Here is a 57,671-nt window from a genome sequence, read left to right as displayed (position 1 = left end):
CCCCGCCTTTGTAGGTTACGATGACTCCGATGCGGCCGAGATGGCAGTTCCACCGCTGAGCAGTGTCAGGGTCCCCTTTTATGAAATGGGAGAACTGGCTGCATCCAAGCTTATTCATGCATCATTGGGGGCAACAGCTTCCATAGTGAATTCCGAAGTTCCCTCAGAAACTGCAAGGCAGTTGTTGCCTACAGAGCTGATTATCCGTGCATCTTCAATCCGTAATTAATACATGGCTATATAGAATGAACTAACCATTTACACGTGAACGGAGAGGACAGAAAAAACCTGAAGAAGCGAAGCGTTCGCCTTTATCCTCAGATTTTCCCTTCTAAAAGGATATCAAAAAAATCTGGGGGTAACAGCGATCAGAAGGTTGTTCTGTCATCGGAGTGGCAAGTGTAAATACTATTTAGATCAACCTGTATAGCATTATCCCAAAGGAGGAAATGACCATGTCAAATCGTCTTCGTGTCGGAATGGTTGGATACAAATTTATGGGAAAAGCCCACAGCAACGCATATCGCAGTCTGCCGATGTTTTTCCCGTCTGCCCCGCTGCAGCCAGAGATGTCTGTAATCTGCGGACGGAACGTGCAGGGAGTTGAGGAGGCTGCCAGTCAGTTCGGCTGGTCTGAAAGTGTAACAGACTGGCGCGAATTGGTGCGCCGTGATGACATCGATCTAATCGATATCAACGCTCCAAGTGATGCCCATAAGGAGATCGCACTGGAAGCCGCCCGCCAGGGTAAACATCTGTTCTGTGAAAAACCGCTGGCTCTGTCGTTAGCTGATTCGCGTGAAATGCTTCAGGCAGCTGAAGAAGCAGGGGTTGCACACATGGTCGGATTCAACTACCGTTTCTCTCCAGCAGTGCAGCTGGCCAAAGAGTTGGTGCAAAGCGGACGTCTGGGCAAAATCTATCATTTCCGAGCGTTTTTCCTTCAAGATTGGATCATGGACCCTTCGTTCCCATTGGTATGGCGTCTGCAAAAAGAAGTTGCAGGTTCCGGTTCGCATGGCGATCTTGGCGCACACCTGATTGATCTGGCACGTTTTCTGGTAGGTGAATTCAAGGAAGTAATTGGGATGAGTGAAACGTTCATTAAAGAGCGGCCGCTGGCATCGGAAATGACCGGACTTAGCGCCAAAGGTAGTTCGAATGCAGATGCTCCGAAGGGCGAAGTGACTGTAGATGACGCCACTTTGTTCCTGGCACGATTTGCAAATGGTGCACTGGGAAGCTTCGAAGCTACACGCTTTGCAGCAGGCCATCGTAGTACGAACTCTTTTGAGATCAACGGCAGTCTGGGCAGCGTCCGGTTTGATTTTGAACGGATGAATGAACTGGAAGTGTATTTTACAAAGGACGATGAAGATGTGCAGGGCTTCCGCCGTGTTCTGGCGACCGATCCGGCACATAAATATGCTGAGGCGTGGTGGCCTGCGGGACATACGATTGGATTCGAGCATACGTTCACACATGAAATGCTGGAACTGGTGACTGCGATCTCGGAAGGAAGGCAGCCTGAGCCAAATTTCCATGATGGTGTTGCCTGTCAAGCAGTATTGGAAGCCGTTGAACGTTCCGTTACAGAGCGCCGATGGGTGCCGCTAGAAGAAATGTAAGAATTGAGCCGCTCACTGAATTGTGAAGTGGACATCGTGTTGGCACTCGTTTGACATAAATAAGCTGGATTGCAGCTAGGAGGTTGACCTCGGAGAGGTCTTAAGTTTGCACAAGATTTAATAGAGAATGACAATAACTTTACTACCGGAAAGCGAGTGATGGGTGATGAGCAAAGCACTAATCGTATGGGGCGGCTGGGATGGACATGAACCAGAACAGGTAGCAGCGATTTTTGAACGCATTTTGAAAGAAGAACAATTTGAGGTTGAAGTTTCAGATACACTGGAAGCCTATGCGGATGCAGAGAAACTGCTGGGTCTGGATCTAATCGTTCCGCTGTGGACAATGGGACAGATTGAACAGGAACTGGTCAATAACGTATCTGCAGCTGTTCAGAGCGGCGTGGGACTTGCGGGTCTTCATGGCGGGATGTGTGATGCGTTCCGCAACAACGTCGACTGGCAGTTCATGACGGGTGGACAGTGGGTTGCGCATCCAGGGAACGACGGTGTGGAGTACACGGTAAATATGAAGCGTGGATCCAGTCCGCTATTGGACCATATTGAAGATTTCCAGGTGAAAAGTGAACAGTACTACCTGCACGTGGATCCTGCTGTGGAAGTACTGGCAACAACACGTTTTCCTATTGTTAACGGTCCACATGCAGCGAATGGCCCTGTGGATATGCCGGTTGTTTGGACCAAACGCTGGGGTGCAGGCCGTGTGTTCTACAATTCTCTCGGACACCATGCAGATATCGTGGAGATGAAACAAGTTACTGAAATGATGCGTAGCGGTTTCAAATGGACTGCGGCGGGCAAGACGCTTGCGCAGAGCCGTTCGAACGAAGTGTCTGAAGTTTACACAGGAATGGCTGATAACCAAAGTCATTAATAATAAATTTAATCTAAGTTAATCTAATTCATATTTGTTGAAATAAATACATTGACCCACATGACAGCGGTCTAGAGTTTTTTATGGAAGCGCTATATCAAATGGGAACACGAAGGGAGTCCAGGCATGAAAACAATGAAAGTAGGCATTATTGGCTGCGGTAAAATCAGCGGTATTTATATGGAAAACTGTCACCGATTTGAGGTTCTCGATCTTGTTGCGGTTGCGGATCTTGACCGAAAAAGGGCTGAAGAGCAGGCAGCTGCTTATCATGTTCCTAACGTATATACGGTTGATGAAATTTTGGCAGACCCTGACATCGACCTAATTATCAATTTGACGATTCCTGCCGTTCATGCGGATGTGTGTTTGCGATCGCTCGAAGCAGGTAAACATGTCTACGTGGAAAAACCACTCGCTGTTACACGTGAAGAGGGTCAGGCGGTCCTGGAAACGGCTAAGCGTAAAGGTCTGCTGGTAGGCTGTGCACCAGAGACGTTCTTCGGTTCAGGTATCCAGACGGCACTCAAAGTGGTAGAGGATGGTGTCATTGGCAAACCTGTGGCAGCCACCGCATTTATGATGAGCCGTGGGCATGAGCATTGGCATCCAGATCCAGAGTTCTACTATGCAGCCGGTGGCGGGCCTATGTTTGATATGGGGCCTTATTATCTGACTGCGCTCGTACAATTGCTGGGACCAATCAAGTCAATTGCTGGCATGACGGGCAAAGCGATGGAACAGCGGACGATCACGAGTGAGAAAAAGCGGGGTCAGAGCATTCCTGTTGAAATTCCGACGCATGTAGCGGGATTATTGCAATTTGAGCAGGGAGCTATCGGCACGCTGATTACGAGTTTTGACGTATTTGGCGGAAGTGTATTGCCACCGATTGAAGTATACGGCACTCATGGAACCCTACAGGTTCCTGATCCAAACACATTCGGTGGTCCAGTTCGGTACCGTTTGCTAGGTGATGAGGAATGGACTGAGGTACCACTTCTGCCAGGGTATCAGGAGAATACACGTGGCATCGGTGTTGCAGATATGGCTTATGCCGTGGGCAGTGGACGCGCTCACCGAGCAAGTGGAGAGCTGGCCTACCATGTGCTTGAAGCAATGTGGGCGTTCCATGATTCTTCGGATGAACAGAGTTTTTATAAAATGGATAGCACATGTCAGCGACCAGCTGCACTGCCGGCAGATCTTCCATTGTACACACTCGATCAATAATCGATTAAGTTAGAAGAATAGCCCTGACTCCCGATGCGAGGGAAGCAGGGCTATATTTATTTTATATCAAGGCATGATTAGGGTTCGAATCCGGCCTGGCTAATCCAGATTTCATCTTCCTCAAAATGTGCCTTCATTCGCTCGACTACCATTTTGTATGCCTCAGGACTATACCAATCTTCCCTGTCCACTTGTTCGTAAAGCGGCTGCATGCCAAGTCTCCGGGTTCGTTTGCCTTCACTTCCATCTCCCATGAAGTAATCATCTACGCATATACGCTGTACAAGCGGCCTCAGGATGGCTGCAAAGTTTTCGCTGCTGGGTAATACTGGCGCAATAGTAGCCTGTGTGGGTATACCGGCATCTCGCAGTTGTTCAAGGGCACGCAATCTGCCTGCGATTGGAGGTGCTGCGGGACTGAACTGCTTGCGGATATCATCCAGATCCGTTTCTACGGTCATGCTGACCCGGACCCGGTCACCCAACTTTTGCAGCAGATCGATATCTCGGGTCACCAATGGACTTCGGGTCTGCACCAATATAAAATCGGGTGGATCCTGGGCCATGACTTCAAGTAAAGAACGCGTGATTTGCTCCTTATATTCTACGGGCTGATACGGGTCTGTACTGGATGACATAAAAAGAGTGACTTTACCTTTCGATTTCGCACGCTTAAGCTCCTTGGCAAACACATTGGCGGCTTCCTGTTTCACATCAACCCAGCTGCCCCATGGCTCTTTGCGAAATAAAGATACAGGCATTTGCCTTACATAACAGTAGGAACAGCCAAAAGCGCAGCCTGTGTAGGGATTCAGCGTATGCGTATATCCATTCAGAAATCCTGTTCCTTTGTTCAGCAATGTTTTGGGTACTTTGTATACCAAGCTGGTCTTCATAATTGATCACGCCTTTGTTCACGATAATTGGCAGGTGTGCTTCCTGTATGTTTTCGAAATACAGTAATAAAATACGCCGGATTGGCTATGCCGACCAGTCGAGCGATATCGGTGACGGTTAGTTCAGTGCTTTCTAGCAATTTCCGGGCTTCATTTACTCTTTTTTCCTGAATATACTCCACCGGAGTTAGACCAATAATCCGTTTGAACACCCGATGCAGATGATATGGGCTACCGTGACTCACATTTGCAAGAATATCAAGTGTAAGGGGCTCGGCAAAATGATGTTCAATATAGTCTGTTACAACAGAAATCCATTCCTGATCGGGGACACGCTCGCCTGTTGGTTTGCACCGTTTGCATGGACGGAAATGTAGAGCCAATGCTTCTTCAGGGTTGTTAAATATAGAGACATTCTCATATTTGGGTGTTTTCGACTTGCAGGAAGGTCGGCAAAAGATGCCTGTTGTTTTGACACCGTAATAGAATTTTCCATCAAAGCTGCTGTCGTTGTGGATAATGGCATTCCACTTTTTGTCATCTATAGGGTCTGAATCTTTGTGATAGGGGTTGTGACTGTCCAAAAGAATCACCTCAAGTCTCATTATACCCCTGATTTATCGAGATCCACGAAGTTTCAAACAAAAAAGCAAGATATCAATATGTTGGAAATGGACATCCCTTCAATCTGATTGAAATATAGGCTACAATGTACAGGATGGCAAGCTGTATAATTGTGAAATTTATTTACGAAAGAGGTAGATTGAATGGTTCGTTTTGGAGTGGTAGGTACCAATTGGATTACAGAGAGACTTCTTGAGGCTGCTGCACAAGTCGAAGGATTCGAATTGACCGCCGTATACTCAAGAACTGAAGATAAAGCTAATGCGTTTGCAGATCAATATCAGGCTGCACTTCGATTCACCAACCTGGAAGAGATGGCGACGAGTGATGGTCTTGATGCCGTGTACATTGCTACACCGAATACCTTTCATGCCGAGCAGGCAGAGTTGTTTCTGAGAAACGGCAAACATGTACTGTGCGAGAAGCCTTTGGCTGCCAATGGGGCAGAGGTCCGTCGTATGATTGATACAGCGAAAGAACATGGAGTTTTGCTTATGGAGGCCATGAAATCGACCCTTGTTCCCTCGTTCAAAATGGTACAATCTCACCTACATAAAATTGGCCCGGTACGTAAATATGTTGCGAGTTACTGCCAGTACTCTTCACGGTACGACAAGTATAAGGAAGGAATCGTCCTGAATGCGTTCAAACCCGATCTTGCTAACGGAGCGTTAATGGATCTTGGGGTGTATTGTCTCTATCCTTTAATTACGCTGTTCGGCGAGCCTAAACAAGTTCACTCTCAGGCGATGATGCTGGAATCGGGAGTAGATGGACAAGGCAGTGTCATTCTGAATTATGATCAAATGGAAGCGGTAGTGTCGTACTCCAAAATCTCCAATTCTCATGTTCCAAGCGAAATTATGGGCGAAAGCGGCAGCATCCTCATTGACAAAATTGGTTCACCCGAACATGCAGAGATACGCTACAATGATGGTACGGTGGAAAAACTCACTGCCGAACAAATTCATCCGTCAATGTATTATGAGGTGGAGGAGTTTGTCAATCTGATTCAGCAGGGCAAAAAGGAATCGGACATGAACACGTATGAACGTTCCTATATTACCATGCAGGTGATGGATCAGATCCGACAGCAGATCGGTCTTGTTTTTCCTAACGATTAATTCTGAAAGTGAGCTGAGACGAGATGAGCAGAGATGAGCAGAAGAGCAGAGTAGCCGGGCTGGAGCTGGCACAGATTATTTTTATCGGGCGAACCTTCGAGGAATATATGAAGATGTTCAACCTGACCGTGGAAGATATTAAGGGTAAGTCTATTCTCGATTGTCCGGGCGGGGCTTGTTCATTCAGTAGTCAATCGCGGGAGTGGGGTGCAGATCCCATGGCAGCGGATATTGCTTATGAACATGAGATCGGACAACTGGAAGTGAAGGGACTTCAGGATATTGAACATACGATGAAACAAATGGAACAAGTACAAGACAAATATAGATGGGATGATTTCGGTTCGATTCATGGCTTGAAAGAAGAACGTAGACGTGCAATCACCGACTGTGTAGCGGATATGAGATGTTTCCCTGACTCTTATGAGGCTGCTGTACTGCCAGAGTTACCTTTTGCCGATGAACAGTTTGATCTGACATTGTCTGCGCATTTCCTGTTTACGTATGCAGATCGCCTGGATGCGGAATTCCATCTACAGACAATCTTTGAGCTGTTGCGTGTGACCAAGCGGGAGCTGCGGATTTTTCCTACGGTAGACTTGTCCGGGAGACGTTATGAGCACATGGATGAACTAAAGGCTATACTGGAAGAACGCGGATATATTACATCTGAAGAGAAAACTTCATACGAATTCCAGCGGGGAGCAGACACAATGCTCCATATTGTGAAATCTCGGTAAAAATACCTGAATTGCAACAGCACTTCATTCATGAAGGTTTTAATAATGATACGCATGAACATAACAGGTTAGGAGGTTTTATCGGATGAAAAAAGTACTTATACTTGGTGGGACACGGTTCTTCGGCAAACGTCTGGTTGATCATTTGCTGTGGGAAGGAAAGTCTCAGATCACCGTCGCAACTCGTGGCAAAACGGATGTAGACTTTGGGCCTGAGGTCAACCGGATTAAAATGGATCGTGAAGACCCGAAATCTCTTGCCGAGGTTGCACAGACCGACATGTGGGATATTGTCTATGACAACATCTGTTACTCGCCGGATGCGGCGAAGTCGGCTTGCGAAGCTTTTGCGGGACGTACCGAAAGGTACATTTTGACATCAACACTTTCTGTATATGGAGATCCCAAACCGGGATTCACCGAAGCCGATTTCGATCCGTACACCTACCCGGTGCAATACGGAAGCCACGAAGATTTCTCCTACGGCGAGGGTAAACGTCTAGCGGAAGCTGTGTTTTTCCAGGAAGCGGATTTCCCGGTGGCGGCGATGCGCATACCAATTGTACTCGGGATTGATGATTACACGCGAAGACTTCATTTTCATATTGAACATGTGCAAAAAGGAAAACCTATCGGCATGCCCAATCCGAATGCTGAAATTGGATTTATCAATTCCACCGAAGCCGCGAGATTTCTCGCTTGGCTCGGACATTCATCCATTACAGGACCTGTAAATGCAGCGTCCAAAGGGACGATAACACTTTCCGCCATGATGCATCTAATCGAAACGGTAACTGGCATGCAATCACAGGTACTGACCGAAACGATCAAAGAAGACATGTCACCCTTTGGAATTTCGGAATCCTGGACAATGGATACATCCAAAGCAGAGCAGGCGGGATATACGTTTGAAGCATTAATGGATTGGTTTCCGGGTCTGGTTCGGGAAGTCGCTTTGGCTCTTCAATCCGAGGGCTAGATTCCATATACAAGAGGTACATTTCATAAAAAAGGACGCAATCAGAGAGATATTCTCCGCTGCGTTCTTTTTGTGTATTTACTTCAACAAAACAGTTTCTCTCAAGTCAGGGTTGATCTTCGAATGATTTTCCTCTTTATTCGCAAGGTACAGAGGCCGAAGCGCGAATACGCAGCTCAGATGGCATAATGACGGTCTGTGGTTCCTCAGGAGCCTTACCTTCAATTCGGTCAATCAGCATCTGCATGCCGATTGCACCGAAATCATAGGCAGGCTGTGCAGCAACCGTGAGAAAGGGATCAAAGGCAGAAGCCAGATCGAGATCATCAAAACAGACGACCGAGATATCTTCAGGCACACGCAGCCCCCGTTTACGTAAAAGTCGAATGACGCCAATGGCGAGCATGTTGTTTGCTGCAAATATGGCTGTGGGTTTGTGCTCATGTGCAAGCAAACTATCGATACCCACTTCATCGCTGAAATCCCGGTAGCCTGTTCGAAGGATTAAATCTTCATCAAAGGGCAGGTCAGCTTCCCGGATTCCCTCCATGTATCCTTCTTCTCGCAGCCGCGCTGTCGAAACCTCGGAAGAACCATTAACCAGAGCAATGCAGCGATGTCCCAGATTCCTCAGATATCGAATCAATTGAAGCGCCCCATCTCGGCTGTCCCCAGCGATAACGTCGGATGTGATTCCCGGGACAGTACGGTCCAAAATAACAAACGGAATGTTACGTTCTTGCAACTGCTTCAAGTGATTCAGCGAGCGGTCCCCTGCAGGTGCAAACAATACACCATCGACCCGGGTAGACAGAATGGTTTCCACATAATTTTTTTCCTTGTCATAATCCTCGTCGCTATTGCTGAACAAAAGGCGGTAACCACGCAGATTGGCAGCGTCCTCCGCTCCTCGGGCCAGCGTAGTATAGAAGGGGTTGGTAATATCCGTAATCAACAATGACAGCATCTGAGTTCGTTGCAGGACAAGACTGCGCGCATTCGAGTTGGGTATGTAACCAAGTTCTTCGATGACCTGTTGTACACGCTCGCGCGTCGCCGGGCTGATGCGGCCTGTTTGATTAATGACTTTGGAGACAGTCATAGCGGAGACGTTGGCTTTTTTGGCAATATCATAAATGGTAATCAATAGGATCTAACCTTTCCGCAACATAGTCTTTCCATTCTATAGGATAATGCCGATTGACAGCAACATAGGCTCATGCTATCTTAGGGTTACCGATAACCCTGATCACAAAAAAAGTTGATTTATTTCAGTCTAACCGCTCTTCATTTTTGCTCACATCGCTTCCTTCATACTTCATAACAGGGCAGTAGAACGGAGCCAATAATAATAGAGCGTTTTTTTTAAAATAAATATTTGTAAACGCATTCATTACAAGAAAAAGAATTGACCATTGGCATGAAATGGTAGTGTGTTACCTCGGGTATCGGTGAACAGAAGGAACAGAATCCCTAATCTGCCTTAACAAACTACACAGAGACAAGTCACAAGTAATTCGTACCTATTCTATGAAACCATTGAAGGAGGACGTTTTAGTATGACACATCAGGATTATCGTTATAAACAGGCATTTCCCAAGATTGGTATTCGTCCCACAATTGACGGCAGACGCAAGGGCGTTCGTGAATCATTGGAAGAGCAGACGATGCGCATGGCAACTTCCGTTGCTCAGCTGCTCGCAGCAGAACTTCGGTATCCCGATGGTTCGCCGGTAGAATGCGTCGTTGCCGAGTCCTGTATTGGCGGGGTGAACGAAGCAGCGGCAGCAGCGGAGCTATTCAGTCGCTCCAATGTGGGTGTGACCATTACAGTTACACCTTGCTGGTGTTATGGAACCGAAACGATGGATATGTCTCCATCCATTCCAACGGCGATTTGGGGTTTTAACGGAACTGAACGTCCGGGTGCAGTATATCTGGCAGCAGTACTTTCAGCACATGCACAGAAGGGGATTCCCGCTTTTGGTATCTATGGCGAGGATGTTCAGGATGGTGGAGATACGACGATTCCTGATGACGTTCGCGAGAAATTGCTGCGCTTCAGCCGTGCGGGTCTTGCCGCTGCAACCATGAAGGGACGTGCTTATCTGTCCATCGGCTCGGTATCCATGGGTATTGCCGGCTCCATCGTGAACGATTCCTTTTTCCAGGAGTATCTGGGCATGCGGAACGAATATGTGGATATGAGTGAACTGACTCGTCGTATAGAAGAAGAAATCTATGATCCTGAGGAGTATAAGTTGGCGCTAGCTTGGGTGAAGGAGAACTGTAGTGAAGGAGCGGATAATAATCCTGCCCATCTGCAGACAGATCGCAAACGTAAAGAGTATGAATGGGAAACGGTTGTGAAAATGACGCAGATCGTACGTGACCTGATGGCAGGCAATCCGAAGCTGGCGGAGCTGGGATTCACTGAGGAATCCATGGGCCATCACGCGATTGTCTCCGGGTTTCAGGGACAACGACAGTGGACGGATCATTCACCCAACGGAGATTTTCTGGAATCCATCCTGAATTCTTCCTTTGACTGGAACGGCAAACGCTCTCCTTATCTGGTGGCAACAGAGAATGACAGTCTGAATGGTGTGTCGATGTTATTTGGTTCCCTACTTACACATACCGCGCAGATCTTCGCAGATGTACGCACCTATTGGAGCCCGGATTCAGTAAAACGCGTGACAGGGCACCAGTTGGAAGGAAATGCAAAAGATGGTATTCTGCATTTGATCAACTCCGGTTCAGCTGCTTTGGATGGTACAGGGCAACAATCAAGAGCAGGTGAGCCTGTGCTCAAGCCTTTCTGGGAAATTACAGACGAAGATGTTCAAGACTGCCTGAAAGCCACCTCATGGCGGCCGGCATCCGTAGAATATTTCCGGGGCGGCGGCTATTCCGCTGATTTCCTGACCAAGGGCGGCATGCCTGTTACGATGACACGTCTCAATTTGGTCAAAGGACTAGGTCCGGTACTGCAAGTGGCTCAAGGTTACACCGTCGATCTGCCTGAGGATGTGCATGATACGCTGGATCAACGGACAGATCCGACATGGCCATCCACCTGGTTTGCACCTGTTCTGACGGGATCAGGGGCTTTTACTTCGGTCTATGAAGTGATGAATCAATGGGGCGCGAACCATGGCTCGATCTCTTATGGACATATCGGAGCGGATTTGCTGACACTGGCCTCCATGCTTCGTATCCCGGTGAGTATGCATAATGTACCGGAATCCGAGATTTTCCGTCCACGTGCTTGGGGACTGTTCGGCACAAGTGAACCGGAGAGTGCCGATTACCGCGCATGCAGCGTCTTTGGACCGTTGTATCGTTAACATCCAAACGGCTTGTCGCGGAAGCGAAGGAGGCATGAGAGATGGGAACTCAAGCAACACATGTGCTTGCTGCCGATTACGGCGCCGGGAGCGGCCGAGTGGTCCGTGGGACTTTTGACGGGAGCAAGCTTTCGTTAGAGGAAGTGCATCGATTCAGTAACGATCCTGTACTCCTGGGGGATGGATTGTACTGGGATTTCCTGCGACTTTTCCACGAACTGAAACAAGGGATTGCAAAGGGCATGCAAGGCATCTCCCAACCAGTCCGTTCCATTGCTGTGGATACGTGGGGAGTCGACTATGGATTAGTGGACGGAGAGGGAAGATTATGCTTCAATCCCCGCCATTACCGGGAATCACGTAATGCGAAGTGGATGGAAGAAGCCCTGCGCATGGTAAATGAAGAAGAGCTATATTCCATGTCCGGTGTCTTGCCACAACAAATAAACACCGTATTTCAACTGCTTGGAAGTGTGCGTGAGCACTCGGAAGGTTTGCGGCCAGATGTACGCATGTTATTGATGCCAGATTTATTTAACTATTATCTATCTGGTCAGCAGGCCTGCGAGTACACAATTGCCAGTACAAGCGGACTATTGCATGCCGGAGAGGTCCGTTGGAATGAACAATTGATTGGGCGACTGGGTATTCCGGAGACGTTATTTCCACCTCTCGTACAACCAGGCACGGTACTGGGGCAGTTAACGGATGACTTGTGTGCAGAGTTGAAGACTGGACCGATGCAAGTGATATCTGTAGGTTCACATGATACAGCTTCTGCATTAGCAGCCATTCCTGCGACAGATTCGGAATTTGCCTTTATTAGTTGTGGTACCTGGTCACTCATGGGGGTGGAACGCGAACGTCCTGTATTGGATAATCGTAGCCTTCAACTAGGGTTTACCAATGAGGGCACGGTAAATGGCAAAGTGCGAACCTTGAAGAATCGCTCAGGCCTGTGGTTATTGCAGGAGTGCAAACGGCAGTGGGAACGGGAGAATCAACGTTTTACCCATGAGGAATTGGTCCAACTCGCTGCTTCGGCAACCGCACATCAATGTTATGTATTGCCCGGTGATGGAGTGTATTTGGCTCCTGGTGACATGCCATTGCGAATCCGGCAACAGTGCAGTGCCAGCGGGCAAGCAATACCCGAAACGACCGGAGCCATTGTGCGTTGCATTCTCGAAAGTTTGGCACTGGAGTTCAGGCAGACTTTAGATGAACTGGAGCTAGTTACAGGCACCCGGCCACGGGTGATTCATATGGTCGGTGGTGGTGTGCATAATCGCTTATTGTGCCAATTTACGGCGAATGCAGCAGGGATTCCGGTGATAGCGGGTCCTGCCGAGGCAACTTCAGCCGGAAATTGCATGCTGCAATTCCTGGCACATGGCGAAGTGAGCAGCTTGTCCGAGGTGCGAGAAGTTATGGCTTCTTCCTTTTCTCCCGAAACCTATGAGCCAGAAGATAGCGCAAAGTGGCAGGAAGCCTACGTAAGATACCAAAACTTGAATCAAACATTGGCAAGCAAAACCAATTAGATAAGCATTTTGTAAATTGCTTAAAAAGAAAAATCAAAGGAGTGGAGCAGAACATGTCTGAACAACAGGTAAGGGAAGAGTTGACCAAATATGCCCGCAGAGCGGTTGCTCAAGGACTAGTGGTTGGACCTGGGGGAAATCTGAGCGCACGTTTTGAAGGAACGATGCTTCTTTCGCCGAGTGGATACGCACTAGAGGATCTGGAGCCTGACGAATGGATCGCGATTGATATTGCGACAGGAGATACACGTGCCGGATCGACACGCCCTTCCTCCGAGGTGTTGATGCATCTGTATAGCTATCGGGTCAATCCTGACATTCAAGCCATTGTGCATACACATCCGGCATACACCATTGCCCTGAGTCTTGTTTTCGATGAATTGCCTCATTTGTTCCCTGATCAGTCGGCACTGGTGGGAGATATTGGCTTTGTCCCTTATGTTCTGCCCACAACCAAACTTCTTGCTGATGCGGTGGCTGCCAAGGTTGAAGAACACACAGCGCTTATTCTGGTTAACCACGGATTGGTCACGACAGGTAAAAACCTGCGTGAAGCCTACTACCGCACTCAAGTGGTTGAGGAAAGCGCCAAGGTGTACATGATCGCCAAGGCTGCAGGGGAGCCTAAAGTACTTACCGCGGAAGAATACAAGGAAATCCAATCTCTTGAAAGTGAAGCCTACCGTGTACAACTACTGCAACAACTCAAGTCGTAAATGAATATTTATAATTAAACGAAGTTTAAGGTTATCTCAACAAAGAGCAGATTACGTCCTCCAGAAAAAAATCTGGGATACAGGATGTGAATTGCTCTTTTTTTATTTTGGATCAAACGGGGAGTACATGGTCGGAAAAAATAATACATAGTAATTAGGTAAGAATTATTGAAATTATTGTCGATTGAAGTTATACTTTCGTTAATCATCAGTGAGTAACAACAAAAAAGAAATACAATTATATATATATGAGGAGTGAATTTAGTGGGTCCTGAGCTAAACGAATTGGAGTTGGAATACGAACTGCTGAAGCAGCTTCGGGACGCGAGCGCTCCCATCGGGGCCAGCACGTTGGTTCATACCCTGGGCAAAACGTATGGTCTAAGTCAGGCTACAATCGGAAGAAGACTTATGGAGATGGACGTTGAAGGTTTCACGATACTGGAGGGACGGAAGGGAAGGGTTCTGACCGAACAAGGGCTGGAGCGAATCAAGATTCTGGAGAAGGATTTACAGCAAAAAAGTGTGAATTCCCAGCTCATTCAGATGCTGAACCATTCCGGTGAAAAGGCTCTGCTCGATGTCCTTGTAGCCAGAAGGGCTCTGGAACGGGAAATTGCTTCCCTTGCAGCACAACGAGCCTCAAAAGAATACATATTGCTACTGGAAGCCTCTATCGCTACACAGCATCAATTGCTTTCCCAGAATATTATTCCTTACGAGGAGGACCGGGAATTTCACAGGCTGCTGGCTTATGCGGCTCAAAACCAGATTCTGCTGCATGCGGTTGAACTGGTCTGGGAGACAAGCCGTGATTTCCTGGAAACAGCCTATATTAGGCAAAGAGTAGGAAGTGAACTGGTTGTGGACCATCAGCGGATTCTGGAGGCAGTAGCAGCGGGCTCCCCGGAACAGGCTGAAGCGGCAATGGTGAATCATATTAACCAGATGATTGAGGATGTTAAACGATATTTTGCTATGCAGAACCTTAATATAGCTTCGGATGAGGCCCGGTGATAAAGGAGTTGAGCTTGTGAAAACAATTTATCGATTAGGTATAGATATCGGAGGCACATTCACGGATGCCCTGGTTATGGACAATCATGGCAGGGTGATTGCGGCACTGAAGACGCCATCGATTGCAGTAGCTCCGGAACAGGCGATTTTTAATGCACTTGATCAGCTAAAGGCGGGTGGAGTGGATCTTCAGGAGATCGATCTGTTTGTACACGGAACAACGCTTGGTGTTAACACCCTAATTGAGCGTAACGGCACAGTTACAGGTCTGTTGGTCACCAAAGGGTTCCGAGATATTCTCGAGATTCGGAGGCTACGACTCGAGGATACTACCAATCTGTATGGTGACAAGACCGATGCGCTTGTTCCGAGACATCTCGTTAAGGAAGTGGATGAGCGAGCGCTTGCGAGCGGTAGCATACTTCAACCACTGGATCAGGAACAACTGCTTCAAGCGGTAGACGAGCTGGTGGAAGAGGGGGTTACAGCCTTGGCGATCAGTTTCTTGCACGCTTATGTCAATCCTTCTCATGAACAGCTCGCGGAAGAGTTAATCAGGGAACGTCATCCGCACCTGTTTCTCTGCAGAAGCAGTGCCATTTGGCCGCAGCAGCGTGAATTCGAACGTACACTCGCGACAGCCATGAATGCATATGTTGGGGAACGCATGGGATCATACTTTCTGCGTCTGCAAGAAGGAATTGGCGCTTACGGTTTGAGAGCCAATCTGCTATCCACGATGTCCAATGGTGGAATCATGACGGCGGCCAGAGCAGCCAAAGAGCCTGTCCGTACTCTTCTGTCCGGACCTGCTTCAGGCGTAATCGCCGCAACCCATATTGCCGAACAGGCAGGCATTCATCAAGTCATCACGTTCGACATGGGCGGGACAAGCGTTGATGTTGCGCTCATTGATAAAGAGCCTACCTATTCTACCGAGAATAAGGTTGGGGATTTTCCAGTTATCATTCCCGCTGTCGATGTAACCGCGATTGGAGCGGGTGGGGGCTCGATTGCCTGGCTTGATTCCGTAGGTGTACTCAAGGTGGGACCACGAAGCGCAGGAGCCAATCCGGGTCCAGCCTCCTATCACCGTGGGGGAGAAGAGCCAACAACCACGGATGCCTATCTGCAACTGGGCATTTTGCAGGCTGATCGCTTCCTTGGCGGACAGATGCGTCTCTATCCCGAGCTTGCAGAACGTGCTCTAGGCAATCTTGGCGAACGTCTTGGACTAAGTCCCACGCAAACTGCACAGGCCATTCTTGATGTGGCCACCGCCAATATGTATGCCCAGTTCTCTCCGCTCATGGCACGCAAAGGTGTTGATCCCCGTGACTTTACGCTGCTCGCCTATGGTGGAGCTGGGCCGATGCATGCTTTTCTCATGGCGCGTGAAGTAGGCATCCGCCGAGTGCTGATCCCGCCATCTCCAGGAACACTTTGTGCCATGGGTTGCACCGTTGCCAACCTTCGCAATGACTTCGTTCATACCTTGCACAAAAGCAGTCACACGCTTGAGCCTGGTGAGTTATCGAATCTATACACCAGATTGGAGGATCAAGGCCGTAGTTGGGTTGAGGAGGAAGCTCGCGGCGGAGTGAAACTAGAACACATCTATTGTTTATACAGCGCCGACATGCGTTACGAAGGTCAGGCCTTTGATTTGGAGGTTACGCTCACATCCGGAGAAATCGCCGATCCTGAGAAAGCAAGGAACAAATTTCATATGTACTACCAAAATGTGTTTGGCATCAGCCAGCCTGAAGCTGATGTGATGTTTGTTAGTCTGAGGGCGACCATTGTTGGCATTCTGCCTACCCAAAGCACGGCTTCTCCGGCAGAGTTGCCATTCGATGAGAGTGAAGCAGAAGAACGGATCATTACTTTTGACCACGAACAGCGAACAGCAAAAGTTCTAAAAAGGGGACAGATCCCACTGGATATGCCCATTCTTGGGCCCATTATTGTGGAGGAATATGATACAACCATTTTCATCCCGCCTGGCTTTACGGTATACCGGGATGGTTACGGGAATGTGATTGGGGAGGTGGAGCAATGATTGGCGATAAGGTTTTTCTTGAAATTTTCAACAACCGGATCCAGGCTGCGGTGGAGGAAATGGCCAATGTTGTGCTGCGTACGGGATTCACCGCGTTTGTTAAAGAAACAGGCGATTTTGGAACCTACCTCTTGTCACCATCGGGGGAAACGTTTGGGTCTCCATTGGAGACGGGTTACAATCTGTCCCTTGGCATCCCCGCAGCGGCGACCATAAACAGCATTACAGATTGGAAGGAAGGCGATCTAGTCATCTGTAATGATCCTTATTCCACCAAAGGCATGGTGACACATCTACCGGATGTTCATCTGATCAAGCCCTACTTTCACAAAGGAGAAATCATCGCATACGGCATGTGCTTCGTTCATTCCTCCGATGTAGGTGGTAAGGTACCGGGGAGTGTATCTCCAAGCGCCTACGATATTCATATGGAAGGCATTCGTATTGCTCCAGTCAAGCTGTATGAAGCAGGCGTTCTTAATGAGCAAATACTCCGTATGTTTCTGGACAATAGCCGCATTCCGGAGCAAAACCTCGGTGATCTCAAGGCACTGATGGCAGCCTTGAATCGGGGGGAGCAGCGAATAGAAGAGCTTATCGGCCGCTACGGTGTAGAGCGAATTCAGCAGGGTATTGAGCATTTACTGGAATACGCTGAGTTGAAGGCCCGCGCCATCGTACAGGAGATCCCGGATGGTTCGTATGAGTTCTGGGACTATCTGGAGAAAGGTCCTGGCGGTTATCCCATCCGATTGCGCTGCAAAATGACAATCGCTGGCAGTGATATTCATCTGGACTTTAGCGGAACCGACCCTCAGGTCAGAGCTTCGTTCAATATTCCTACCCACAATCAGCAGGGGCATTACATGTTGGTTCCCGCACTCATTCGTTATTTCCGTACGCTCGATCCAACGATTCCATGGAATTCGGGCATGATTCGCATGGTTCGAAACTACGCACCACCTGCTTCAGTTCTCAACCCGGAGCCGATGGCAGCAGTTGGGGCACGAGCAGCTACCTTTATTCGGCTAATGGATGTCATCACAGGCGCTCTCAGCAAAGCTCAGGCAAGTAAGGTTCCCGCCGCAGGGGCCGGACAGGCATGCATCGTTATGATGGCGATGACAGATGCGTCAGATGGCAAGAAAAAGGTTGGCGTGATCCAGCCGATATGTGGCGGTTCAGGAGCAAGACCGATGAAAGACGGGATTGATGGCATGGATTTTGCCGTGGGTCATCTTCGAAACATTCCTGCGGAAACAGTGGAATCCGAAATGCCTGTGCTCATAGAGCATTATGGCCTTCGTGCTGATTCCGCTGGTGCGGGAACCTTCCGTGGTGGAAGCGGAATCGACCTGTGCGTCAAAATTCTTACACCAGATACCGTAATGACCGCCAGAAATATGGAGCGTATGGAGTTTCATCCGTGGGGCAGGCTTGGCGGAGGTGTTGGTACCCATGGGGAAGCGATTCTCAATGCTGGACGTGCAAGTGAACATCAGCTGGGAAGAATTGATGAGTTGCTGCTCCAACCCGGAGAGACGGTGACGTTCCTGTCACAGGGCGGAGGTGGATACGGCGATCCATTTGATAGAGATCCACTGCTGGTTCTTGAGGATGTTAGAAGAGGACTGGTATCCACTAAAAAAGCTCTTGAACTGTATGGTGTAGTCATAGAAGGCCTTAACCTGAACGTGAGCGAGACCAGACAGTTGCGGGCCAAGCGGGAACGGCAGCAGGAAGAATTCGATTATGGCTGGACAAGGAAACAGTTCGAGGCGATATGGACTGACGAGATGCAAGTATCGCTGAATCAGGCACTGCTGAATGTTCCGCTGGCACTCAGAGACTACCTGAAGCGTCAGACCATGGGTGTCGTGGAGGAGAAGCAAACCGCTTCCGTATCCGTATCTCCACATGAGATATCAGGCATTATGGAAGGATTGCGTCAGAAAATAGGATTGCATTGATTAGGTACATGAAGGAAAAACGAATTGAATTTTGTCACATTCATAAAACCAACTAAATCGATGGGGGAAATTCTCATGTTTAAATCAAACAAGAAACGCTTTCTCAGCCTCGCCTCACTGACACTGGCCGGTACACTGGTTCTCTCTGCATGCGGTGGAGCAAGTAGCTCCAGCAATACAGCAGGAGGGACCGATTCTTCAGGAGGAAGCGGAGACAAGGTTAAACTGACTATGTTTATCTGGGCTGGTTCCAATCAGGATGTCGTTCCAAAAGAAGTGGTTGCAAATTACGTCAAAGAGCATCCAAACGTCGAAGTTACCTTTGAGGAATCATCCAACGCAGTGATGTATCCGAAAATGGTCGCTGGCAAGCAAGCTGATCCCAACAATCCAGTTGTCAACTTTGGGTACTTCAACGCAGATGCGACGGCAAAAGGTTTGAACGATGATATGTGGGAGCCACTGGACACAAGCATCGTGACCAATATCAAGGATATCCCGGAGCAGTTCCACAAGCCTGACAATAAGGGTGTCGTGTGGGGAGTTTCGAGCTTCGCGCTCGTCTATAACAAAGACCTTGTAAAAACACCGCCAACAAGCTGGAATGATCTGTGGGATAACGAGGAATTCAAAGGGAAAACGGCACTCTGGGACTACATGTTCTATTCCTATATTTCTCCACTCCTTGCAGTCAAAGGACCGGAGCTTGGCGCATCGTATGAAAATCCTGAACCAGCATTCCAGTTCTGGGCAGATCACAGTGACCAGATCGGAACTTTGGTTGCATCCAACGACCAGTTGAAGGCTCTTCTGGAGTCGGGAGATGCTCTGATTGCTCCTTTTAGTGCACAGGTTGCACAGACATGGATTGATGGCGGTTCTCCACTCGCTGTAGCATATCCGACCGAAGGAGCCATTTCCTTTCCATACACACTTCAGGTTGTGAAGGGGTCAACACCTGAGCAGACACGTGTAGCCAACGAAATTATCAACGAGCTGCTGAGCGCAGAGGCGCTGTCACAATATGCAGAAGCAACAGGTACACCGGTAACAAGCACCACTGCTGCCGTTCCGGACAAATACAAAGACGATCCTTCCTTCTCCGTGGAAACACAGAGTAACGGTATTAATCCTGACTGGGATATTCTTGCTCAGAACAGCTCTGCCTGGAAAGAACTATGGGACCGACTCGTCAAAACCAAACTTCAATAAATGATGGTTTTCAGACAAACCAAGATAACGGGTTCTATTTCGAACCCGTTATGGACGGGAGGGAAACTGAGATGAGCAGTGAACAAGAACTCATTTCCATTGAAACAAGAGAAGTTACGAAGATCTACGGAGAGCGAGCCGCAGTTAACCATGTGTCACTACAGGTGAAGAAGGGAGAATTCGTTTCCCTATTAGGCCCGAGTGGCTGCGGCAAAACAACACTGCTGCGGATGCTTGGCGGACTTGAGCAGCCGGATCAGGGGAGCATTATGTTGGGAGGTCGGGATGTAACCGGCATCCCAGCCTATGGTCGTAACAGCAACATGATTTTTCAGCAGCTTGCACTATTCCCGCATATGGACGTTTTCAACAACATCGCCTATGGGCTAAAGGTGAAGAAGTTACCGAAAGCCGATATCAGAAGGCAGGTACACGAAATGTTAGAGCTGGTACAGCTCGGAGACTATGGCAGACGGTCTGTTTCCCAGTTGTCCGGAGGACAGGCTCAACGCGTAGCGATTGCTCGCGCTTTAATCAACAGACCCGAAGTTTTGCTGCTCGATGAGCCACTTTCCGCACTGGACATGCAGCTGCGTCTGGATATGCAGCGCGAACTGAAACGCATACAACGAGAGTTCGGCGGTACGTTCATTTTTGTAACGCATGATCAGAATGAAGCCATGAACATGTCAGACCGGATCGGAGTCATGCGCGCTGGCAAGCTGCTGCAATATGCTACGCCGGATGAAATCTATGAACGACCGGCAGACAGCTTTGTGGCCAAGTTCATCGGCGATACCAATCTTCTGGCAATAACGGTTCTTGGACAGGATACGAATGGAATCCGCGTTGAATGCTTCGGCTATTCGCTGCTGGTGAAGACAAGTGAGGAATCCTCAGTTGTCAAAGTGGGAGCCGGACACTCGTTGTCCATCCGCAACGAATATATTCGACTTGGAGAGGATGCGATTCCTTGCTTGAACAAGCTGGATGGACGTGTCATAGAAGCAGTATATGGCGGGGCAAATATTCGTTACACGATCCAGATTGCTGAGGGGTTTCTGGTTCAGGCCAGTGTACTGCATCAGCGGGGAGCCTCTCGTTTTAGCCCGGGGGAGCCAATTCGGATTGGCTTTGATCCGGAGGACGCGCTCTTGTTATCCGAACCAATGCTGCCTGATACAGCACAGGAGGCAGGGATATGAATCGGATTGCGGATCGGATCGTGAATCTGTATTCTTCGAAAAACCGCCGATGGATTACCCAGTTGCTGCTTCTTCTGCCTGCACTGGCCCTGATGGGCATCGTGTATCTGGGTGGGCTGCTCATCTTTGGCAGGTACAGCTTTGATATCTATGAAAATGGCAAGCTCATCCGAGGATGGGAGTGGGATGCATATCGCGCTTTTCTGTCCGACCCGTACTATTGGAAACTGATAGGCACCACGTTTCGCGTTGCCTTCAAGGTTACGCTATGGAGCCTGCTGCTTGCATACCCATTAGCTTATTGTATTGCCGGCCTGAAGAAACCGGGCATGAAGCAATTGCTGCTGCTGCTGACGTTTCTTCCACTGCTGGTCAGCGCAGTTGTTCGATCCTATGGCTGGCAGTTGCTGTTATCCAAACAGGGCTTCATGAACTGGCTGTTCATACGGCTTGGAATTACGGATGAAGGCTTCAGTATGATATATAACGAGACTGGTGTGGTCGTTGCACTTGTTCATATTTTTCTGCCATTCATGGTCTTTCCCATCCTGAATGTATTGTCGCAAAGTGACGCTTCGCTAAAAGCGGCTGCTCAGGATCTGGGAGCAGGAAGCTGGCGGACATTCCTGACGATTACCCTGCCTTTATCAGCGAGAGGTATTGCTAGCGGGGTACAGATTGTATTCACGTTATGCCTTACGGCCTTTACAACCCCCCAACTGATTGGCGGAGGCAGAGTCATGACACTGCCGGTATTTATTTACCAGCGAACACTGGACACCAACTGGCCGATGGCTGCGGTAGCAAGCATGTTCTTGCTCGTTTCTTCCATCATCGTTTCACTTTTGGTCAATAAAGGAGCGGAACTGCTGATGTTCCGTCGTTCCCGGAAGGGAGGTCAGGCTTATGGTTAAGTCCAACAGGCTCACCAAACTACTGCTCTATATATTTGCAGGGGTCGTGGCGGTTTATCTGCTATTGCCATTGCTTATGATCCTATTGACATCGGTAGGTTCCGGATCGGCCAGTAAATTCCCGCCAGAAGGTCTTACCCTGAAGTGGTATGCAAATTTGGGAGAGCAGACTCAATTTCTCGTTGCATTTAAGAACAGTCTGATTGCCTCCACAGGAGCGGTATTATTGGCTCTGATTACCGGAACACTTGCGGCGCTGGCTATCGTACATCACCCTTTCCCGGGTGCTGGCATCTTAAGAGCCTTTTTTGTATCCCCAATGGTTATGCCGAAAATTACGCTTGGTATTGCGTATCTAATTTTGTTCTCCAAAATGCATATTGCGGGCGGATTGTTCGCTCTTATTTTGGGTGAAGCGGTCATCGTGCTTCCATTCGTGCTGACGCTTGTTGGCAGTGCATTGGCCAACTTGCAGCCCGCACACCGAGAGGCGGCAGCAGACCTTGGAGCAGGTCCACTGCGTATCTTTTTTACAATCACCTTGCCACAGCTTAGACTATCTCTGCTCCTTTCAGGATCAATCGCATTTGTCTTCACTTTTGATCAGGTAGAGGCTGCATTGCTGCTGCTTCGTCAGGACAGCTACACACTACCGATACAACTGTTCCTGTATATGGAGAAGTGGCAGGACCCAACGATCGCGGTTGTATCTGTCGTACTTATCGCTTTTGCACTGGCCTTGTTCATGATCATCAAGCTGGTACTGCGCTCAGTACCTGGACTTGAGAGTTTGTTTGGGGGCAGGAAAAACAAAAGGAGGACTGGATCATGATAAATTCCCATCATATCTCCCATAGCTCAGGTCTAAACCGGGACCGGGCGGAAGACGTAATGAAAACTCAGGGACTTAGTGCCCTGATCGCAACCACACCGGAAAATATTCACTATGTCATCGGCTCACAGCTACGCGCGAGCAACTGGACAATGCAGATTTACGCCATTTTGCCTGCCGACCGATCCGCTCGGCCATGTATCGTCATTCCGACGAATCGTTTGGGCGTTGTGGCTCAATTCGGTATCACTGGAGTAGATATATTTGCCTACAGTGACTTCTTCGTGGAAGGTTCGATCGAAGGCAAACCTTCTACGGATGATATTGATCTGTTCTACTCTCTGCTACAAACGACAGTCATTCATCCGGGGCCGATCGAAGCGCTTAAGGCTGCACTGAAACAGCTCGATATCGAGAATCAACCGATTGGAATCGATGAGATGCGAATTGCTCCTGAACTTTTGGCACGGGTCAAGGAGGATGCTCCTCAAGGAGCAGTTGTTCCCGCGTATAAGCTATTTCGTCAAATTCGCTTGGTTAAGACACCATTCGAGATTGAGCAGCTCCGCCAGGCTGCCGAAGTAAATGAGAGAATTGAGCAAGAGCTGATTGATCTGATCGCAGCCGGTGTTCATGAGAAGCAGCTTGCCGACCATTATCGGCTGGCTGTGATGAGAGCAGGCGGGACACCTGCAATGACTGCGGTAGGGGCGGGTCCGCGCAGTGCGCTGCCGCTCATCGAAAATTATTTTCATACCATCGAGTCAGGGGATCAGATCCGCTTTGATCTGTGCTTGCAGTTGGAAGGATACTGGGGAGATACAGGACGTACCGTTGTGGCAGGAGAGCCAACCCCCTGGATGAAAAAGCATTTTAATGCGGTAAAAAGCGGATGGGAGACTGCACTTGAAACCGTGCGCCCTGGCGTCAAGGCTTCCGACGTATTTCATGCGGCTGTGTCTCGCGTGCAGCGTGACGGAATTCCGCATTACCGACGTCAGCATGTTGGTCATGCCATTGGCTTGGAACTGTACGACGACATGACTCTCTCTCCTGGTGACCAGCGCATACTGGAGCCCGGCATGGTACTGTGTGTGGAGGTACCCTATTATGAGCTCGGCGCTGGTGGCTTCCAAATCGAGGATACGGTTGTTGTAACTCCAGATGGATATGAGTTTTTGACTCATATGGAGCGTAAACTGTTCATTAAATAACGATTAATGGAAGGCTTCAGCCAAGCGATCAGTCAGCAGCCGATCATGGAGCTTTCCTGCCGAGAAAGTTGGAATATCATGATTCAGCAGGGAACTAAGACGTTTCGTAACATTAGCCTTGCGCTGTTTGCCGGAGGTTTTGTGACTTTTGCGTTACTATACAGCCTCCAGCCCCTGATGCCCGAGATTAGCGAGGCATTTGCGATCTCGCCTGCACATTCCAGTCTTACCCTCTCAGTTACGACGATTGCCATGGCACTGACCATGTTGTTCATCGGTTCCTTATCCGATTCATTGGGAAGACGCTTTATTATGACAGCAGCTTTAGTTGTTTCTTCTATTATTGCAATGATTAGCGCGTTTAGCCCTGGATTTACTGAACTGCTTCTGCTTCGCATTCTCCAGGGAGTTGCACTTGCCGGGCTGCCCGCGACAGCCATGACATATCTGTCTGAAGAGATTGAGCCTTCCAGTCTAGGGTATGCGATGGGCCTTTATATCAGCGGGAACTCGATTGGAGGTATGGCTGGTCGTTTTATCAGCGGCGTGATCACAGATTGGATCAGTTGGCGTGCTGCAATTGGTTTTATCGGTATTCTAGGCCTTTGTGCGGCTGTTATCTTCTGGCTTGTCATCCCGCCATCCCGCCATTTTGTCAAAGCGACTCCTGGACTCAAAAAGATCATTCCTCTTTTGTGGTCACAGTGTCGAAATCCACGTCTACTTTGCCTGTACGGACTGGGCTTTCTTCTGATGGGGGGGTTCGTGACGTTATTCAACTACATCGGATTTGAATTGACAGGAGAACCTTATCATCTTAGCCAATCTGTCGTTGGTAGCCTTTTTGTCGTGTACCTTATGGGTACATTGAGCAGCACCTGGATGGGCAGGCTTGCAGATCGGTATGGAAGATCGAATGTCCTTGGAATCGCGCTGGGTATTATACTGGCTGGTGCAGTTTGTACCATTCACCCAGAGCTTTGGGTCAAAATAATTGGACTTGCCCTGTTTGCCTTTGGTTTCTTTGGCGGACATTCCATCGCAAGCAGTTGGGTTGGACTCGTGGCAGATCATCATAAATCCCAGGCCAATGCCTTGTATTTGTTTTTCTACTACGTTGGATCAAGTGTCAGCGGAACTGGAGGGGGCCTACTTTACAGCCATGTGGGTTGGATTGGCATTGTGGGCTTGATTGGTGTGTATGTGATAATCGGCTTTATTTTGTGTCGGTTGCTTATAGAAAGGGTACAAGAACATACCAAGCTTACTTTTTAACTAAACATAGATCGAAAGTTTGTTCATTAAAAGCACTCATTTTGACCCATAATCATCCAATAGTCCCTTGTACAATAAATAACTTTTTTCGACAAGTCTTGCATATCCCGAAATACCGAGTATAATACTGGGTAAATAGTTGCAAAGGGGATGCAATAAACGATGAAAACACATGCTGAATTGAACTCACTTCTTGTTGACGATTATCTGGATCTCCTGAACATAGCGAAACAGCTAGGTGATGAGGAGTGGAAAGAAGCTATTCTGCAAGCATTGAAAGAAGAAGTGGATGCTAATCATCATCTGGATTCAACCGAGGTCAGACAGGATCTTTGGAGTCAATTTGAAGGTATTAACGAACAGATGCATGATCTGTTAATGCAACTCAAAAATGCCGATGGGCCTGAAGAGAAAGAACAGATTATTGAAGCTATTTGGGGACTGAAAGTGGATCGCAATGCCATTACTCGCAAACTTGAAACCATGAGCCGTGCTAGTGCTGGACATCAATAAAGCTCTATCGGTTATTATAAAAAAAATTAAAACCCGCGTGCCTCCCTTGGAATTAATATCCATGGGTTGGCATGCGGGTTTTGTGTTTGTTGTTGTACTTGTTCTATTTAAGGGTTAGAACTGTTTAGCGAGTGTACGTGCCTCTTCTATAGCTTGCTGTTTGATCTCATCTGCGCGTTCCTTATATTGGTTATGTCCTTCCACAAAAATGCCTTCAAGCTTAGGCACACCCAGGAAAGACATGATAATGCTCAGGTAACGATGACCGGATTCCATCTGAGCCGCAGGACCTTCGGAATAAATGCCGCCACGAGCCTGAATATGCAGTGCCTTTTTGTTGGAAAGCAATCCAACCGGGCCTTGTTCCGTATAACGGAACGTTTTACCAGCTACACAGATGGAGTCGATATAAGCTTTCATAATTGGAGGGAAAGAGAAGTTCCACATCGGAGTTACAAAAACATATTTGTCAGCAGAGGCGAATTGATCCGATAATTCATTCAAACGTTGAACCTTAACCTTTTCTTCAGAAGTCAATTCGCTGCCGGATTGAAGTTTCCCCCAACCACTGAATACATCTGCATCAATATGAGGAATATCTGAGCGATAAAGATCCAGATGAACAACCTCATCCGAGGAATGGCTTTCACGATATGCATCCACAAACGCTTTACCTGCAGCCATGCTGAATGAAGTTTCATGATCATGAGGATGGGCAGTAATATACAATAACGTAGACATACGATTCTTCCTCTCTATGATGTTTTTTACAAAAAGGGCCGACATTAATAAGCGACCGATGTAGTATGCATCGTTTGTAACGTTTTATACCTGGATAGTGACCTCATACTCATTCATGTATAATACATTGGTGTAAGGTGAATCGAACGATAATAGGAATGAGTGAGATGAGCGCATATGGGAATGGATCTGGAGAAGCAACGATTAAGCATTGAAGCAGCGAAATTGTATTATCAGTCGGATTACAGCCAGCAAGACATTGCGGTCAGGCTGGGTGTGTCACGTCCAACGGTATCAAGATTACTTCAGTACGCGAAAGATCGTGGTTATGTTCGCATTGAAATCATGGATCCGCTGGAGGATATCGACATTATCGCCGGGGAACTCAAAGCCAAGTACAATCTCGATACTGCGCTTGTATGTTTTGCCCCGTTGAAGAGTGACGAAGAAATTTTGAAACATATTAGCAAAAGAGCAGCAGATTACTTACAGGATACCGTTCAGGATGCGGACATTATTGGGGTAACCTGGGGCACAACGATGAACGCCGTAGCCCGTCAGCTTCGTCCCAAGCAGGTCAAAGGCGTGGAAGTGGTTCAACTCAAGGGAGGCGTAAGCCACTCCCATGTGAATACGTATGCGGCAGAAATTGTTCATTTATTTGCGGAAGCTTTCCATACGGTTCCCCGATATTTGCCTTTGCCCGTGATCTTCGACAACATTGAAGTCAAAAAAATGGTAGAAGCAGACCGACATATTGGCAGGATTGTGGAACTTGGCCGACAGGCGAATATTGCCATGTTTACTGTAGGTACAGTGAAGGAAGATGCACTTTTGTTCAGACTGGGGTACTTCAATGATGAAGAACAGCAATTGCTGATGCATTCAGGTGCAGGTGACATTTGTTCACGTTTTTTTGATGCCGAGGGCCGCTTGATCAGTGAAGAAATTAACAACAGAACCGTCGGAATTGATCTGGCCGAGCTGCGAAATAAGGAAAAATCGATTCTTGTGGCCGGGGGAAAACGTAAAATAGAAGCTATTCATGCTGCGCTCAAAGGTCACTACGCCAACATTTTGGTAACAGACCAATACACAGCCCAAGCTTTGCTTCGATTATAATGCAAGGGATGACAACATCTGCCACGCGACATGGGCGGATGTTTTGCTTTCTTAGGCAGAAGCTATATTATACGATTGCATCCCGGTGAGCGAAGTCATTTGTTTAGTGAAGTTTCTACGGAATGTGTTTAAATTTCAAGAGTGAACAAAAGTTCATATTGATTTTTACATATGTTCATGTTAGGGTAGGGATATAGAAAATAACTAGTTCAGATAAGGGGAGATTAAATTGACTACACCACAATTAGCCAAAATGATAGATCATACCTTGCTTCGTGCAGATGCAACACAAAGTGAAATGGCCAAATTGACCGAAGAAGCGAAACAATATCAATTTGCTTCTGTATGTGTTAACCCGGGCTGGGTTGCTTATGCTGCTGAACAGCTTCAAGGTACTGGCGTGGATATTTGTACTGTTATCGGTTTCCCTCTGGGAGCTTCCACTTCCGAGACCAAAGCATTCGAAACCAAAGATGCCATCGCTAAAGGTGCTACTGAGGTGGATATGGTCATCAACATTAGTGCTTTGAAGGATGGCAAAGATGACGCTGTTGAACAGGATATCCGTGCAGTTGTTGAAGCAGCAGCGGGTAAAGCATTGGTGAAAGTCATTATTGAAACTTGTCTGTTGACGGACGAAGAGAAAGTACGTGCATGTCAGGCAGCAGTAAAAGCTGGAGCTGATTTTGTCAAAACGTCTACAGGATTCTCTACGGGTGGAGCAACTCCAGAAGATATCGCTTTGATGCGTCGTACCGTAGGTCCTGATGTAGGGGTTAAAGCTTCCGGCGGCGTGCGTAGCCTGGAAGATATGCAAAAAATGATCGCTGCAGGAGCAACTCGGATTGGCGCTAGTTCTGGTGTGAAGATCATGCAAGGCGAACAATCGACTTCTAATTATTAATTTATTCGTGAGTTAATTGTTTTCGATAAATTTTATTAGATTGAATGCTTGGATGCTTTAAAGGTACTAACTTGTTCTTCATATCTATTCGGTGGATGTGGAGAACAAGTTTTAAAGCTGATCCAACTTTCTATATTTTAATTAAAATTGAATCATAAAAAACCGAATTTATTGTAAGCGCTTCAACCGTTTTCTGAAAGGTTAATTCATCACATATATGGGAAACCTTTGAGCTGAATAAACATCCGGCTTAACTACCTTCAAAGGAGAGATAGAATGAAATTCCTAATTGCCCTTCTTGGTATACTTGTTGTCTTTGGACTAGCTTATCTGGTCAGCAACGGTAAGAAGAAGATCAGATATCGTCCACTAATCATCATGATTGTTTTGCAAGTAATATTGGGATACGCATTATTGAACACAGAAGTGGGTACATTTTTGATTGGCGGTTTCGCAACCGTATTTGAAAGCTTGCTTGGCTATGCGAATGACGGTATCTCATTTGTATTCGGTGGCTTGACTACCGTTGGTGCAGACAGTGGGGGCGCGCCGTTCTTCCTCAGTGTACTGATGCCGATCGTTGTTATCTCAGCGCTCATTGGGATATTGCAGTATATCCGAATCTTGCCTTTTGTTATAAAATATATTGGTCTGGTATTAAGCAAAGTCAACGGAATGGGCAAACTGGAATCATATAACGCGGTTGCTTCGGCTGTATTGGGGCAATCTGAAGTGTTCATTTCTGTGAAAAAACAAATTGGGTTGCTGCCTAAACATCGACTGTACACTTTGTGTGCCTCAGCGATGTCCACGGTATCGATGTCCATTGTCGGTGCCTATATGTCCATGATTGATCCTAAATATGTGGTTACGGCACTTGTGCTGAACCTGTTTGGCGGTTTTATCATTGCTTCCATCGTGAATCCTTATGAGGTTTCCCCGGAAGAAGATATATTGGAAGTACAGGAAGAGGAGAAACAATCCTTCTTCGAAATGTTGGGCGAGTACATTTTGGATGGTTTCAAAGTTGCGATCGTCGTAGCTGCAATGTTAATCGGTTTTGTTGCTCTGATCGCACTGGTTAACGGGATCTTCAGTGCAGTGCTCGGCATTTCGTTCCAGGAACTGCTTGGTTATGTGTTTGCACCATTTGCCTTCATTATGGGTGTTCCTTGGAAAGAAGCGATTCAAGCGGGAAGTATTATGGCTACCAAAATGGTATCCAACGAATTCGTTGCCATGCTTGATCTGACCAAACAGACTACATTGTCTGCCAGAACAACAGGAATCGTATCCGTCTTCCTTGTATCGTTTGCGAACTTCTCCTCCATCGGAATCATTGCCGGTGCGGTGAAAGGACTTCATGAGAAACAAGGTAATGTGGTGGCCCGCTTCGGTCTGAAACTGCTTTACGGTGCATCGCTTGTCAGCGTGCTGTCTGCGATCATCGCCGGACTGTTCTTGTAAAGCCGGATTATTGGAAGGAGTGCTTAAATTATGTCAACATTCAAAAGAGTACATCTGATTGTTATGGATTCAGTGGGAATTGGTGAAGCGCCGGATGCAGCGGAATTCGATGATTTCGACGTCGACACATTTGGTCACATTGCACGTGAACGCGGAGGATTGAAGATGCCGCATATGGCCAGTCTTGGACTGTCCAATATTAAGGAAATTGAAGGTGTGCCTGTAGCGGATGCACCAAAAGCTTTTTACACCAAGATGCAGGAAGCATCCAGAGGTAAAGACACCATGACAGGCCACTGGGAACTAATGGGTCTGTACATTGATACTCCTTTCCGCGTGTTCGCTGACGGGTTCCCGGATGAGTTGATTCAGCGCATTGAGGAAAAAACAGGCCGTAAAGTGATCGGGAACAAACCGGCAAGCGGCACGGAAATCATTGATGAATTGGGCGAAGAACATGTAAAAACAGGTGCCCTGATTATATACACATCCGCAGATTCGGTTCTGCAGATTGCAGCTCATGAGGATGTTGTTCCACTGAAAGAATTGTATGAAATCTGTGAGTTCTGCCGCGAGATTACTCTCGACGATCCTTACATGCTGGGCCGCATTATTGCCCGTCCGTTTGTAGGCGAAGTAGGTAATTTCAAGCGTACAGCTAACCGTCATGATTATGCGCTCAAACCTTTTGGCCGTACCGTGATGAATGAACTCAAAGACGGTGGATTTGATGTTATCGCTTTGGGTAAAATCTCAGATATCTACGATGGCGAAGGCGTAACCAAGTCTGTACGTACCGTCTCCAACATGGATGGCATGGACAAACTTTCCGAAACGATGGATGAAGAATTCACTGGACTCAGCTTCCTGAACCTGGTTGACTTCGACGCCCTGTTCGGTCACCGTCGTGATCCACAAGGGTACGCCCAGGCGCTTGAAGAGTATGATGCTCGACTGCCAGAAATCTTCAGCAAAATGACAGACGAAGATCTGCTGCTCATCACAGCCGACCATGGCAACGACCCAACCTACCGCGGCACGGACCATACACGTGAGTATGTGCCATTGCTTGTGTACTCTCCACGCTTCAGCGAGGGTAAAAAGCTTGAACTGCGCAGTACATTTGCTGATGTTGGAGCAACAGTGGCTGAGAACTTCGGAGTAAAACTGCCGGAATATGGAACAAGCTTCCTGAAAGATTTGAAATAATCAGCATTCTTATCTTTAACTCAACATGGGGAAACTGTTGTTTTCTTGAAACATAAAAGTCGGACAGGATGACCGTGGGGGCAGCTTCGGCTGCTCCGGTTCCTGACCTTCATTCAATCATATGGATAACTGGAGGAGATTTAATCATGAGTACACATATTGGAGCTAAACCCGGAGATATTGCAGAAACAATCCTTTTGCCAGGAGATCCATTGCGTGCAAAATTTATTGCAGATACGTACCTTGAAGATGTCGTTTGTTACAACGAAGTTCGCGGAATGCTCGGATTTACGGGTACATATCAAGGACACCGTATCTCGGTGCAAGGCTCTGGAATGGGTATTCCATCGTTCAGCATCTATGCCAACGAACTGATCAGCGAATACGGTGTAAAAAACCTAATTCGTGTTGGAACTTGCGGAGGTATGCAACAACACGTTCGCGTTCGTGATGTTATCCTTGCTCAAGCTTCATGTACCGATTCCAGTATGAACAAGCTCGTATTTGGTGGATATGATTTTTCCCCGATCGCGACGTTCTCCCTACTGAAAGAAGCCTATGACCGCGCAACTGCCAAAGGCATGAAAATCCATGTCGGTAACGTGTTCAGTTCCGATTCATTCTATCGTGACGACCGTTCCGTGACTGAGAAATTGATGCAGCACGGCGTACTGGGCGTTGAGATGGAAACAACTGCACTGTACACACTCGCAGCCAAATTTGGCGTAAATGCACTGACGATCCTGACGGTAAGTGATCACTTGCTGACAGGTGAAGAGACATCCGCCGAAGAGCGCCAAAAAACGTTCAACGACATGATGGTAGTAGCACTGGAAACAGCAATCACGCTGTAATTGTTGCATTTTATATTCAAATCAGTTGATTTTAATCGAAACTTTTGTTCCACGAGCGTAGTGGAGGAAACGGAATCGATTCTGTAGAAGCGAAGCGTTCGCCCTATTACAAAAAAACATAAAATTTACACGATAACGAAGAGGGCAGAAAAAACCTGAAGAAGCGAAGCGTCCGCCTTTATCACCGGATTTTCCCTTTAAAAAAGGGAATCAGAAAAATCTGGGGATAACAGCGGTTGGAAGGTTGTTCTGCCATCGAAGTGACCCGTGTAAATCACCCACAACGAAGGAGAGATCATCATGAGAATGGTAGACATTATTGCTAAGAAACGCGACGGAAAAGAATTGACAACAGCTGAGATTGACTTTGTTGTTCAAGGATATACACAAGGCGAAATCCCGGATTATCAAGTCAGCGCTTGGGCGATGGCTGTATTCTTCAAGGATATGACCGACAAGGAACGCGCAGATTTGACGATGTCCATGGTGAACTCGGGCGAGACCATTGATCTGTCAGCAATTGAAGGTATCAAAGTAGACAAGCACTCCACGGGAGGCGTTGGTGATACTACAACGCTGGTACTGGCACCGCTTGTTGCTGCTCTGGATGTTCCAGTTGCCAAAATGTCCGGACGTGGATTGGGTCACACGGGTGGTACAACAGACAAACTGGAATCTGTTGCAGGTTTCCACGTGGAGTTGGAGAAAGAAGAGTTCATCCGACTCGTTAACGAACATAAAGTTGCCGTTATCGGTCAGAGTGGCAACCTCACGCCGGCAGACAAAAAGCTCTATGCATTGCGTGACGTTACAGCTACCGTTAACTCTATCCCACTGATCGCCAGCTCCATCATGAGTAAGAAAATTGCTGCAGGTGCCGATGCGATCGTATTGGATGTCAAAACAGGTGCTGGCGCATTCATGAAGACCACAGAAGATGCAAAAGAACTGGCACATGCCATGGTAAGCATCGGTAACAATGTAGGACGTAAAACAATGGCCGTTATTTCCGATATGTCCCAACCATTGGGTCTCGCTATCGGTAACGCGCTTGAAGTGAAAGAAGCCATTCTTACGCTGCAAGGTAAAGGACCGAAGGATCTGGAAGAACTCTGTCTGGCGCTTGGACGTCAAATGGTATTCCTTGCTGGCAAAGCTGACTCCCTGGAACATGCTGAGGAGAAATTGAAAGAAGTGATCCAGAACGGTAAAGCACTGGATAAATTCAAAGACTTTCTGGCAAATCAAGGCGGAGACGCTTCAGTTGTAGATCACCCGGATCGCTTGCCACAAGCCAAATATTTGGTTGAAGTACCAGCGGATAAAGACGGATATGTAGCTGGTATCGTCGCTGACGAAATCGGTACTGCTGCAATGCTGCTCGGCGCAGGTCGTGCAACAAAAGAATCCGAGATCGATCTTGCTGTGGGCTTGATGCTCAACAAAAAAGTGGGTGACCAAGTTAAAGCTGGCGAATCACTCGTAACGATCCATGCCAATCGTGAAGACGTAGCAGACGTAATCGCGAAAATCAAAGAGAACATTACTATTGCTGACCATGCGGATGCTCCTGTATTGGTCCATGATATTGTAACTGAATAATATATCAGGCAAACAAGTTTAATCTTATGCCTGAATCAAATTTAAAGCCCTGAAGCTGTGCGTTCCATAGCTTCGGGGCTTTTACTTATTCATTTTGCAACTTATCATACGTCACAATTGAATCTGCACTGGTGTAAATGTAAGGGGTGGATGGCTGATCGACCGGAGTTACCTTCGTCGCCCGAATCTCAATGGTGTCTTCGCCATTCACTTGAGCAGAACCAATGGTGCCATCGATTTGTACCCAACTGTCTGTAGGAAAGCTGTCTGCATTCGGGACATGAATCATCACGCCAAAGGGCGCAGCGTCTGCCGGGCAGCACATCACGAGAAATCGCCCTAATGCAAAATGAGATTCATGCTCCATGCTTTTGTCTCGATATACAAACCCGGTAAGGCTTATGGCCTTGCCTGCAAATTGTCGTTGGAACATGTCGATGGACCCTAATGTCTCGGAGAAGATTTCAGGATATACCTTAATGACCGATTCCGCATATAACTTCTCAGCGAGTTCGGCAAATTCACGACTATACTCATCCGGAGGAACGAATTGTACTTTCGTGGCAGGCACAGATGATTCAACATTTGCAGTTTTTTTGGATAGATCTTTAATATCCAATTCTGCTGCATCTGGTAAGGGTTCTTTTCGACGAATCTCGGGAGGTCCATAGGTTAGGGACATGCCTTTTTGACTGGCCATGGAACTGCCTAGTGCCTGATCCGGCAAAAGAAAACCAAGTACTAATGGAATGGCAATCAATCCGTACATTAGCGAGCTGCGTACCCATCCTGAAGGAGGCGGATGCTCACAATCGCAATGGATCTCGCTATTACCAAACAGTCCGTGCCAGGCCATGATGGCGGCAATAAATAAAAAGGGAACAGGGCAGCAGAGAAGCAATCGCTGCATTGTCGGCGCCAAGTAATAATGAAGAGAATCCGTTGTATTCAAATGAATGATGTATACAGCGAGCCCGCCGATCCACAGCGCACGAATCAGGTTATGCCATTGGATAGGATGAGATTTGGTAACCGGAGCTTTGGTCACTGTATAACCAGGATGGTTCATGTAAGCACCTCTTTTGATCAGATATTATACTCAAAACTGTCATGCCAAAAGGTTAATCAACCACGACCCTGCGAAAACCAAAGCAATAATGGCCAAGCTCAGGCCAATAACAAACCGGGTGCGGAAGGTGGAGAGCAGCATCAATGTGCTTTTAAAATCAAGCATTGGACCGAGAACGAGAAAGGATAACAGCGGTCCTAATGCAAACGTGTGAGAGAAGGCAGAGGCTACGAATGCATCTGATGTTGAACAGAGAGACAATACATACGCAAAACCCATCATGAAGGCATAGGAGGCGACAGGTCCGTTACCTAGAGAAATGAGATCACTGCGGCTGATAAAGGTTTGGATGCAGGCTGTAATAAGAGCGCCAATGACCAAATATTTGCTCATATCGACAAATTCGTCACCTGCATGGATGAAAAAGCTGCGCCAGTTTTTATCGTGCACGTGATCATGATCGGCTGAATGGGAATGAGGTTGTACCATTTTAAATCCGGGATGTGTCTTGACCTCGGTCACTGTAGCCTTCGGTTTACGCAATGGATTCTGGCGGACGAACATATAGACCAGACCCCCGATGGAAGCTGCTACAGCAAAGGCCAGTCCCATACGGGCGATCGTAATTTCGGGATGGGAAGGAAAAGCGAGCAGGGTTGCGGTAAAAACAATGGGATTTACAACAGGACCGCTAAGAATAAAGGTCACCGCGATATAAGGCGGCATGCCTTTGTGCATCAACCGTCGCACGACCGGAATCATGCCACATTCGCAGATGGGAAAAATGATTCCCAGCAGCCCCGCTACCAGAACTCCCCCTACGGGGTTCTTGGGTGTTAGTTTGCGAATCATTTCCTCCGAAACAAACCATTGCATTAGCGAAGACAACAGCACTCCTATAAGCAGAAAAGGAACGGCTTCGAGAAAAATGCTGATGAATACCGTTTTCATATTTTGTAAGGCTTCACTGTTCCATGCTTCTTTCAGATTGGGAGCCATCGTGATCAACACGGGAACAAGAAATGCACAAGGAATCAGGAATGACAGGAGCTTAAGATTGGCTGCCATTTTCATGGGATAGACCTCCAGAACCGGGACTTTGGTAAAATATATGCTTGTACCGTCCGCATCATACTCGTTCTCGTTAATTAATCGACATTTTTACGATTTACATATCTGGACCTTGAAAACTTCTAATATTGACAAAAGAAATGACATTCAGGTATAGTTTGTTTTGTTAATCGTAATAATTACTATTAATTATTATTTTTAGCCCATTAGTGGAGTGGAAGCTACAAATCATTCCGATTTTTTAGTTTTAAGAGGATAAATGGAAGGGAGTCATTGAAATGAAAGAACAACAGGTACAACCCCGAGTTCCGGTGACGGTATTAAGTGGATATCTGGGAGCAGGCAAAACGACATTACTGAACCACGTGCTCCATAATCGCGAGGGCATGCGAGTTGCTGTCATTGTGAATGACCTGAGTGAAGTGAACATTGATGCTGGCTTGATCCGGGATGGTGGTGGATTGTCACGTATTGATGAGAAGCTGGTGGAGATGTCTAATGGCTGCATCTGCTGCACGCTGCGGGAGGATTTGCTGAAAGAGGTGGAGCGGCTTGCGCTGGACGGTTCTTTTGACATTGATTGAATCGACAGGCATTGGAGAGCCAGTACCCGTTGCCCAGACGTTTACATATATTGATGAAGAGCTGGGGATTGATTTAACGAAATTTACGCGGCTCGACACGATGGTAACGGTAGTGGATGCTGCTCAGTTCTGGCGTGACTTCTATTCCAAAGAAACGTTGAAGGATCGGGGGCAGGAAGCGGGAGAGGATGATGTAAGGGGGATCGTTCATCTGCTGACGGATCAGGTTGAATTCTGTGATGTGCTGATTTTGAACAAGTGCGATCTGGTATCGGAAGAAGAGCTGCTCAAACTTGAGAAAGCACTACATGCGATGCAGCCGGAAGCCCGACTTATTCGCACCACTCATGGGCAGATTGACCCGAGGGAGATATTGAATACCGGACGGTTTGATTTTGAAAAAGCAAGCCAGTCTGCGGGCTGGATCCGCGAATTAATGAAGGAAGAACACACGCCCGAGACAGAGGAGTATGGCATTCACTCATTTGTTTACCATCGGAAACGTCCGTTTCATCCGGAGCGTTTGCTGCGTTGGATTGCGAAATGGCCTGATAGCATTGTACGTTCCAAAGGCTTAATGTGGCTGGCCACGCGTAACCATATGGCGGTGTCGTTCAGTCATGCGGGAACATCCAAACAGTTGGGACCAGCCGGATTGTGGGTAGGCGCAATGAGTGACGAAGAGCGACACATGCATTTTGGTGATACACTTCCACCGATTCCGGATTGGGATGAGCAGTGGGGTGATCGGGTAACGAAACTGGTGTTCATCGGGATAGACATGGACCGATTGGAGATCGAACGGACATTAGATGAGACACTGCTAACCGACGAAGAGATGCTGATGAACTGGCGAGAACTGAAAGATCCATTTCCAGCATGGAGTTGACAAACGTAAAAGCATGGGCTAAACTCATTAAATAGTAATTATTACGATTAGAAAAAATCAGAGGAGGCCATTCCATGAGAGTCATTGTAACCTTAGCTTGCACCGAGTGCGGAGATCGCAACTATACAACAACCAAGAACAAGCGTAACCATCCGGAACGGATCGAATTGAAGAAATATTCACCACGATTGAAGAAGATGACCATTCACCGGGAAACCAGATAAATTTTTTTGTCATTTTTACATCGTAATATTTACGAAAAGAGGAAAAACCATGATTTTATCTTCCATGCGTGATGTGGTATTTGGATACGGCAAAGAGCCAGTCATTGATCAACTGTCGCTGGATATCCATGTGGGGGAGTTTGTCGGCATTACAGGACCGAATGGTTCTGCGAAGACAACCATGCTGAAATTGCTGCTGGGGCTGTTACAGCCTTGGAGCGGCACGGTACATATGAATGCGGAGTCCGTACGTGGCAGTAAGCTGAACATCGGATATGTACCCCAACAGGTCGCATCGTTCAACAGTGGATTTCCCAGTACGGTGATCGAACTGGTGCGATCCGGATGTTACCGCAAACTCGGTTTGTTCCGCAGATTCACAATCGAGCAGGAAGCCATTGTGGAACGCAGCTTGCGGGAAGTCGGCATGTGGGAATACCGCAACGCTCGGGTTGGCGAACTGTCTGGTGGACAAAAGCAGCGAATCTGCATTGCCAGAGCCTTGGCAGGCCAGCCGCAGGTGCTTGTACTGGATGAGCCGACTACAGGCATGGACCGGCGCAGCCGTGAAGGGTTCTATGATCTGATGCGCCATTATGCAGACGTCCATGGACTGACCATTATTATGGTCACCCATGGATTGGAAGAGATGGGCAACCGGTTGGACCGGACGATTACCCTGGAGCGGCAAGAAAGTGAGGAATGGCAGTGTTTGAGTACGAATTCATGCAGCGTGCTTTCTGGGCAGGCGGACTGATCGGAGTCATTGCTCCAATTTTAGGAGTTTATCTGATGCTGCGACGGCAGGTGCTGATGGCGGATACGTTATCCCATGTTTCATTGGCAGGGGTTGCCCTGGGTTCCGTGTTGAATCTTGATCCGGTGATCTGTGGATTTGCGATTGCGATTATCGGCGCATTGCTGGTGGAACAACTCCGGCGGAATTACCTGACATATAGCGAGGTGCCTGTAGCAATTATTATGACGTCGGGTCTGGCCCTTGCTGTGGTGCTCATGAGTCTGAAAACCAATCTGTCCAAGACATTCAGCTCCTACCTGTTTGGTTCCATCGTTGCAGTTAGTGATATGCAGTTGTGGATTATGGCGGCTGTGTGCGTCATCGGACTGATTTTTTTCATCGTGCTCCGAAGACCATTGTACAATTTGACGTTTGATGAAGAGACAGCTTCGATTGGAGGCATTCAGGTTAAAGGGTTGTCCTTTGCCTTTGCCGTTCTGACAGGAATGACCGTTGCTTCAGCCATGCCGATTGTCGGCGTATTGCTAGTGTCTGCTTTAATTGTACTGCCCGCTGCCCTGGCACTTAGATTGTCACGCAGCTTTGCTGCAGCGATCCTTATTGCAGTCGTCACCGGATTAATCGGTATCTTTAGCGGACTAACAACCTCTTACCATCTAAACACACCACCGGGGGGAACGATTGCTCTCATCCTGTTGGTCTTTCTATTGATTGGAATATCAGCACAAAAGCTGATTGGACGATATAACCGTAAACGTCATCGTAAAGAGAGAAAACAACAACGTGCAACTCTATTCATACATTCAAGGGAGAATACGCCACATGAAATTCAATAAAAAATCTGCTCTCGCTCTATTGTTCAGTCTTACACTTATCGTTGCCGGTTGTGGACAAAATCAATCCGCTTCCGATTCCAGCACCAGCTCAAACACGCCGGTACCAACAGAGACTGAAGAAGCCAAACTGAACGTTGAAGTCAGCTTTTATCCGATGTACGAATTCACCAAAAATGTAGCAGGTGATCTGGCTAATGTTCATACACTCGTTCCAGCGGGTATGGAGCCGCATGATTGGGAGCCGACACCACAGGATATTGCGAGCATCGAAAAAGCGGATGTGCTTGTCTATAATGGGGCAGGAATGGAATCCTGGATCGATCAAGTTACGGATAGTCTGAGCAATGCCAAACTCATTCAAGTGGAAGCGAGTCATGGAATCGATCTGCTGGAAGGATCGGAAGAAGATGAGCATGATCACGAACATGGCGATACAACGGATGCACATAACCATGCGGATGAAGCCACAACTGAGGAGCATGATCACGATCATGACGCTGAGGCAGAAGAAGGACATACACATGATCATGATCACGGTGGACTTGATCCCCACGTATGGTTGTCACCTGCACTTGCCGTGAAGGAAGTGCGGAATATCGAAGCTGGACTCGCACAGGCTGCGCCTGAACATGCAGAGCAATTCAAGCAAAATGCCGATGCCTACATTGCCAAACTGGAGGCACTGGATCAGGATTTCAAAGCAGCTGTAGCAGACAGCAAACGTAAAGATTTCATCACACAGCATGCAGCATTCGGATATCTTGCACAGGAATATGGTCTGCAGCAAGTACCGATTGCCGGTCTGTCTCCTGAACAAGAGCCTTCCGCTGCGCAAATGGCATCCGTTATTGATTTTGCCAAGGAGCATCAGGTGAAGACAATTTTCTTTGAAACATTGGTTTCATCCAAAGTGTCAGAGACTATCGCCAACGAAGTAGGTGCCAAAACGGCTGTGTTGAACCCGATTGAAGGGTTGACGGAAGAGGAGATCGCTGCTGGAATGGATTACATCGGCGTAATGCGGCAGAATTTGGAGGCACTGAAACTGGCGCTGAATGAATAGCGTTGTTGCTTCTTATCAAGTTGAATTTACGAAAAAAGAAAACCCATTTGATGCATGTCATCGAAAAAGGTACAATAATACAACATGCTGAGGAATGGCACAGCCATTCCTTCGCCTTTGGCCACGCAGAGAGCACAGGGATGTGCTCTTTTCGCTGTTCAAGGTGACGGAGATCATGCGGGGAACGGGAGGAAACGCATTATGGATTTACATGAAGAACAGGAAGTACTGTTAAGCCAGCAACCTACCCATTTATGGAGAAGACGCAAGCTCGAGTTAATGCAGTGGACGGAACGCGAAAAGCAGACCGTGGCAGCGAAGAGAACAGAGATTTGGAACGATGTCGAAGTAGATGCTGAGCTTGTCGCTGCCTTGACTTTGCTTCACAGAGCAGGTGTACGTACCGAGTTTTCTTGCGCTGGTGTAAGCCCACTCGATGAGCCGATAGATCATTCTCTTTATGCTTATGTTACACTTGTTCAAAACGAGGCAGCCGATCGATTTGTGAACTTTGCGCTGTCGAAGATGCGGAGCAGATTGCTTGCTACGCTGGAGACAGGAACGGGGCGGTATGATCTGTCTTCTTTTTTCATCGGCCATAACCGGAGTTTCTGCTGGTGGATGCAATATTGCGCCGCACATTTTACGGATCGAAACGATTACAGTGTAGCCACGTAGTACAGTGATAGGCATTTTTACTTGTAGGCAAGGGAGGTAGGACCCGATTGAATAAATGGCTCAAAACCATACTGTTTCTGGTGGGTTCAGCGCTACTGACCCGCTTTATCCCATTTTCTTCATTGTTCCGTAACCTGGATACGATGATTCACGAATTTGGCCATGCGCTGGTAACACTGTTGTTATCAGGCAAAGTATTGCGCATTGAATTGTACGCAGATCACAGCGGCGTTACCTATTCATCCATGCTGACACCAGGCAGATCGATATTGGTTTCGTTAGCGGGGTATGTCACGGCGTCTCTCTTTGCCTGGCTGCTATTCTATCTTTACCGGAAGGGACGACACATGTGGGGGCTCGGCATTATGACGGGTGTAGCTCTTGTATCGCTTCTCTTCTATGTAAGGGGAGAATTCGGCATGCTCTGGCTTACAGGCTTTAGTGCGCTGAATGTTGTGATTATGATCTTTGGTGCCAAAATCGCAAAATTCTATTATTTATTATTGGCTTTCCTCACACTGGAAGAGTCCGTAGTTAGTGCCATGTACGTTGGACTAATGTCCTGGACACAACCGTCCCGGGCAGGGGATGCAGCCAATCTGGCTCAGCAGACATTTCTGCCAGCGCTGTTCTGGGGAACGTTGTTTGCATTGTTTGCACTGTGGTGTGCGAAGGGGGCACTTACGCTCTTTTTCCGAAAAGAAAGCACGGCCCGCACGTCAAAATCCCGTGGATTGCGCGGGCGTAATGTTTAGAAAGAAGAAAAGGCACTTCCTTTTTCATTAAAGGAGAGTGCCTTTTTGGTGTCTTGGGGTCAATCTCCAAGATTGTCCCATAACACATAAAAGTAATAAATTTCTTCCATGATCGCCTTATCATCCTCTGCGGCAATACCGCCCTTCATCCGGGCAAGCGTACCCAGAATATCGTAAATCGTCTCACGCTCCACACTGAACTGTATGCGATTGACGATCTTGTCCCAGGCTTTCATCGCGTAATCGATTTGGGACTTGGCTTCAGTCCATTTTTTGCCCTCAACCTGTTTCTGCAAGGTTTGTACCGATTCGAGCAAGCGATCATCAGCACCAAAGGGCTTTTTGAGAAGGGCTCCGCTTGCCATTATCGCAACGAACACAAGAATGAGGCAGATCGGAAGCACATACAGCAACCAGAAACGCGTTTTCATTCCATCGCCTCCTTCATGTAAATTTAGAAAGGCCCCTCATAATCGCCCATATCGATTTTTTCAGTAATCTTGTCCTTAAATAGATCAATATACAATTTATCGTTAGGCAATATGGCGGCAAAAGCAATATCCTGTATTGTCACTTTTTGCTTCTTAAGCTGCTCGCTGAGCCAATTTGTATCTTTGTTTCGTTCCGCCAGATTTTGCTTAATCAGCACGCCATCAATGATAATCTCGGTCATCAGCTTATTCTTAGGAGGATGCATATGCATGTCTTTGGCCGTTACAGGTTGATTCTCAGGTTTCAACACAACAGAGAGACTTCCATCCGGTTCAAGAATCGCATAATCCAGCGTAGTGATGTCAAATACATCCTTTTGCCGCAGCATCATGGTCAATTCGTCGAATTTCACCCGCATTTTATGCAGGTTCTGTTCAAGAATTTTACCGTTCTGGATAACCAGTGTAGGGTCGGAGTCCATCAGTTTGGAAATGGTACGATTTTTCAGCGTAATATACTGAAAGATAATCGTGATGATGGTAAAAATGGTCAAGGCCACAAAATGAATCCACGCCTTGGAAGATAGATCAGTCGCAAATGTACCTGCGATGGAACCGATCGTAATACCGTTAATGTAATCAAAATACGTCAAGTTGCCCATTTGTTGTTTGCCCAGCACCCTCGTATAGATAATTAGGGTCAGAAAGGCGATAATTGATCGCACAGCAACAACCCATGTTTCTTCCATCATGTATGTATCACCTTCCTTCGCTTCGTCTTACAAATTGAAAACGTGAATGCTTTGAACCAATTTTTAATTCCACCCAGCATAGTAGTGGACTATAACAAGCTTTTCCTAGGCAGGATAATCTTATTCTTGAACGCAAAAAACCGAAACCTGGCTAAGTGCTCCAGGCTTCGGTTAATCATTCAACACATATCTTTAATTCGGTCAATCCATGTAAGAGTAAAATAGAATAGAGATCATACACCCGAATAAGCCATAAACCCACCATCCACAGGAATAACCGTACCTGTAACAAAACCGGACTGACGTTCATCTGCTAGCCACATCAGCGTGCCCAGAAGATCTTCCGGTTTGCCGAAGCGGCGCATTGGCGTGTGCGCAATGATTTTGCTTGAACGTTCGGTCGGTGAGCCATCCGGCTTAAGCAGCAGATTACGATTTTGTTCAGTCAGGAAAAACCCTGGTGCAATGGCGTTTACCCGGATTCCCGATTCGGCCAGATGTACCGCAAGCCATTGCGTGAAATTGTTAATCGCCGCTTTCGCTGCACTGTACGCAGGAACTTTGGTCATGGGCGAAGGGGCACTCATGGACGAAATATTAATGACGGTAGCTGGAACATCACGTTCAATCATTTGTCTTGCGAAGATTTGGGTAGGGATGAGGGACCCAACAAAATTCAGATCCATCACCTGACGGAATCCTTCGACACTTACATCAAAAAAAGTAGTGACGTCCGGTTGCTCCAAATCTTCCTGTCTGAAAATTTCATTCGTGGTATTGGCGCTGGCATGGTTGCCGCCCGCTCCGTTAATAAGGATATCGCAAGGTCCAAGCTTTTCCTGAACAACAGCCGCTGCCGCTATTACACTATCGGCCTGGGTCACATCACAAGCTACCGCGATCGCTTTTCCACCTGCCGCCTCGATTGCCGTAACAACTTCTTCCCCTTTGGATACGGTACGGTTCAGAATGGCTACACTTGCACCATGTCGCGCGAGCTCTTCAGCCATGGAACGACATAGAACACCAGCCCCACCAGTAATTACAGCTATTCTGCCTTCCAGACGGCTTGATCTTTCTTTGGCAAAGTCACTCATGCTTTTGACCTCCTTTGCAGGGAGTCCCAGACGCCCCACAGATACATAATTCCCAGAGCACGATCATAGAGTCCATATCCTGGTCTGCATTGTTCTCCCCAGAGATGACGTCCATGGTCCGGTCGTGCATAACCTTCAAATCCAATATCGTGATAAGCTTCCACAACACCGGCAATATCGACATTTCCATCCTGACTTCGGTGGGATGTCTCGATAAAGTCTCCATTATCGTAGATTTTGACATTACGGATATGGGCAAAAGGAATACGGTCCTTGAACTCGTGAATCATGCCGATAATATCATTGTTCGGATTAGCCCCCAGAGAGCCGCTGCACAACGTTACACTATTGTAAGGGCTATCATAGAGGTTCAGATATCTGCGAACATTGTCTTGACTCGTAATAATCTTCGGCAGACCAAAGATCGGCCATGGCGGATCATCCGGATGAATGGCCATTCGAATACCTAACCGTTCAGCAGTAGGAATGATTTCCTGCAGGAAATAACGAGCGTGTTCCCACATATGATCCTCGGTTACATCCTTATAGGCTTCGAACAGACCTGTTAAATACTGCAATCGTTCCGGTTCCCAGCCTGGCATAGTTAAAGCCGAATTCTCGGTAATCCGGCTTACCAGTTCAAGAGGCTCAATATCGGCGAGTTTGCTGTGTTCGTAGAAGAGGGCAGTAGAGCCATCTTCCATCTCCTTATGCATATCGGTACGCAGCCAATCGAAGATCGGCATGAAATTATAACAGATGACTTTGACGCCTACCTGGGCGAGTTTTTCCATCGTTTTTTTGTAATTCTCAATATATTGATCACGTGTAGGCAGGCCGAGTTTGATGTCTTCATGAACATTAACACTTTCAACAACATCCAGATGCAATCCGGCTTTGTCGGCAGCAGCTTTCACTTCCAGAATTTTGTCCATGGGCCATTCCTCACCTGCAGGAACATCATGCAGCGCCCATACAATGCCTTCAACACCAGGAATCTGCCGGATATGGTCAAGTGTTACGGTATCATTGCCTTCTCCAAACCAGCGAAAAACCATTCTCATCACATTCACCTCATCAAGATTAGTTTAAAGAACAGGTAGATCCATCATTATTGAAAATAGGAAGGGTATGTATCCTGCAGGACAGCCAGATCCGTAACGGTCAAATGCAGATGTTCCTGCATCATGTGCTCCGCCGTTTGGGCATCGTGCTGTTGTATCGCCTGAACCATGGACCGATGCTGCTCAAGCAAGTGATCCCACTGATGATCCGAAGACAGGCGGAGCATTCGGCTCCGGTTCAGATGCACGTTCATGTGCTGGATCACGGACCAGGTGTTTTTTTTGTTGCAGCCTGCAAAGAGAGTACTATGGAATTCCTCATCCAATCCGAACATTCGTTCATCATCCGGTTCAAGTATGCATTCCTGCTGCTGTGCAAGGTTTTGCTCCAGTATTTTCATGTGTTCATCTGGAAATTGCACGCATGCAAGCCGTATGACGGCCCGCTCAAGCTGTTCACGCATGAAACGAGCTTCCTCCACGAGATCAACTTGAATCAATGATACATAGGTACCTCGCTGCGGATAAACTTCCAGCAGACCTTCCTGAGCTAATCGGACAAAGCTTTCTCGAACAGGGGTCCGACTTACATTGAACTCAAGCGAGATCTCTTTCTCCGAGATGGCGGTGCCGGGAGGCAGCTTCAAACTCAGAATCAACTGCTTCAACGTTGTATAGACAGCCTCACGAGAAGAGAATGCCTGTTTGTTCAGAGAAGACGGGTTTATTAAGGATGATAATAATTCGGCTTTGGACGAAGACCTAGGGGGAAATTCCATATTCTCAACTCCTTCAAGGATATACTACCATACTTGTATGGTAGTGTGGAAGCGCTTTATATAAGTTGTTCTAAAATCTATCGCACATGGCTTGCTGTTAGCGGGATGCTGGGGTAAACTATAGACATTAGGTTCAAATGTTTAAACCAACAGACATGACAGTTGTGATATCTGTAGAACATATAGAGGTGAAATTATGGGACAAAAAGCGATATCTATTTTTCAAACCTGCATCCCCTTATTCCAGGTACTTAGCGACAATCACCGTCAGGCGATTTTACTTGCTCTTAGTGAGAAGGGCAGCATGACAGTGAATGAAATTACAGAACAGTTCAACCTGTCACGACCTGCTATATCTCATCATCTCAAGCTATTGCTTGAAAAAGGGCTCATCTCCGTAGAACAGAAGGGTACACAACGGTATTATTCCGCTTCGTTAAGGTCTTCAGTGGAATTATTGAAGGAACTGGTTGGGGCGCTGGAAGAAGAGTGCTTATAGGCAAGAGTTGTTAACATGCTTAGGCATGTGGGCTATATGTTCGTATGTTTAAACGAATCATCATTAACTCGAAGAGGGGGTTGTATTAATGAGTGTCATGCAGGAATTAAGCGAACATGAAGTCGAAGAAATTTTACAGCAGCAACGGCAGTTTTTTCGCTCAGGGGCTACTCGTTCGGCAGAGTCTCGCATTACACATTTAATCCGATTGAAACAAGCCATTCAGCAATATGAGTCACATCTTACTGAGGCGCTCTATCAGGATTTGGGCAAGAGTGAGTTCGAATCGTACACTACAGAGATTGGATTCATGCTGGATAGTATTACACACACCATTCGGCAATTGAAGAAATGGGTCAAGCCAGTCAAAGTCAAAACCCAATTCGCACTGATCGGGTCCAAAAGTTATATTATTCCTGAGCCTTATGGTGCGGTATTGATTATTGGACCTTTTAACTATCCATTCCAGCTTTTAATTGAACCTCTGGTTGGGGCGTTGGCAGCAGGCAACACGGCAGTACTCAAAGCATCTGAGAACACACCAGCCGTATCAGCTGTTATTCGCGAGATGATTAGCTCGGTATTCGAACCAGCATACGTTCACGTGGTCGAAGGAGCCAAAGATACAACCACGGCGCTTATTAATGCGCCTTTTGACTATATCTTTTTTACAGGAAGTGTACCCGTTGGCAAAATCGTCATGGAGGCTGCTGCCAAAAATCTCGTTCCGGTTACGCTGGAGCTTGGTGGTAAAAGTCCGGTCATCGTGGATAAGCATGCAGATCTCAAAGTGGCTGCACAGCGTATCATATGGGGGAAGCTGCTTAATACGGGTCAGACCTGCATCGCTCCGGATTATCTGCTTGTGCATGAACAGGTGAAGGATTCGTTAATCACCGAAATGAAAGCAGCAGTGGAGTCGTTCTTTGGGACAGATATCCAGCACAATCGTGACTATGGAAGAATCGTCAACAAGGCCCATTTCAAACGTCTCACGACTCTTATTGAACGGGATCAGGCTCATATCATCTACGGTGGCCAATCCGATGAGGACGATCGTTTTATTGAACCGACGTTTATTGATGCTGAATCGTGGGAAGCAGCAACGATGGAGGACGAAATTTTTGGTCCGATTCTGCCGATTATCAGTTATTCCCATATAGATGAGGCGATTGCAGGTATTGTAAAGCGGCCAAAACCGCTGGCGCTCTACCTGTTTACATCGGATACACAATTACAAGATAAAGTGATGCGAGAGGTTTCTTTTGGGGGAGGATGCATTAACGATACGATTACCCATGTAGCCAACCCACGTCTGCCTTTTGGCGGGGTAGGACATTCCGGCCTTGGCTCGTATCATGGACGTTACAGCCTCGAGACCTTCTCTCATATGAAAAGTGTGCTTAAAAAGAGCACCAGATTAAACTTGTCGATTTTATATCCCCCATACGATAACAAGCTGAAGACCATTAAACGTCTTCTGAAATAAAAAAACGGACGTTTAATCGTAAGCAAATTAAGTGTCATACTGGAACGATGTTCAATGGTTAAAGCTCATTCCGGAGCAGGCTGTTCCTGTCTGTAGCGTGTGGGTGAAATCCCTGACCAACGCTTGAATTGACGACTGAAATGGGCAATATCCTTATAACCTAGCATGGCAGCGATGTTCTGAACCGACAGCTTGGGGTTACCCAGCAGAACTTTGGCTTCATGCAGAACCATTTCAGATAAATATACACGCGGAGACTGACCATATACCTGCCGAAATACACGGTTACAATGTGAGGAACTGATGCCCAGCTCTGCTGCAATATCATCAATGCCATAATGGCTGTCGGACTCACGTCCCTGCTTGAACTGCTGACTCACCAGTCCTTGCAGCCGATTGCGAATTTGATGGGCCAGTTCGATCTTCTCATATCCGTCCGTAAACAATTGAGCGGCTTCCTGAGAGACAGCTTCCCACAAATGGCCGAACAACTCAAATACCGCCGACTGCAGCTGCATGCGCTGTACCATCGTACTCGCTGCCCGGTTGTCCGCAGAAGACATTAATTTGTGAAGTACAGGCTCGATCTGGCGGGTAACCGGACTATCTGAATTGAACAAAACCTGCTTGATTCGTGCAAGCAAAGAGAGAAATAGCTGATCATCGATATCAAAATGCATGCAAAAATACGTAAACCCCTTGGCGTTATGGCATAGGCTGGAATGAATGCTTCCTGGAGGAATCAGGAGCAATTCGCCAGCCTTTTGAATATACAGCTTGCCGTCCACGGTCATGTATTGTTCGCCTTCCGTTACATAATTCAGCTCATATTGTGGATGTTCGTGGGCTGGATAATCCCAATCCGACCCGACACTCCGCAAATGTATAGCGAACAAATTCACTGTTGTTTGTACATCCGGGTAAAATACTTCATGTACACTCTCTCCCAAAGCGGGAGGCAAATAGGTGGAAGACATGGAAGACCCCCTGAATAAATAATATGGAAACAGATGTAACCGCTTTATTTATATTATAGTCCATTAGCTTGATTTGGGTAAACATCCGATTGATTTGACCATGGTCTATGGTGGAATGCCCGTGGTAGGATGGGGCTAATGAAAACGCATGCAAACCATTTTGAGAGGGGTCATCGTTCATGAGCACATCCAAATCCATCTTTTATAATGCCCATCATTCACCGATCGGGGCTTTTGCCAGCTTTACGCTTGGATACAAAGGAGCCAAAGGCGGATTAGGCCTGGAGCTTGGCAAGCCAGCAGATCAGAATATATATATCGGTTTACAATCTCGCGACAGTGACAACTACGAAGCTTTACCATTTTTCGAAGCCGTTGAAGATGCAAGCGTTCGATATGATGTAGAAAAAGTCGACAATTCGGATTCAGATCAGGTGCCTTCGGCCTCGACAGAAAGTGGATTGAACACGCCAGCGGTAGGGGCAACACAGGGAACACGCCAGCTAATTTCAGCGTTCCGCGATGAAGAGATTACACGCGAGTTTACTTCGGGAACAGATACGTGGACGGCGGGAGATCTGACTTTCCGTATTTACTCACCTGTGCGTCCTGTACCCGAACCGCTAAGTGGCGATCGTGAAGCATTAATGGATGCGCTTGTGCCTGCGGTGCTGGTGGAAATGACGATTGATAACACTCAAGGACAGCAACCGCGTAAAGCCTATTTTGGCTACCAGGGTAATGATCCCTACTCAGCCATGCGTATCATCGGAGGGCCTGAGGGTGGGTCATTAACCGGAGTTGGACAAGGTCGCCTAACCGCCATTTTATCTGCCGATGAGGGACTATGGCCTGCACGCGGATTTACATTGGAGAAGATATTGAAGGAGAAGCACCGTGAGAATCTCGCGTTCGGACTGGGTGAAACAGCTGCCTTGTTGATGGACGTTCCCGCCGGAGAGAAGCGTACGTACCAATTTGCCGTCTGTTTTTATCGCGGTGGAATCGTTACTTCGGGTATAGACACGACTTATTGGTATACCCGTTATTTTGCAGATATCCTGGAAGCCGGGAAATATGCGCTTAACCGCTTCAATGAGCTGACTGCTTCCTGTAAGGAAGTTGAGCAACGTCTCGGTGTAGCTGCTTTGAGTGAAGATCAGTCATTTATGCTTGCCCATTCCATTCACAGCTATTATGCAAGTACACAACTGCTCGATGCGGATGGAGAGCCGTTCTGGATCGTAAATGAAGGTGAATACCGGATGATGAACACACTCGATCTGACCGCAGATCAGTTGTATTTTGAACTTGCTTTGAATCCATGGACAGTGCGTAACGAGCTGGAGTGGTTTGTGAAACGCTACAGTTATACGGATCAAGTGCGATTCCCGGGCGAAGAGAAGGAATATCCGGGTGGCATTACGTTCACACATGATATCGGCGTAGCCAATGTATTTTCACGTCCGGGACACTCGGCCTATGAACTGGTGGGCATCGATGACTGCTTCTCGCAAATGAGTCACGAGGAGCTGGTCAACTGGCTCTGCTGTGCAACTGTATATATTGAGCAGACGCAGGATCGGGAATTTGTTAAAGAGATGCTGCCCGTCATACGGGATTGCTTCGAAAGCATGTTAAACCGGGATCATCCCGACGAACAGCAACGCAACGGCCTGATGGGGCTGGATAGCAGTCGTACCAAGGGCGGAGCCGAGATTACCACTTACGACAGCCTGGATGTGTCGCTTGGTCAGTCCCGCAACAATATCTATCTGGCAGGCAAATGCTGGGCCGTCTACGTTGCACTGGAGAAGTTGTTCGCTACAGAGAAGCTGGCTGAACTGTCTCATCATGCAGGACGTCAGGCGGATAACTGTGCAGCCAGTATTGCAGCCCAGTTAACCGATGGTGGCTACATTCCGGCAGTGATCGCCGAAAATAATGATTCCCGTATCATTCCGGCCATTGAAGGCTTGGTGTTCCCATACTTTACTGGCTGTGAAGGCGCGCTGGATGTAAATGGCCGTTTCGGTCCTTACCTGCAAGCGCTCCGAACCCACTTTAAAACGGTTCTTGTCCCTGGTACATGCCTGTTTGAAGATGGAGGCTGGAAGCTGTCATCTACGAGCAATAATTCATGGCTCAGCAAAATATATCTGTCCCAGTTCATCGCACGAGAACTGCTGGACGTGGAATGGGATGAAACAGGGAAGGCATCTGATGCTGCTCATGTAAACTGGCTGCTGCATTCAGAGGAGTCCTACTGGTGCTGGAGTGATCAGATCCTGGCAGGTGTGGCGGTCGGAAGCAAGTATTACCCGCGCGGAGTAACATCTATTCTATGGCTGCTCGAAGGCAAAGGTAATCGTCTGGAGCAGATCTATGCCAGCAAGGAGGCTGTACAATGAGCAATACAACCGTTCAATCCAATATCTCCGGCCCGCAATACGATGCGTGGCTTGGATATCTTCAAAGCCAATCCGCAGCAAAAGGAGTCGCCAAAAAGGCAGCCCCTGTCTGGAGCCATAACGTGTCGGTGAAGGAAGATCACGAAATCATATCAACAGCAACAGCCGAGCTGATTCAGGGATTGGATAAGCTGTTTGGCATCAAACCGAAAGTTAGTCAGGAAACTGCCAGTCAAGTGAGTATGTCGGATTCAGCACACCAAGAGGCACAAGGGATCTGGCTTGGCACATGGACGGGCTCAGAAGTCGTAGCTCAGGCCTTCAGCGACACGGAACGCTCTACCGTGCAAGGAGAAGGTTATATTATCCGCGAAGATAAAGAGCAGGGTAGGCTGTTTATTGGTTCTGAAACCCCTCAAGGTGTTCTATATGGTACTTTTCATCTGTTAAGGGAGCTTGTTCTGGAGCAGGAAAATTCAAACGATGTGCATCCTGCTGGGGGAAGATTAAGTTACATTTCCGAGCAGCCTGCTAATGCATTACGCATGATCAATCAGTGGGATAACGTGGATGGCAGCATCGAACGTGGTTATGCAGGAAAATCGATTTTCTATGACAATGGAGAATTCACTCGTGATCTCGGGCGTATCCGCGATTATGCCAGATTGCTTGCTTCCACGGGCCTTAATGCTATTTCAATCAATAACGTAAACGTGCATCAGCGTGAGAGCCTGTTCCTAACGGAACGTTTTCTGGGTGATGTTGCGAAGGTTGCTGCCCAATTCAGAGCGTACGGCATCCGATTGTTCCTTAGCGCCAACTACGCTAGTCCGATAGAGATTGGTGGACTACTTACGGCAGATCCGCTGGATGAACAGGTCCGTGAATGGTGGAACATTCAGACAGCCAAGGTATATGCGGCAATTCCTGATTTTGGCGGCTATCTGATCAAGGCAGATTCGGAAAATCGGCCTGGACCTTTTACGTATAACCGTGATCATGCCGATGGAGCGAACATGCTAGCAGAGGCACTTCGCCCGTTTGGTGGACTGGTGATTTGGCGCTGCTTCGTCTATAACTGCAAACAAGACTGGCGTGACCGCTCCACGGATCGCGCACGGGCGGCATATGACCACTTCAAACCACTGGATGGCCGATTTGCGGATAACGTCATTTTGCAGATCAAAAATGGGCCGATGGACTTTCAGGTTCGCGAGGCCGTATCACCGCTGTTCGGTGCAATGGAGAACACAAATCAGGTATTGGAATTCCAGATTACGCAGGAGTATACGGGCCAGCAGCGGCATCTGTGTTATCTGATTCCACAGTGGAAAGAAGTATTGGATTTTGATACGTTCTCCAAGGGACCGGGTTCTGAGATCAAACGCATTGCTGACGGTTCTCTGTATAACAGACCCTACAGCGGTTTTGCCGCAGTATCCAATATTGGTGCAGATGCTTGCTGGACAGGACATCCGCTCGCTCAGGCAAATCTATATGGATATGGGAGACTTGCCTGGAATCCGGAACTGTCATCCGAAGAGATCGCGGAGGAGTGGGTCAGACTTACATTCGGACATGACGAAGAGGTCGTTCGTCTCATCTCTGGCATGCTTTTGAATTCATTGGATATCTATGAAAGTTATACGGCACCACTCGGTGTAGGCTGGATGGTTAATCCCGAGCACCATTATGGGCCTAATGTGGATGGCTATGAATATTCCAAGTGGGGAACGTATCATTTTGCCGATTGTGATGGCATTGGTGTGGACCGGACAGTGGGTAGTGGAACGGGATATACATCACAATACCACCGCGAAAATGCCGAAAGATATGAATCCGTAGACTCCTGTCCGGACGAGCTGCTGTTATTTTTCCACCATGTCCCGTATACGCATGTTCTGCATTCTGGCAAAACGGTTATTCAGCACATTTATGATACACATTTTGATGGAGCAGAGCAGGCGGAAGCATTAGCACAGACCTGGAGACAGCTGGAAGGCAAGATTGATCCGACTGTATTTGATAAGGTGTCTGCGTTACAGGTAGGGCAGGCGGAACACGCCAAAGAATGGCGAGACATGATCAATACGTACTTCTATCGCAAAAGTGGTATTGCCGATAAACAAGGAAGAACGATATATTAATCTGGATACGAAAACTAGAATAATCGGATCTTCTTCGGAGGAAAGAACAACGTTGGTATACACGAGATGGAGGGAACATATGGGACATCATCAATTACCCGAGACCATGAAGGCTGCTGTCATGACAGAGCCAGGGCACATCATCATTGAGGAACAGGCTGTACCACAGCCTGCTGAAGACGAAGTGCTCATTCAAGTGATGGCCGTTGGCGTCTGCGGATCGGATGTGCATTATTTTGAACATGGCAGAATTGGCCGATTTGTAGTGGAGAAACCGATTATACTTGGACATGAATGTGCAGGTATCGTAGCGGGCGTAGGCTCGAAAGTATCACGGCTGAAAGAAGGAGATCGGGTAGCTATTGAGCCTGGGGTAACCTGCGGACGATGCACGGCATGCAAAGAAGGTCGTTATAATCTGTGTCCCGATGTGCAATTTCTGGCGACGCCTCCGGTGGATGGGGCATTTGTACAGTACATGACCATTCGGGAGGATATGGTTTTCCCGATCCCGGATCATCTGTCTTTTGAAGAGGCAGCCATGAACGAACCTTTCTCGGTTGGCATTCATGCTGCAAGACGTAGTAAACTGGCTCCTGGCACCACACTTGCTATTATGGGCATGGGACCTGTTGGACTGATGGCTGTTGCAGCTGCAAAATCGTTTGGCGTAGAACGCATCATCGTGACAGATCTGGAGGAAGTACGGTTGGAGGCTGCTCGTCGTATGGGCGCCACCCATACCATTAATGTACGGAACGAGGATGCACAGGCGGTAATCCGTGAGTTAACGAACGGCGTCGGTGTAGATACAGCTTGGGAAACTGCGGGGAATCCAAAGGCGCTTCAGTCGGCATTATATTCGCTCCGGCGAGGTGGCAAGCTTGCTATTGTAGGACTGCCTGCACAGGATGAAATTGCCCTGAATGTTCCTTTTATCGCGGACAACGAGGTGGATATATACGGAATCTTCCGTTACGCCAATACGTATCCGGCGGGAATTGAATTTCTAAGCTCAGGCCAGCATGATGTAATGTCACTGATTACTGACCGTTATTCGCTTGAGGAGACACAACAGGCCATGGAACGGGCATTGCACAACAAGAGTGGCAGTCTCAAAGTAATGGTGTATCCGAACGGCAAATGAATTTATTTTCAAAGAAGCCCTGATGTTTAGGGTTTCTTTTTTTGTATTTTTCGCCATAAAAGGATTAAACAAGCTTCCATAACGTGGTATAATGCTTGAAGATTTTAATATATAAAATTATACACACCAAATTGGTTGAATAGCATCTAGCGAAAGGAACTGAAATTTGTGAGAACACATGAATTTATGATTCACTCTGATTTCCACCGGGATGATCTGATGTCTGTATCTTCACAAGCTTCGCGATTTGCCTCGGATATTTCATTGTCATTTATGGATGCGAATCATGAGCATCGTGTAGATGTCAAAAGCCTGCTCGGAATGGCGCTTCTTCCCATTCGACATGGCAGTGTGGTGAGATTGCAGACACGGGGAAGAGATGAACTTGAAGCGTTGGAATATATGCTAAATGTATTGGAGAAGGGCTTAACTTGAACTCTGAAACCTGTGCAAATCATAGTGAATTGTAAAATATTTATCGTTTCTTCAATTCCGACTGGTACTTCGTCCAAAAAAAGAGTATAATAAAGTTTAGTTCTATTCTAAGAAGTACCCATATTAAAGGAGTGTAAATAGATTATGCCAAAAGCTGATATCCATCCAAAGACACAAACAGTAATTTTCTTCGATGCAAGTGCTGATTACAAATTCCTGAGTTCTTCGACTAAATTCTCGAACGAAACAATGGAATGGGAAGATGGTAACACTTACCCAGTAATCCGTGTGGACACTAGCTCCGCATCCCACCCATTCTTCACTGGTAAACAAAGAAACGTGGACATCGGTGGTCGTGTTGATAAATTTAACCGTAAATACAACATCAAATAGGTTGTCCAACCATTACAAGAAAACCTCGGGATTAATCCTGAGGTTTTTTTGCATGCATGCCGATAGGAAACTCACGTAGTTCAGAGTTAAAAGTAATTCTAACACCCGTACATATTCATTTCCTCTAAAATTAATTCAACCAATTATTGCGCTTACAACACTTTCGGATGTACACTAGAAAACAGAGTCAGACATATTGGAGGAGGAAATAGAGATGAGCAGCATCAATCATATGGTAACGTTTACACTTTACGCAGGTAAAGATACACCCGAGGCAGAGGCATTTTTGAAAGAGAGTGCGGATGCACTGGCGAATATTCCCGGTGTAGAGCAATTCCAGATCCTGCGTCAGGTGAGCGAAAAAAATGAATTTGACTATAGTTTTTCAATGGTATTCGCCAATCAGGCAGCGTATGATGCATACAATGATCATCCGGTTCACCGCCAATATGTAGAAGAACGTTGGGAAAAGGAAGTTAGTCGCTTCCAGGAAATCGATCTCATTCAGCACGGAGAGTAAAGAAGTGATAAATCTCATTGAACCGATCATAGAATTCCACTGAAATCCGAAAGCGTTTTCCAGTTTAATTAATGAGATTGAAATCATTTGAAATCCTTCTTTCTTCATCGCTAAATTTCGTGATTACACATGTGGCTCAAAGGAGGGGACTGTCCCTATGAAATTGGATCTTACAGGTAAGACAGCACTGGTAACAGGCGCAACTGGTCAATTGGGAAGGGTCATTGCACGTACGTTGGCAGATTGTGGTGCTGATCTCGCGCTGCATTACATAAATAATGAAACGAAGGCTAAAGAGCTTCAGGCTGAGATTGAAGCCATCGGTCGGAGAACCCTCATTGTTCAGGGCGACATCACGAAGCAGGATACGACATTTCGGTTGCGGGATGAAATCCAGTCCAGCCTTGGCGATGTGGATATCGTAGTTGCCAATGCAGTTATACAATATGCCTGGACAACGGTGCTGGAACAATCACCGGATGATTATATAAGTCAGTTCGAATCTTGTGTGATGCAGAGTGTGTATCTTGCCAAAGCATTCATTCCTTATATGAAAGAAGCGAGAGCTGGTCGATTCATTGGTATCAATACGGAATGTGCGATGCAGAATTTTGCTACCCAGTCTGCATATACAGCGGGAAAACGCGGAATGGATGGTTTGTACCGTGTACTGGCGAAAGAGGTAGGCGAGTATCAAATTACGGTCAACCAGGTTGCGCCTGGATGGACGATCAGTGAACGCGACCGCAACAACGAGTCGGGGCATGATGAGGGCTATATTCAAACTGTACCGCTGAAACGTAGGGGGGAAGATCAGGAAATTGCCAATGCCGTAGCATTTCTGGCATCCGACCTGTCCTCTTTTATTACAGGAGCTTATATCCCGGTCAGTGGTGGCAATGTGATGCCCGCCATTTAATTTGGCTAATATGCAATGTACGCATTTTAAACCATAGTAGCGCATGATCCGTTTGTCAGTCCATGACAAGCGGATTTTTGTATATATCCATAAATACATATGAATTTGTTTCTAATTTCAAAAGATTGGGGTAAAAGAATAGGTAGTTTAACGCGGTGGAAACATAACTCAAAATAAGCGAATAAAGGAGACCGACCTGTCATGAAAAAAACAATTGCAGACGTTCTGGTCGAAGCACTATTGAACGCAGGCGTCAAACGCATCTATGGTATCGTTGGAGACTCCTTGAATGCGGTACTCGATTCCATCCGTCGTTCGGGTAAAATTGAATGGATTCATGTCCGCCATGAGGAAGTGGCTGCTTTTGCAGCTGGGGCAGATGCCCAAGTGAGCGGAAGTATTGCCGTATGTGCGGGCAGCAGCGGACCGGGAAACATGCATTTGATTAACGGTCTGTATGACTGTCATCGGAACCGTGTTCCGGTACTTGCCATAGCTGCTCATATTCCAAGTGATGAGATCGGGAGTGAATATTTCCAGGCGACTCATCCAGAGTATTTGTTTCAGGAATGCAGTCATTATTGCGAAGTCATTACAACGGCCAAACAGATGCCGCGTTCCTTTACGATGGCGCTTCAGACCGCAGTCTCACGTTCAGGCGTTTCCGTCATTATATTGCCTGGTGATGTAGCGGCTTTGGAAGCGGCTGATTTGCCCGTGCCGGAGCATGTGTATCATGCCACACATCCTGTCGTACACCCTTCCGAACCTGAACTGCGGAAACTGGCGGAATTCCTGAATCAAGGAAAAAAAATAACGTTGCTGTGTGGTGCAGGCTGC

54 protein-coding genes and 1 pseudogene (2 of these 55 cut by a window edge) are annotated in these 57,671 nt (G+C 47.3%); 43 read left to right on the top strand and 12 right to left on the bottom strand.

All coding sequences use genetic code 11. The features are described 5' to 3' along the window. The 4 genes from DC345_RS20520 to DC345_RS20505 all read left to right on the top strand — a co-directional run. Window positions 1-229, top strand: partial view of a LacI family DNA-binding transcriptional regulator gene (locus DC345_RS20520; protein ID WP_113054669.1) — the 3' portion only. The gene continues 818 nt to the left of window position 1, outside the view; only the last 229 of its 1,047 coding nucleotides appear in the window; its start codon lies off the left edge, out of view; its stop codon occupies window positions 227-229. 226 nt (window positions 230-455) lie between these two features. Beyond that, on the top strand, window positions 456-1,628 hold the full coding sequence (locus tag DC345_RS20515) for a Gfo/Idh/MocA family protein (protein ID WP_113054668.1): 1,173 nt from the start codon (window positions 456-458) through the stop codon (window positions 1,626-1,628). Window positions 1,629-1,794: 166 nt separating this feature from the next. Beyond that, on the top strand, window positions 1,795-2,523 hold the full coding sequence (locus tag DC345_RS20510; RefSeq protein WP_113054667.1) for a ThuA domain-containing protein: 729 nt from the start codon (window positions 1,795-1,797) through the stop codon (window positions 2,521-2,523). Between the two features lie 126 nt (window positions 2,524-2,649). Further along, entirely contained in the window at window positions 2,650-3,756 is a 1,107-nt protein-coding gene (locus DC345_RS20505) for a Gfo/Idh/MocA family protein (protein ID WP_113054666.1), read from the top strand. Between the two features lie 77 nt (window positions 3,757-3,833). On the opposite strand, the gene DC345_RS20500 is transcribed toward DC345_RS20505, so the two are convergent. Together DC345_RS20500 and DC345_RS20495 are read right to left on the bottom strand one after the other, a co-directional pair. After that, complete coding sequence (locus tag DC345_RS20500; RefSeq protein ID WP_113054665.1) at window positions 3,834-4,652, bottom strand: SPL family radical SAM protein; 819 nt, start codon at window positions 4,650-4,652, stop codon at window positions 3,834-3,836. Further along, complete coding sequence (locus DC345_RS20495) at window positions 4,649-5,257, bottom strand: bifunctional transcriptional activator/DNA repair enzyme AdaA (protein WP_113054664.1); 609 nt, start codon at window positions 5,255-5,257, stop codon at window positions 4,649-4,651. The genes DC345_RS20500 and DC345_RS20495 overlap by 4 nt, the downstream gene beginning before the upstream one ends. 162 nt (window positions 5,258-5,419) lie before the next feature. Between DC345_RS20495 and DC345_RS20490 the strand changes: the two genes are divergently transcribed. The 3 genes from DC345_RS20490 to DC345_RS20480 all read left to right on the top strand — a co-directional run bounded on the left by DC345_RS20490 (window position 5,420) and on the right by DC345_RS20480 (window position 8,119). Further along, window positions 5,420-6,400: a Gfo/Idh/MocA family protein gene (locus DC345_RS20490; RefSeq protein ID WP_113054663.1), complete on the top strand. Its 981-nt coding sequence runs from the start codon at window positions 5,420-5,422 to the stop codon at window positions 6,398-6,400. A 23-nt stretch (window positions 6,401-6,423) separates the two neighbouring features. Beyond that, window positions 6,424-7,140 (top strand): class I SAM-dependent methyltransferase, encoded by a 717-nt coding sequence (locus tag DC345_RS20485; protein WP_113054662.1) that lies wholly within the window; start codon window positions 6,424-6,426, stop codon window positions 7,138-7,140. Between the two features lie 85 nt (window positions 7,141-7,225). Then, window positions 7,226-8,119, top strand: a complete 894-nt coding sequence (locus DC345_RS20480; RefSeq protein ID WP_113054661.1) for an NAD-dependent epimerase/dehydratase family protein — start codon at window positions 7,226-7,228, stop codon at window positions 8,117-8,119. 136 nt (window positions 8,120-8,255) lie between these two features. Here DC345_RS20480 and DC345_RS20475 read toward each other — a convergent pair whose 3' ends face one another. After that, window positions 8,256-9,266, bottom strand: coding sequence for a LacI family DNA-binding transcriptional regulator (locus DC345_RS20475; protein ID WP_113054660.1), 1,011 nt, complete (start codon window positions 9,264-9,266; stop codon window positions 8,256-8,258). Between the two features lie 412 nt (window positions 9,267-9,678). Between DC345_RS20475 and DC345_RS20470 the strand changes: the two genes are divergently transcribed. The 13 genes from DC345_RS20470 (at window position 9,679) to DC345_RS20410 (ending at window position 25,943) form a co-directional block, all read left to right on the top strand. After that, window positions 9,679-11,469, top strand: a complete 1,791-nt coding sequence (locus tag DC345_RS20470) for an L-fucose isomerase (protein WP_113054659.1) — start codon at window positions 9,679-9,681, stop codon at window positions 11,467-11,469. 41 nt (window positions 11,470-11,510) lie between these two features. After that, on the top strand, window positions 11,511-13,013 hold the full coding sequence (locus DC345_RS20465) for a rhamnulokinase (protein WP_113054658.1): 1,503 nt from the start codon (window positions 11,511-11,513) through the stop codon (window positions 13,011-13,013). Between the two features lie 53 nt (window positions 13,014-13,066). Continuing rightward, window positions 13,067-13,729: a class II aldolase/adducin family protein gene (locus DC345_RS20460; protein WP_113054657.1), complete on the top strand. Its 663-nt coding sequence runs from the start codon at window positions 13,067-13,069 to the stop codon at window positions 13,727-13,729. Between the two features lie 264 nt (window positions 13,730-13,993). Beyond that, window positions 13,994-14,746 (top strand): FadR/GntR family transcriptional regulator, encoded by a 753-nt coding sequence (locus DC345_RS20455; RefSeq protein ID WP_113054656.1) that lies wholly within the window; start codon window positions 13,994-13,996, stop codon window positions 14,744-14,746. 16 nt (window positions 14,747-14,762) lie between these two features. Then, complete coding sequence (locus DC345_RS20450) at window positions 14,763-16,808, top strand: hydantoinase/oxoprolinase family protein (protein WP_113054655.1); 2,046 nt, start codon at window positions 14,763-14,765, stop codon at window positions 16,806-16,808. Further along, entirely contained in the window at window positions 16,805-18,778 is a 1,974-nt protein-coding gene (locus DC345_RS20445; RefSeq protein ID WP_113054654.1) for a hydantoinase B/oxoprolinase family protein, read from the top strand. Before DC345_RS20450 ends, DC345_RS20445 begins: the two co-directional genes overlap by 4 nt. A 75-nt stretch (window positions 18,779-18,853) precedes the next feature. Further along, window positions 18,854-19,990 (top strand): ABC transporter substrate-binding protein, encoded by a 1,137-nt coding sequence (locus tag DC345_RS20440; RefSeq protein WP_113054653.1) that lies wholly within the window; start codon window positions 18,854-18,856, stop codon window positions 19,988-19,990. A gap of 71 nt (window positions 19,991-20,061) precedes the next feature. Further along, a complete protein-coding gene (locus tag DC345_RS20435) occupies window positions 20,062-21,195 on the top strand; it encodes an ABC transporter ATP-binding protein (protein ID WP_113054652.1) in 1,134 nt (377 codons plus the stop codon). Then, window positions 21,192-22,109, top strand: a complete 918-nt coding sequence (locus DC345_RS20430) for an ABC transporter permease (RefSeq protein ID WP_113054651.1) — start codon at window positions 21,192-21,194, stop codon at window positions 22,107-22,109. The genes DC345_RS20435 and DC345_RS20430 overlap by 4 nt, the downstream gene beginning before the upstream one ends. Further along, entirely contained in the window at window positions 22,102-22,941 is an 840-nt protein-coding gene (locus tag DC345_RS20425) for an ABC transporter permease (RefSeq protein ID WP_113054650.1), read from the top strand. Before DC345_RS20430 ends, DC345_RS20425 begins: the two co-directional genes overlap by 8 nt. Next, entirely contained in the window at window positions 22,938-24,155 is a 1,218-nt protein-coding gene (locus DC345_RS20420; protein ID WP_113054649.1) for a M24 family metallopeptidase, read from the top strand. Before DC345_RS20425 ends, DC345_RS20420 begins: the two co-directional genes overlap by 4 nt. A 78-nt stretch (window positions 24,156-24,233) precedes the next feature. After that, window positions 24,234-25,430: an MFS transporter gene (locus DC345_RS20415; RefSeq protein WP_113054983.1), complete on the top strand. Its 1,197-nt coding sequence runs from the start codon at window positions 24,234-24,236 to the stop codon at window positions 25,428-25,430. A gap of 162 nt (window positions 25,431-25,592) precedes the next feature. Then, window positions 25,593-25,943, top strand: coding sequence for a hypothetical protein (locus DC345_RS20410; protein WP_113054648.1), 351 nt, complete (start codon window positions 25,593-25,595; stop codon window positions 25,941-25,943). Window positions 25,944-26,057: 114 nt separating this feature from the next. On the opposite strand, the gene DC345_RS20405 is transcribed toward DC345_RS20410, so the two are convergent. Continuing rightward, window positions 26,058-26,684 carry an FMN-dependent NADH-azoreductase gene (locus tag DC345_RS20405; RefSeq protein WP_113054647.1) on the bottom strand — a complete coding sequence of 209 codons (627 nt, stop codon included), beginning with the start codon at window positions 26,682-26,684 and terminating at the stop codon, window positions 26,058-26,060. A gap of 183 nt (window positions 26,685-26,867) precedes the next feature. Here DC345_RS20405 and DC345_RS20400 point away from each other — a divergent pair, with 183 nt between their 5' ends. From DC345_RS20400 to DC345_RS20375, 6 genes are all read left to right on the top strand, one after another. Continuing rightward, on the top strand, window positions 26,868-27,806 hold the full coding sequence (locus DC345_RS20400; protein WP_053780650.1) for a sugar-binding transcriptional regulator: 939 nt from the start codon (window positions 26,868-26,870) through the stop codon (window positions 27,804-27,806). A 253-nt stretch (window positions 27,807-28,059) separates the two neighbouring features. Continuing rightward, window positions 28,060-28,710 (top strand): deoxyribose-phosphate aldolase, encoded by a 651-nt coding sequence (gene deoC / locus DC345_RS20395; RefSeq protein WP_113054982.1) that lies wholly within the window; start codon window positions 28,060-28,062, stop codon window positions 28,708-28,710. Between the two features lie 276 nt (window positions 28,711-28,986). Beyond that, the gene (locus DC345_RS20390; RefSeq protein ID WP_113054646.1) at window positions 28,987-30,177 is read left to right on the top strand and encodes a NupC/NupG family nucleoside CNT transporter; all 1,191 of its coding nucleotides are present in this window, start codon (window positions 28,987-28,989) and stop codon (window positions 30,175-30,177) included. 30 nt (window positions 30,178-30,207) lie between these two features. Further along, on the top strand, window positions 30,208-31,386 hold the full coding sequence (gene deoB / locus DC345_RS20385; protein ID WP_113054645.1) for a phosphopentomutase: 1,179 nt from the start codon (window positions 30,208-30,210) through the stop codon (window positions 31,384-31,386). A gap of 146 nt (window positions 31,387-31,532) precedes the next feature. Further along, a complete protein-coding gene (gene deoD, locus DC345_RS20380; RefSeq protein ID WP_113054644.1) occupies window positions 31,533-32,240 on the top strand; it encodes a purine-nucleoside phosphorylase in 708 nt (235 codons plus the stop codon). Window positions 32,241-32,540: 300 nt separating this feature from the next. Next, window positions 32,541-33,842, top strand: coding sequence for a pyrimidine-nucleoside phosphorylase (locus DC345_RS20375; RefSeq protein ID WP_113054643.1), 1,302 nt, complete (start codon window positions 32,541-32,543; stop codon window positions 33,840-33,842). Between the two features lie 85 nt (window positions 33,843-33,927). Here DC345_RS20375 and DC345_RS20370 read toward each other — a convergent pair whose 3' ends face one another. Together DC345_RS20370 and DC345_RS20365 are read right to left on the bottom strand one after the other, a co-directional pair. Beyond that, window positions 33,928-34,911, bottom strand: a complete 984-nt coding sequence (locus DC345_RS20370) for a TIGR03943 family putative permease subunit (protein ID WP_113054642.1) — start codon at window positions 34,909-34,911, stop codon at window positions 33,928-33,930. Between the two features lie 39 nt (window positions 34,912-34,950). Further along, window positions 34,951-35,985: a permease gene (locus DC345_RS20365; RefSeq protein ID WP_113054641.1), complete on the bottom strand. Its 1,035-nt coding sequence runs from the start codon at window positions 35,983-35,985 to the stop codon at window positions 34,951-34,953. Window positions 35,986-36,260: 275 nt separating this feature from the next. On the opposite strand from DC345_RS20365, the pseudogene DC345_RS20360 reads away from it, so the two are divergent. The 7 genes and pseudogenes from DC345_RS20360 (at window position 36,261) to DC345_RS20330 (ending at window position 41,771) form a co-directional block, all read left to right on the top strand. Beyond that, window positions 36,261-37,455 (top strand): annotated as a pseudogene (locus DC345_RS20360) (GTP-binding protein). 74 nt (window positions 37,456-37,529) lie between these two features. Then, window positions 37,530-37,679, top strand: a complete 150-nt coding sequence (rpmG, locus tag DC345_RS20355) for a 50S ribosomal protein L33 (RefSeq protein WP_024631975.1) — start codon at window positions 37,530-37,532, stop codon at window positions 37,677-37,679. A 49-nt stretch (window positions 37,680-37,728) separates the two neighbouring features. Then, window positions 37,729-38,436, top strand: coding sequence for a metal ABC transporter ATP-binding protein (locus DC345_RS20350; protein ID WP_064638091.1), 708 nt, complete (start codon window positions 37,729-37,731; stop codon window positions 38,434-38,436). Next, window positions 38,382-39,275 (top strand): metal ABC transporter permease, encoded by an 894-nt coding sequence (locus DC345_RS20345; RefSeq protein WP_113054640.1) that lies wholly within the window; start codon window positions 38,382-38,384, stop codon window positions 39,273-39,275. The genes DC345_RS20350 and DC345_RS20345 overlap by 55 nt, the downstream gene beginning before the upstream one ends. Beyond that, a complete protein-coding gene (locus DC345_RS20340; protein ID WP_113054639.1) occupies window positions 39,262-40,338 on the top strand; it encodes a metal ABC transporter substrate-binding protein in 1,077 nt (358 codons plus the stop codon). Before DC345_RS20345 ends, DC345_RS20340 begins: the two co-directional genes overlap by 14 nt. A gap of 201 nt (window positions 40,339-40,539) precedes the next feature. Beyond that, window positions 40,540-41,016, top strand: coding sequence for a hypothetical protein (locus tag DC345_RS20335; RefSeq protein ID WP_113054638.1), 477 nt, complete (start codon window positions 40,540-40,542; stop codon window positions 41,014-41,016). Window positions 41,017-41,063: 47 nt separating this feature from the next. Next, entirely contained in the window at window positions 41,064-41,771 is a 708-nt protein-coding gene (locus DC345_RS20330) for a M50 family metallopeptidase (RefSeq protein WP_110000202.1), read from the top strand. A gap of 59 nt (window positions 41,772-41,830) precedes the next feature. Here DC345_RS20330 and DC345_RS20325 read toward each other — a convergent pair whose 3' ends face one another. From DC345_RS20325 to DC345_RS20305, 5 genes are all read right to left on the bottom strand, one after another. Then, entirely contained in the window at window positions 41,831-42,202 is a 372-nt protein-coding gene (locus DC345_RS20325) for a DUF4363 family protein (protein ID WP_110000203.1), read from the bottom strand. A gap of 23 nt (window positions 42,203-42,225) precedes the next feature. Next, window positions 42,226-42,954 carry a DUF421 domain-containing protein gene (locus tag DC345_RS20320; protein ID WP_113054637.1) on the bottom strand — a complete coding sequence of 243 codons (729 nt, stop codon included), beginning with the start codon at window positions 42,952-42,954 and terminating at the stop codon, window positions 42,226-42,228. 233 nt (window positions 42,955-43,187) lie between these two features. Next, the gene (locus tag DC345_RS20315) at window positions 43,188-44,051 is read right to left on the bottom strand and encodes an SDR family oxidoreductase (protein ID WP_113054636.1); all 864 of its coding nucleotides are present in this window, start codon (window positions 44,049-44,051) and stop codon (window positions 43,188-43,190) included. Further along, complete coding sequence (gene uxuA / locus DC345_RS20310) at window positions 44,048-45,115, bottom strand: mannonate dehydratase (RefSeq protein ID WP_113054635.1); 1,068 nt, start codon at window positions 45,113-45,115, stop codon at window positions 44,048-44,050. The genes DC345_RS20315 and uxuA overlap by 4 nt, the downstream gene beginning before the upstream one ends. A gap of 47 nt (window positions 45,116-45,162) precedes the next feature. Then, window positions 45,163-45,894, bottom strand: coding sequence for a GntR family transcriptional regulator (locus tag DC345_RS20305; RefSeq protein ID WP_113054634.1), 732 nt, complete (start codon window positions 45,892-45,894; stop codon window positions 45,163-45,165). A 196-nt stretch (window positions 45,895-46,090) separates the two neighbouring features. Here DC345_RS20305 and DC345_RS20300 point away from each other — a divergent pair, with 196 nt between their 5' ends. Next, a complete protein-coding gene (locus tag DC345_RS20300; protein WP_076288684.1) occupies window positions 46,091-46,393 on the top strand; it encodes an ArsR/SmtB family transcription factor in 303 nt (100 codons plus the stop codon). 97 nt (window positions 46,394-46,490) lie between these two features. Then, entirely contained in the window at window positions 46,491-47,882 is a 1,392-nt protein-coding gene (locus DC345_RS20295; protein ID WP_113054981.1) for an aldehyde dehydrogenase, read from the top strand. Between the two features lie 65 nt (window positions 47,883-47,947). On the opposite strand, the gene DC345_RS20290 is transcribed toward DC345_RS20295, so the two are convergent. After that, on the bottom strand, window positions 47,948-48,859 hold the full coding sequence (locus DC345_RS20290; RefSeq protein WP_113054633.1) for a helix-turn-helix domain-containing protein: 912 nt from the start codon (window positions 48,857-48,859) through the stop codon (window positions 47,948-47,950). A 179-nt stretch (window positions 48,860-49,038) separates the two neighbouring features. Here DC345_RS20290 and DC345_RS20285 point away from each other — a divergent pair, with 179 nt between their 5' ends. The 8 genes from DC345_RS20285 to poxB all read left to right on the top strand — a co-directional run. Further along, complete coding sequence (locus DC345_RS20285; protein WP_113054632.1) at window positions 49,039-51,270, top strand: glycoside hydrolase family 52 protein; 2,232 nt, start codon at window positions 49,039-49,041, stop codon at window positions 51,268-51,270. After that, on the top strand, window positions 51,267-53,417 hold the full coding sequence (locus DC345_RS20280; RefSeq protein WP_113054631.1) for an alpha-glucuronidase family glycosyl hydrolase: 2,151 nt from the start codon (window positions 51,267-51,269) through the stop codon (window positions 53,415-53,417). Before DC345_RS20285 ends, DC345_RS20280 begins: the two co-directional genes overlap by 4 nt. Window positions 53,418-53,496: 79 nt before the next feature. Next, on the top strand, window positions 53,497-54,564 hold the full coding sequence (locus DC345_RS20275; RefSeq protein WP_113054630.1) for an NAD(P)-dependent alcohol dehydrogenase: 1,068 nt from the start codon (window positions 53,497-53,499) through the stop codon (window positions 54,562-54,564). Between the two features lie 168 nt (window positions 54,565-54,732). Further along, a complete protein-coding gene (locus DC345_RS20270; protein ID WP_063563877.1) occupies window positions 54,733-54,999 on the top strand; it encodes an HPr family phosphocarrier protein in 267 nt (88 codons plus the stop codon). A gap of 144 nt (window positions 55,000-55,143) precedes the next feature. Beyond that, window positions 55,144-55,392 (top strand): type B 50S ribosomal protein L31, encoded by a 249-nt coding sequence (locus DC345_RS20265; protein WP_062319704.1) that lies wholly within the window; start codon window positions 55,144-55,146, stop codon window positions 55,390-55,392. 214 nt (window positions 55,393-55,606) lie between these two features. Further along, window positions 55,607-55,912, top strand: a complete 306-nt coding sequence (locus DC345_RS20260) for a Dabb family protein (protein ID WP_113054629.1) — start codon at window positions 55,607-55,609, stop codon at window positions 55,910-55,912. Window positions 55,913-56,069: 157 nt separating this feature from the next. Continuing rightward, on the top strand, window positions 56,070-56,831 hold the full coding sequence (locus DC345_RS20255; protein WP_113054628.1) for an SDR family NAD(P)-dependent oxidoreductase: 762 nt from the start codon (window positions 56,070-56,072) through the stop codon (window positions 56,829-56,831). Window positions 56,832-57,032: 201 nt separating this feature from the next. Then, a protein-coding gene (gene poxB, locus DC345_RS20250; RefSeq protein WP_113054627.1) for a ubiquinone-dependent pyruvate dehydrogenase crosses the window boundary here: on the top strand, window positions 57,033-57,671 show its start. 1,089 nt of this gene lie beyond the right edge of the window; the window shows 639 of its 1,728 coding nt (coding positions 1-639); the start codon lies at window positions 57,033-57,035; its stop codon lies off the right edge, out of view.

The organism is Paenibacillus taichungensis (genome assembly GCF_003287275.1).
Lineage (GTDB): Bacteria > Bacillota > Bacilli > Paenibacillales > Paenibacillaceae > Paenibacillus > Paenibacillus taichungensis_A.
The sequence above is the reverse complement of the archived record's forward strand: the minus strand, read 5'-3'. Positions and strand labels throughout refer to the sequence as shown.

Coding starts and splice junctions, on each gene's coding strand:
- DC345_RS20515 (WP_113054668.1), top strand. CDS start 456: ATGTCAAATCGTCTTCGTGTCGGAATGGTTGGATACAAATTTATGGGA.
- DC345_RS20510 (WP_113054667.1), top strand. CDS start 1,795: ATGAGCAAAGCACTAATCGTATGGGGCGGCTGGGATGGACATGAACCA.
- DC345_RS20505 (WP_113054666.1), top strand. CDS start 2,650: ATGAAAACAATGAAAGTAGGCATTATTGGCTGCGGTAAAATCAGCGGT.
- DC345_RS20500 (WP_113054665.1), bottom strand. CDS start 4,652: ATGAAGACCAGCTTGGTATACAAAGTACCCAAAACATTGCTGAACAAA.
- DC345_RS20495 (WP_113054664.1), bottom strand. CDS start 5,257: ATGAGACTTGAGGTGATTCTTTTGGACAGTCACAACCCCTATCACAAA.
- DC345_RS20490 (WP_113054663.1), top strand. CDS start 5,420: ATGGTTCGTTTTGGAGTGGTAGGTACCAATTGGATTACAGAGAGACTT.
- DC345_RS20485 (WP_113054662.1), top strand. CDS start 6,424: ATGAGCAGAGATGAGCAGAAGAGCAGAGTAGCCGGGCTGGAGCTGGCA.
- DC345_RS20480 (WP_113054661.1), top strand. CDS start 7,226: ATGAAAAAAGTACTTATACTTGGTGGGACACGGTTCTTCGGCAAACGT.
- DC345_RS20470 (WP_113054659.1), top strand. CDS start 9,679: ATGACACATCAGGATTATCGTTATAAACAGGCATTTCCCAAGATTGGT.
- DC345_RS20465 (WP_113054658.1), top strand. CDS start 11,511: ATGGGAACTCAAGCAACACATGTGCTTGCTGCCGATTACGGCGCCGGG.
- DC345_RS20460 (WP_113054657.1), top strand. CDS start 13,067: ATGTCTGAACAACAGGTAAGGGAAGAGTTGACCAAATATGCCCGCAGA.
- DC345_RS20445 (WP_113054654.1), top strand. CDS start 16,805: ATGATTGGCGATAAGGTTTTTCTTGAAATTTTCAACAACCGGATCCAG.
- DC345_RS20440 (WP_113054653.1), top strand. CDS start 18,854: ATGTTTAAATCAAACAAGAAACGCTTTCTCAGCCTCGCCTCACTGACA.
- DC345_RS20435 (WP_113054652.1), top strand. CDS start 20,062: ATGAGCAGTGAACAAGAACTCATTTCCATTGAAACAAGAGAAGTTACG.
- DC345_RS20430 (WP_113054651.1), top strand. CDS start 21,192: ATGAATCGGATTGCGGATCGGATCGTGAATCTGTATTCTTCGAAAAAC.
- DC345_RS20425 (WP_113054650.1), top strand. CDS start 22,102: ATGGTTAAGTCCAACAGGCTCACCAAACTACTGCTCTATATATTTGCA.
- DC345_RS20420 (WP_113054649.1), top strand. CDS start 22,938: ATGATAAATTCCCATCATATCTCCCATAGCTCAGGTCTAAACCGGGAC.
- DC345_RS20415 (WP_113054983.1), top strand. CDS start 24,234: ATGATTCAGCAGGGAACTAAGACGTTTCGTAACATTAGCCTTGCGCTG.
- DC345_RS20410 (WP_113054648.1), top strand. CDS start 25,593: ATGAAAACACATGCTGAATTGAACTCACTTCTTGTTGACGATTATCTG.
- DC345_RS20405 (WP_113054647.1), bottom strand. CDS start 26,684: ATGTCTACGTTATTGTATATTACTGCCCATCCTCATGATCATGAAACT.
- DC345_RS20400 (WP_053780650.1), top strand. CDS start 26,868: ATGGATCTGGAGAAGCAACGATTAAGCATTGAAGCAGCGAAATTGTAT.
- deoC (WP_113054982.1), top strand. CDS start 28,060: ATGATAGATCATACCTTGCTTCGTGCAGATGCAACACAAAGTGAAATG.
- DC345_RS20390 (WP_113054646.1), top strand. CDS start 28,987: ATGAAATTCCTAATTGCCCTTCTTGGTATACTTGTTGTCTTTGGACTA.
- deoB (WP_113054645.1), top strand. CDS start 30,208: ATGTCAACATTCAAAAGAGTACATCTGATTGTTATGGATTCAGTGGGA.
- deoD (WP_113054644.1), top strand. CDS start 31,533: ATGAGTACACATATTGGAGCTAAACCCGGAGATATTGCAGAAACAATC.
- DC345_RS20375 (WP_113054643.1), top strand. CDS start 32,541: ATGAGAATGGTAGACATTATTGCTAAGAAACGCGACGGAAAAGAATTG.
- DC345_RS20370 (WP_113054642.1), bottom strand. CDS start 34,911: ATGAACCATCCTGGTTATACAGTGACCAAAGCTCCGGTTACCAAATCT.
- DC345_RS20365 (WP_113054641.1), bottom strand. CDS start 35,985: ATGAAAATGGCAGCCAATCTTAAGCTCCTGTCATTCCTGATTCCTTGT.
- rpmG (WP_024631975.1), top strand. CDS start 37,530: ATGAGAGTCATTGTAACCTTAGCTTGCACCGAGTGCGGAGATCGCAAC.
- DC345_RS20350 (WP_064638091.1), top strand. CDS start 37,729: ATGATTTTATCTTCCATGCGTGATGTGGTATTTGGATACGGCAAAGAG.
- DC345_RS20345 (WP_113054640.1), top strand. CDS start 38,382: ATGGCAGTGTTTGAGTACGAATTCATGCAGCGTGCTTTCTGGGCAGGC.
- DC345_RS20340 (WP_113054639.1), top strand. CDS start 39,262: ATGAAATTCAATAAAAAATCTGCTCTCGCTCTATTGTTCAGTCTTACA.
- DC345_RS20335 (WP_113054638.1), top strand. CDS start 40,540: ATGGATTTACATGAAGAACAGGAAGTACTGTTAAGCCAGCAACCTACC.
- DC345_RS20325 (WP_110000203.1), bottom strand. CDS start 42,202: ATGAAAACGCGTTTCTGGTTGCTGTATGTGCTTCCGATCTGCCTCATT.
- DC345_RS20320 (WP_113054637.1), bottom strand. CDS start 42,954: ATGATGGAAGAAACATGGGTTGTTGCTGTGCGATCAATTATCGCCTTT.
- DC345_RS20315 (WP_113054636.1), bottom strand. CDS start 44,051: ATGAGTGACTTTGCCAAAGAAAGATCAAGCCGTCTGGAAGGCAGAATA.
- uxuA (WP_113054635.1), bottom strand. CDS start 45,115: ATGAGAATGGTTTTTCGCTGGTTTGGAGAAGGCAATGATACCGTAACA.
- DC345_RS20305 (WP_113054634.1), bottom strand. CDS start 45,894: ATGGAATTTCCCCCTAGGTCTTCGTCCAAAGCCGAATTATTATCATCC.
- DC345_RS20300 (WP_076288684.1), top strand. CDS start 46,091: ATGGGACAAAAAGCGATATCTATTTTTCAAACCTGCATCCCCTTATTC.
- DC345_RS20295 (WP_113054981.1), top strand. CDS start 46,491: ATGCAGGAATTAAGCGAACATGAAGTCGAAGAAATTTTACAGCAGCAA.
- DC345_RS20290 (WP_113054633.1), bottom strand. CDS start 48,859: ATGTCTTCCACCTATTTGCCTCCCGCTTTGGGAGAGAGTGTACATGAA.
- DC345_RS20285 (WP_113054632.1), top strand. CDS start 49,039: ATGAGCACATCCAAATCCATCTTTTATAATGCCCATCATTCACCGATC.
- DC345_RS20280 (WP_113054631.1), top strand. CDS start 51,267: ATGAGCAATACAACCGTTCAATCCAATATCTCCGGCCCGCAATACGAT.
- DC345_RS20275 (WP_113054630.1), top strand. CDS start 53,497: ATGGGACATCATCAATTACCCGAGACCATGAAGGCTGCTGTCATGACA.
- DC345_RS20265 (WP_062319704.1), top strand. CDS start 55,144: ATGCCAAAAGCTGATATCCATCCAAAGACACAAACAGTAATTTTCTTC.
- DC345_RS20260 (WP_113054629.1), top strand. CDS start 55,607: ATGAGCAGCATCAATCATATGGTAACGTTTACACTTTACGCAGGTAAA.
- DC345_RS20255 (WP_113054628.1), top strand. CDS start 56,070: ATGAAATTGGATCTTACAGGTAAGACAGCACTGGTAACAGGCGCAACT.